This is a genomic window from Prevotella sp. C0026C3 (genome assembly GCF_056590795.1).
In genome coordinates this window covers 1-57,671 of the sequence record NZ_JBWPWW010000001.1, presented here as the reverse complement: position 1 = coordinate 57,671, position 57,671 = coordinate 1, and the positions used below count along the sequence as shown (strand labels likewise).

Here is a 57,671-nt window from a genome sequence, read left to right as displayed (position 1 = left end):
GGTGAGATAGGAGAGACGCTCTAACGCTACTTCCTCGGCATGCGACGGTCCGCCTATGCAGGCTAAATTGTCATATGGCACGTCAAAAACCTCGTGGAAATATTCCGAGCAAACCAAATTCTCGTCGGGTACAATACCTTTGATGGCTGTGACGATAAACTTATCGCGCAGTGGAGATTTAAGTTTGCGCAGATGGTTTTTAAGATATGGAGAGGGGGTTACGAACACTAGTGTGTCGTAACTCTCTATGATTTTGTTGATATCCGATGAGAAAAATATCTCATCTACGTCGAAGTGAGCGCTCGTAAGATACGCCGGGTTGTGCCCCAGACGCTTGAAATCTTCGATACGGTCGTCGCGACGCATATACCATCCGATGTGATGTGTATGTGTGACGATGATCTTTGCAATGGCTGTAGCCCAGCTTCCACCACCTATAATCGCTATTTTACCGCAATTGAACACCCTTATTTAATTTAGAATTGATAATTGAAAAATGAGAATTATGGTATGTTGATTTGCTTATCATAATTATTCATTTTCAATTATCAACTATCAATTACAAATTGGCTTTATCAATCCACTGTTGGAACTCGTCCACCTTTGGATTCTCATAGCCTAGTTTATACTTCTTATTGACACCGCAAACGTCCATTTGGAGTTTCTGTGCTTTCACCTCTTTGATGTCGGATACCAAGTTGTAACCAGCTTTACGGAATACGGCAACCCACTCTTCGGGTACACCAAGTGCGCCCCATTCGGCAACCGAACTTTGTGGTATCTTCTTTTCAGGCTTCATCTGTGGGAAGAACAACACTTCTTGGATGTTGGTCTGACCGGTCATTAACATGACCAGTCGGTCAATACCTATGCCGATACCAGAGGTTGGTGGCATACCATATTGTAGTGCACGTAGGAAGTCTTGGTCGATAATCATGGCCTCGTCGTCGCCCTTGTCGGCCAGTGCCATTTGGGCTTTGAAGCGGTCTTCTTGGTCGAGTGGGTCGTTCAACTCAGAGTAGGCATTGGCCAACTCCTTACCATTCACCATCAACTCGAAACGCTCTGTGAGTCCCGGTTTAGAACGGTGCATCTTCGTCAGAGGCGACATCTCTACAGGATAGTCGGTGATGAAGGTGGGCTGGATGAATGTTCCTTCGCAGAACTCGCCGAAAATCTCGTCGATAAGTTTACCCTTACCCATGGTATCGTCGATTTCCATATTGAGCTTCTTGCATACTTCGCGAATCTCGTCTTCGCTCATTCCGTTGAGATCATAGCCTGTCTTCTCTTTGATGGCATCAAGGATGGGCAGACGACGATAGGGAGCCTTGAAGCTAATCGTCTTGCCGTCGATTTCGCGTTCGGGCTTGCCGTTCACAGCTATGCAAATCTTTTCTAGCAATTGCTCGGTGAAACTCATCATCCAATTGTAGTCCTTGTACTGCACGTAAAGTTCCATACAAGTGAATTCAGGATTATGGTTGCGGTCCATACCCTCATTGCGGAAGTTCTTACCGATTTCGTATACGCCCTCGAAACCGCCCACAATGAGACGTTTCAAATACAACTCGGTGGCGATACGCATGTACATATCTACGTTGAGTGCATTGAAGTGGGTGATGAATGGACGAGCCGAAGCACCTCCGGCAATCGACTGTAAGATCGGAGTCTCAACTTCTGTATAGCCGGCTTCGTCGAGTGTGTTGCGCAGAGTACGCAATACGGTAGCACGTTGTAGGAACACATCCTTCACACCCTCGTTGACAACGAGGTCTACATAGCGCTGACGGAAACGCAATTCGGGGTCGTCGAACTTGTCGAAAGCTTCACCGTCTTTGTACTTAACGATAGGCAGTGGCTTCAAACTCTTGCTCAACAACACTAGTTCTTTGGCGTGTACAGACACCTCACCCGTCTGAGTTTTGAACACAAAACCCTTGATACCGATGATGTCACCGATGTCTAAAAGACGTTTGAAGACTTTGTTATATAAATCTTTATTCTCGTCCGGACAGATGTCGTCGCGAGTAATGTAAACCTGTATTCTTCCTTTTGAGTCTTGAAGTTCGGCAAAACTAGCCTTTCCCATTACACGGCGAGTCATCATACGACCTGCTATCACGACTTCTTTCTCTTCTCCTTCTTGGAAATCTCTGATGATGTCGGTGCTAAAAGCGTTTGTGGGATACTCGGCAGCAGGATATGGATCGATACCCATATCGCGCAGTTCCTGAAGACTTTGGCGGCGGATAATCTCCTGCTCGCTTAATTCCAATACGTTCATACTATATCTTACTAGAATATATTCTTAATCTAACACTGCAAAAGTAATAAATAATTCTGAAACTTCGGGGCTTTTCCTGCTTTTTTACATCGTTGCTCGCAACTTGTCGACTCGTACTAGTAAACGAGTCATTCCAAACTCGTTAACTCGTCTATTTGCCAATTAGTAAACATCGTCTTGTTTACCTATCAACTCGTTTACTTGTCAACTTCTCCTTAAAACTTCTCATATCTCGTTTTTAACTTCTCACTCTTCACTTGCTGCAAGGCCTAGGCAAGATTGCTGTTTCGGCTCCGCAGCATTGCTGTCCGTGCTTGGCAATATCGCTGGAAAGCCCTTGCAGTAAATGAAGTTTATAAGTTTTTGAGTTTATGAATGGGGGAGTGAGTTTGGAAGTTCATGAGTTCGTGAGTTGAAAAGTATTGGATTAGGATTGAGAGATGGGGGAATTGTCGGATTTGGTAATACTTATCAAAGTGTAAAAGTGTTTTTTTTTGTTAAAGCTAGAAGCGTTGTCAGGATTCTTTATATCACTTTTTCTACCTTTGTAATATTATAGAGAACGTAATTAATGACTAATATTGAATCATGAAAAAGAATCTCGCAACGTGGCTATTAGCCTGCTTATGTGTCGGTATGTTAACCACTTTGTCGGCTTGTCGTGATACGATTGACGACCCGCCTGCCGACCAATTGCAACTCTCAATATCTGAACGTGAGCTGCTTCCGACTGCTGAGGTGATGACTAATGATACCGTTTATCAGTTTGATGTGCTCAAAAGTAAGGGCATGTTTAAGGTAAAGGTGAATGGGGGTAATAGTTATGTTACTCCAAGAGTGAAAGTTAATGGACAACATGTCACCATTGGGTTGTTGTCGGAATATACCGGTGTGCAGGTGACGGATGAAGCCGGACAAGAGATTTCTTTCCATATCCACTCAGCGCATGCCGACTTAAAGGTGCAGAGCTACCTCTATGCAGTTTGGTATGGATGTACTTTTCGCTATCCGGATTTTAAATACGGTCTTGGCGACATGAAGGTATTATCGGGAAACGGGAATAAGGGCGTTGCTGAAGTATCATTTGATAAGAACAATGTGTTGATTGTCAAGAGCAAACGGACTGGTAGTTCTTATTTCACAGTGGCCGATGGTAGGGGCGTCACACGCTCGTTGCAAGTGGCTGTGGAAGAAGGTTACGACATGACAACAGATAGTTTGGAAGTTACGTCTACCAATCCATCAAGTCTTTATTTCCCTATTAAATATGGCAAAGCCGGTGGTTGGAAACTTGTAAAGAGTACGATTCCCTATGTACACGACCATGTGATTTCTCCTTCAAACGAGAATGTTTTGTGCGATTACGACTTGCTGTATGTCTATATTAACTATCCTTACAAGAACAAGCAATATAAGTATTATTTGGAAAACAAGGATGGTAGCAAGGGCGTAGTAGTGGTGAATGTTGTGGAAAAGAAAGATAAGTAGTAAGAGGAATAGATAATGGAACTGAACGACTACCAAGAGGCTGCGCTCAAGACGGCCATTTATCCCGAAGATATGGGCATCGTGTATCCGGCATTAGGATTGTCGGGAGAGACAGGAGAGGTAGCAGATAAAATCAAAAAGTGTATCCGTGACAACGACGGAGTGTTCGACGAGGCTGAAAGGAAGGCTGTGGCTAAGGAGATGGGAGATGTGTTGTGGTATCTCGCGGCTTTGAGTAGAGATATTGATATTTCGCTCGAAGAGATAGCACGTATGAACTTGGAGAAAGTTATGTCGCGACAACTGCGTGGAAAGTTGCATGGTCAGGGCGACGAACGATAATTTTGTTGCTGTATAAACACAAAAAAGCCGAGTTATTAGATGCTTGCTAATAACTCGGCTTCTTTACGTGCCGGCTTGCCGGTTTCGGTTGTTGGAACATGCTCTATGGTCTTGACAACCTTGGGTTGCCAGTATTTTGGCAGCGCTTGCTGGCATATTCGAGCCACTTGCTGCATGTCTTTAGACTCTGTCAGTAGTACGATAATCTCGCCAAACTTCTCGTCCGGCCGTTTCGTAATGACGAATGGAACGTTGAGATGGGGCTTCAGTGCGGATTCAACTTCTTCTATTTGTACTTTGATACCGCCTGTATCAATCACGTTATCTCGTCGTCCAAGGATGCGGAACCGTTGTCCGTCGGGTGAAAGTTCGGCCAAGTCGTTGGTGACGAGTGGTTTGTTGCAAACCTGCGGAGCGTCTATGACGAGACAACCATCGCTGTTGAGCGATACGGTGACAGTGTCGAAAGCTTCGTACCACGTGCTGGCTTGTGGATTATTGAGGCGTCGTAAAGCGATATGCGAGAGAGTTTCGGTCATACCATAAGTACTCCATACGTGGTTGGGAAAGTTTTTGAGCGCGTTGGCAAGCCCATCGTCGATGGCTCCACCGCCTATGATTAATTGCCGTATACCGCGTAGACATTCGGCTTCTTCGGTCACTTGCAGGCTGTTGTACACTTGCATGGGTACCATCGCGGCAAAGGTTGGAGGCGTTTTAAGGCTTTTGAGAGGATGGCCAGATGGCTCGACAGTGATGAGTTTTAAATGGCGTTCGAGGCTACGTACGACTACCATTTTGCCGGCGATGTAGTCTAATGGCATGCAGAGGAGAGCAGTGTCGCCAGCTTTTAAACCTAGGAAATCGCACGTAATGCGTGCACTGTTGAGCATACGCTGCTTTTCTACCCACATGGGTTTGGGTTTGCCGGTCGACCCACTGGTATGTACGAGTACCTTATCATTGTCGTTATGCCATTCGGCTAAGAATTCTTCAAGCACCATAGTTGTTCTCCTCTTATCTCTATTGGCATGTCGATGTTATTAGTAAAAAGCTGTCCTGTACCCAATCCTTGTGGCATGGTGATGTTGGAACCGTATATTTTGGCAGCTAGTTGGGCTACGCTGTTTAGTCCTATATTGCTTTCTAATGCACTTGTCATCCACGAACCGATGGCTCGTTGGCGTGCCAGTTGAATCCATTCTTCCGTTCCGCGCATGCCACCGTGTAGCGTCGGCTTCAGAATAATGTATTGTGGCCGGATGGTATCGAGCAGTTCGGCTTTCATTTCAGGTATATTCACGCCGATAAGTTCTTCATCCAGTGCGATGGGTAAGGGCGTATTGCGGCAAAGTTTAGCCATTTCTGCCCATTGATGTGGCCGAATGGGCTGTTCGATGGAGTGGATGTCGAAGCGTGATAATTGTTCTAATCGCTGCATAGCATTATCGCGTGTGAATCCACCGTTGGCGTCTACGCGTAGTTCTATTTGTTCTTTAGAGAAGTGGCGGCGGATATGTTGGATGAGTGCCAACTCTTGTTCGAAGTCTATCGCACCGATTTTGAGCTTCACACAGTGGAAACCTTGCTCCAGCTTTTGTTCAATACGGTGGTACATTTCATCGAAAGTTCCCATCCACACCAGTCCATTGATGGTGATGCCTTCTTCTCCTTTGCCAAATGGCGTGTTGAAGAAATTGAGGCTTCCACCGGCTGCTATTTGGGCGAAAGCAGTCTCTAAACCGAAGAGGATAGATGGATAAGGGCGCAACATATCAAAAGGTATGCTGCCCGTAGTTTCTACTAAGCGGCATACTTCGCGCAATGTTTTCTCGTATTCGGGGCTGGCATCGCAACTTAAATCGGGCAGTGGAGCACACTCTCCGATACCCGTCACACCGTAATGGGTAACATTGAGCAGCCAAATATCGTGGGTAGTGTATACTCCCCTTGATGTTCCTGCTGGCTGTTTGAAGTGTAGTTGTTTGTGCGTAATGGTAAGTTGCATATGATAAAGTGGTTTTCCCTCCCCCTTTTGGGGAGGGCTAAAGTGGGGCTTTTAAGGTAAAATCGGGTATTGTTCGAAGTTGGGTTTGCGCTTCTCTAGGAAGGCTTTGCCACCTTCTTGAGCTTCATCCATCGTATAATAGAGCATGGTGGCGTCGCCGGCAAGTTCTTGTATGCCCGCTTGACCATCAAGTTCGGCGTTCAGTCCGGCCTTAATCATGCGCAAGGCAAGCGGACTACGCTCCATCATCAATTCTGCCCACTCCACACATTCGTCCTCCAGGCGGTCGAAAGGAACCACTTTGTTCACCATGCCCATACGCTCTGCTTCCTCGGCGGTGTACTGTTTACAGAGGAACCAAATCTCTCTTGCTTTCTTCTGACCAACCATTCTGGCTAAGTAAGAAGCTCCGAAACCGGCATCAAACGAGCCTACTTTAGGACCAGTTTGGCCGAAAATGGCATTCTCGCTGGCAATGGTGAGGTCACACATCACGTGTAAAACGTGTCCGCCACCAATGGCATAGCCGTTCACCATGGCTATGACAGGCTTCGGTAAACGACGAATTTGCATTTGTACATCGAGTACATTGAGGCGTGGAACACCATCGTTTCCCACGTAACCACCGCGTCCTTTCACGTGCATGTCGCCACCTGAGCAGAACGCTTTGTCTCCTGCGCCGGTCAAGATGACCACTCTGACTTCGCTACTCTCCCGACAATAGCTGAATGCCTGACTCATTTCCCACGTTGTTAGAGGCGTGAAGGCATTGCGATAACGTTCTCGGTTGATGGTGATTTTGGCAATATGATTGTACATTTCGAAGAGGATTTCCTTGAAATCAAACCCTTCTATCTTTTTCCATTCTCTTGTTTTCATTGTTTGTTATTTGATAAATAGTATTCCTTGGATGCTTGATATGTCTGTCACTTCGTCTTTGATATTGAAGTAAAGGTAGTTAACGAGCAGCAACATGTTATCTCCTGTAGCATGGATTTGGGCGTTCTTTTGGTTCTCGGCAGCCGCTTCCAACTCTTTTTTAGAGAAGGTAAGGTCGTATTTCTTGTCGTTAGCCTTTACTGTGGTGATGATATTGTCGCCCTCTGTCTTCTTGATAGTGCAGTTTCCGTTCGTTATATAGACAAACGATTTGTAACCGTTGGGAAGGATTGTTGGTTTCTCTATAAGGGTATCTACGTTGTAGCTATTGATATTGGCGACGTTATCTCCCTCTGTAAAGTCGTACCAGAAGAAATAAGGGATACTATTTTTATTCCACAATTCTTCTTGTTGTTCTGCTCGGTAGTTCTCTGTCAGATAGCTACCTTTATCTATCAATACTTGTTTTTCCTCTTTAGGCAAGGTCTTTATAAACTTACCAAGTGCTTTTTTAGTGATGGGTAACTTCACGTTGGGTGCTTTGGTAAGTATTTGTTTCACTTGATTCTTCATGGAATGTAGCGTGATATTGGCATAACTCTGCGGGCCTACCGAACTTAGCAAGGCTATTATGACAAACGAAACAGGTATAAGAAGCATACGACGACTCCTGTTTAGAATGAGATAAAGGCACACCGCATAGCACCAAATGTTGAATGTGAGTATATAAAGGCGTGCCACCGTAATGCCATAATCGCTGAGTCGACGGCCGATACCGATGGACATTAGCATCAAAAGGGGAAGTGCTGCTACCGGCAACCAGCGTAAAAGAGACTTATCAAACTTCTTTCCTTCTTGGAATTGTGAAGGATATAGCAATGCCATAATAGCCATTGTACCCAGCATCATTGCTGTTACCAACCATGAAACCCAACCATTTGGTAATTGCCAAGCTACTAAAATCTTGATGGTATAACCGTAAAGTGTAAGGAAATAGGCAAGAAGTAGAGGCACGAGTGCGTAATGTACGATGCCTAATAATACCGAAGAGAGACCTGTAGACGACTCATTGTGCTTCTTATCTTGTTCGGGAATGAATTGTAAAAAGATAAGTGGCAGTATGAAAGTGTAACATGTAAAGATAATATCTACTCTATATAGCCAACCTATATCGAATCCGAAGAGTTGTACGAAAGCCTCTATCAGAAGTTGAATACCTGCCATAAGCACGGTAGCAGCAAGTCCTGAGATGATAAGTCCTATCAATAAGCGATATGTAAAGTTCCATAATCCGAGTTCGTTTTTCCGTTTCAAGAACGATACAATGAATATCATGACTACCAGTACAAGTACTAAAGCTATCATAGTTGTAGCTTCTATCATATCGCCCGGCATGCAGTTGGAGAGCCAAAAGACCAGTCCGAACCACCCGATATGCAGCATTACCTGTATGGCTATGTTCAGTTCACGGTTTTTTACTTCCTCGCTCCATAGCCTTAATACCAAGGCCAAGAGCATGGCTGTGATGGGATAGTAGACAAAGAGAGTGGTAGATTGAGCTGTAAAGGTGCCGTCTAGATGGTTCAGATAGCAACATCCCATGGCCGATAAGACGGCAAAGAGGATTACAATGGGAAACCGTTGGCATCCAGCCAGCAGATTTTCCTTGATAGTTTGGATGGATAGATTCTTAAACATAGTGTTATTAATCAAATGAGTTAAACGTATTTGGCAAATTCATGAGTATCTGTCTCGGCATCGGTGAATACTTCTAAGAGCGACGGACGGTCAAAGTCAGAGGTCATCCACTCCTGCATAGCCGTGCCATTCAGTTCCTCTAGGTTATGAATAGCACGATATTCGATACCGTAACTTTGGCACAATCCTTTGGCTGAAGTGCGATGGGAAGCCATTACCAGTGGCTTTTTGGCAGGGCTGTTTTGTAGTCCGGAGAACTTATTAAAGATTCCTCCGCACCCGTTATTCAGTAATAGTATTCGGAAATTTCCGTGCAGATTTTGATTCCAAAGAGCGTTGGAATCATAGAAGAAGCTTAGATCTCCAATCACGCAATAGGTGGGGAGAGTGGCTATTAATGAGAATCCGGCAGCAGTGGAGAGACTTCCCTCGATACCGTTGACGCCCCGATTGCAACTCACATATGTCTCTGTAAACATATCGACCAACCTTACCGACATACTATTGGCGGCGTGCAGATGGTACGAGTCGGCCCCAGACAATTGCTTACAGAATTCCTTGACCACGGCTACCTGCGAATATTTTGGATTTAAAAGTTTTGTTTCGTTTGCCACCTTTGCAAATACTTTCTGCCATTTGGTATGGAATTCATGATTTGGAAGGCCATCTTCGAACTTTTGTTTGCGTTCGATGGCTGCGGCTATATTGTCTAGTATATATCCCGTCCGACCCTCTATGACGCGGTATAAGTTTTGGAATGTGTCATAAATGTCTCCACTTCGACTCACTGTCCAAGTCTTGGCCGTGGTGGCACGGCGCAAGAATTGCTTCAATTTTTTGCTCACCAGTGTTCCTTCAACGTACAAGATGGCATCGGGGCTATAATCTTCTTCCTGTTCCACAATGCCCAATACCTTATCTATATGTAAGGCCGGAGCAAAGGAAAGACTTTCATATATCACCGTGATATGGTCGCGTAAACGATTCAAACAGTCTTCGAGATAAAAGGCATTGAAGCGATCCATTTGCCCAATAACAATCATGGGGCGTTGCGAATTTAGGAATTCCCTTTCCAAACTTTGGTAACATTCCATGGCTTCTGTACCTTCGTCTAGCCGGAATACCCGCTCTGTAGGTAGGCTTTCGGTACTGAAATCGAATAGCGGTTCGCTAATCGGTACGTTGATATGTACCGGTGTGCCATCGCCTTTCTTGCATGTTATCAATACCTCATTGACCAATCGATTACATAACCAATGCTCTGCTGCGTCGTGAGGTTCGGGAAGTGACACTGCCTTCTTGACGAATTTTCCCAACGCATCGGCTTGTGGGAGGGTTTGACCGTCTTGTTGGTCAATCCAAGCTAAGGGTCTGTCGGCCGATATTATGATGATAGGAACATGCTGATAGTAGGCTTCTGCCACAGCCGGTAATACGTTTAAGAGTGCTGTACCCGATGTTACACATACCACAGTTGGCTGGTTTGTATATTGGGCAATGCCCAAAGCATAGAATCCAGCCGACCTTTCGTCGGTCACGGGGAAGCACTCTATCTGTGGACAGACGTCGAGATTGTGTACGATGGGGGCATTCCTACTACCCGGACAAACCACGGCATGTCTCACACCGTGCTCTATTAACAGAGCCGTGAGTATGTTGATGTTTTCTTTGTTGCTATACATTATCTATGATTTGTTGACGTGCAACATCGTATTCCCGAATGAGTCGACTCATGATGTCGGTCACAGAATCTATCTTTTGAATCGATGTTACAATCTGTCCAATCTCCAATTCTCCGTTCTCTATGTCGCCTTCGAAGATTCCACGTTTCGATGCTGCTTTGCCTAAGAGTTCGTGTAATTCCTCAGCTGAGGCTCCACGGTCTTCTGCTTCGACAATACGTGCATACAAATCGTTGCGAACCAATCGGGTAGGAGATAGTTTTTTCAAGGCCAACATGGTGTCGCCTTCTTCTAATAAAAGGCACTTGCGTTTGAAACTATCGGCCGCAGAACTCTCTTTCGATACGGCGAAGAGCGTTCCAATCTGTACACCTTCTGCACCCAAAGCACGGGCTGCGAGCATGGCTTGTCCGCTTCCGATACCTCCAGCAGCTATCAGTGGCAACGTCGTAGCACGTCGTACTAGAGGTAATAGTGTTATGGTGGTCGATTCCTCACGACCATTATGTCCGCCAGCTTCAAATCCCTCGGCCACCACAGCGTCTACTCCTGCTTCTTCACATTTGCGTGCAAACTTGCTACTAGAGACTACATGAGCCACCTTGATGCCTGCTTCGTGTAGTCTTGAAGTGTATTTCTTAGGGCTTCCGGCCGATGTAAACACAATCTTAACTCCCTCATGAATGATGATATCCATGAGTTCTTCTATCTGCGGATACATCAGTGGTACATTGATTCCCCATGGCCTTTCGGTGGCGTCTTGCATCTTATGGATGTGTTCTAACAACTTGTCGGGGTGCATGGAACCGGCTCCCAGCAGCCCCAATCCGCCGGCATTGCTCACGGCTGAGGCTAGTCGCCAACCACTACACCATACCATCCCACCTTGGATGATGGGATATTGAATACCGAAAAGGTCGGTAATTCTATTCTGTTGTGTTGTCATATAGTAATCCTTTCATTGTGTCCATCTTTGCTTCCGTCTCTTTCCATTCCTGTTCGCAAATGCTGTCGGCCAACAAACCGCCCCCGGCATAGAGGCGATATTGATTGTTTTGTATCTGCATACAGCGCAACGATACGTATAAATGGGTTTCTCCCTGCGTGTCTATCGGGCCTACGAAACCGCTATAATAGCCACGTGGATGCGCCTCGTGGTCAATGATGAATTGCCTGCATATATCTTTCGGAATGCCACATACGGCCGGTGTGGGGTGCAGGCTGTCCAACAATTCTCCCAGTTTCTTTGTTTGTGGTAATCTAAAGTGGAAGTTGCTGCGCAGATGCACAAGATTGGCTGCACGCGTAGTATATGGACCTTCCTCGTTGAATTCGGCTCCGTATTTTCGCAGACAATCTTCTATATAGCGTGCCACATAGCGTTGTTCCTGTATATTCTTTTGGCTCCAGCGTATCTGTTCAGCCTCTCCGGGATGAGGCGGATTGTCGAAATCCATTTGCGAAGCGTCTAGTTGCATGGTTCCGGCCAGTGCCATGGTGTGCCATTCAAGTCCGTCTCCCTTGAGCAAAATTTCCGGTGTAGCCATCAACCACATACCACTTTTAGGTGTATATACCAATACCACCATCATATGAGGATAGCGTTGGCATGCTTGGATAAATAGTTCTTCAGCCGGAAGGCTGCTTTGTAGGTTGATTTCAGAGGAGCGGGCAAGTACTATTTTTCTGAAGTTTCCATGCTCTAGTTGCTCGTGGAAACGTTCAAATATGGTTGCATATCGCTTCTTGTCCTCTTCGTTCTCCGCATTCTCTAAGTGCTTGTAGGGATTATGAGTCCCGATTGGGAACTCTATTTGCTCAACTTCGTCAGGTTGTAAGAGTAGGATTGGGTGACTCGGTGTAGGCGAGAAAGGAGCCAATACAAAACCTTTTCGCCCATTCAAGTCGGCAACCGATGATAGTTCCAACGGTTGTCCACCGTGTTGTACCACCTTTATATAATGGTGGAAGTGTGGTAGTCGGTAGAGCGCAAAACTATTCATGCTTGCGTGGCGTCATTATATAATTGGTTACCTGTACGGTCGAAATGAGGTCACCATCATCATTTGTGATGTCTATATTCCATACATGTAGTGTTCGTCCTTTGCTTTTGATGCGGGCCAATGCTGTTACGCATCCACCGTAAGCAACAGCCTTCACGTGATTTCCACTCACGTTGATACCCACACATATCTTGCCCGGACAGAGAGCCATGCTGCCTACACCGGCCAGATTTTCGGCCAATGCCAACGAAGCACCGCCACTTAGGAAACCGAAGGGTTGCTTGTTGCGATCGTCTACTTTCATGCGAGCCATTACAGTATCAGGTTCCGGGGTAGAAAAAAACTCCATTCCCAATGTTTGGGAGAGTCCCGGTTCGTTCCCTCTTATTTCTTTTGTCTTTTCAATATCCATAGTTATTATTCATTATCATCGCAAAGATACTAAAACAGAATAAGAATTCCAAATAACGAGAGTTGAAGAACTGTATACATAGTAAGTTTGACCAAGTTGGAATTTTCATGGTAATGGAATGGTGGAATATTTGATATAAGTGCTTGTGGGCTACAGAATAATACTTATCTTTGCGCTCAACAATCTATTTATCTTAATGATATGCCGATGCTAAAAGTTCAGAATCTATCATTTGCAATGCGTTTTATCCGTATTCTTTGCCTGTAAGGCAATCCTTTATAATAGCCGGATGTTGGAGCGAAGCAGAAACTTCCGGGAAGATGGAATGGAGATAAAACCTGTCTGATAAGACAGCCCTACATATCGTTGATGGTGTATATAAAAGGAAAATACGATTCAAATATAATGCCATATTGACACAGCGCGCTGTCAATATGTCTTGCTTTGCTATTTGGTATATAACTTGCACCCTGCTTTATAGATTCAATAACAAGAATAAATTAAAGTAAAGGAGATAAGATTATGATGTACAGAAATTCATGGTTACCAGTTGTTTTCAATGATTTCTTTAACAACGTAGATATGCCAAAGGCCAACGCGACAGCTCCGGCCATCAATGTGAAGGAATCAGATGTTCAGTATACAGTAGAACTCGCAGCTCCGGGCTTGCGCAAGAAAGACTTCGACGTAAATATCAATGCCGACGGCGACCTTACCATCAAGATGGAAAACAAGCGCAATGTCAAAGAAGAAAAGGAGCATTATCTACGTCGTGAGTTCTCTTACGCTAAGTATGAGCAGACGCTTATCTTGCCCGATGACGTGGATAAAGAGAAGATTTCGGCTCGCGTGAACGACGGTGTGCTGACTGTGGAATTACCCAAGGTTAAGCATGAAGAGCAGAAAATTGCTCGTCAGATTGAGATTGGATAATGGCTCCAAAGAATTTTCAATAGGTAAAGCAACTTTCCATTAATAGGGAAAGAGATGTGGTAAATAGTTATAGATTGTAGAGGCGGTGCTGTGGCATCGCCTCTTTTATTTTATTGGTAGTTTAGTCTTTCAGATAATATATCTATTCATACGATAGGAAAGGTATCCCCCTTTCCCTACAAGAGAGTTTGGGGGAGGATGCTGCAATGACTCCCCAACATTGCTGCAAAGCCCAAACAGCATTGCTGCAGAGTCGAGACAGCAAAATTGCCGAGCCTTTGCAGTAGGCTAGTTAACAAGTTGTCGAGAAGCTATGTAGACAGGTTTGAATTGTCAAATAGATTTGTTGATGGATAAAAAGGAAACAGTAGAAAATGCAACAACGAGGAATCTTCCATATTGGAGAATTCCTCGTTGAGGTTATATGTGATCCCGTTGGGATTCAAACCCAAGACCTTCAGAACCGGAATCTGACGCTCTATTCAGCTAAGCTACGGGACCTAGATGCGATAACGTTGCAAAAGTAGAGAAAAAAAATGAATTACCCAAATCCCAATACTGAAAAAGCGGAAAGGCAAAATGGATAGTATCATAACGTAAACCAAAAACGAATAAATGGCTAACATAAAACAGTAATTATACGTTTTTGTTGATACAAAAAGATAGAAATAGAAAAGTTTTTCTGTCTTTTTGCGAAAATTGTGGTGATAATACTTGTGTTTTTGCTATACAACTCTTATCTTTGCAACGTAAAAAGAGTAGATAAAAGAAAAAGATATGGGTAAACTAATCAAACCGGAGGGGTATAAGGCATTGCTCGATATGAGACAAACCGAGCAGGGTATTAAACTCATTAAAGAGTTTTTCCAACAGAACCTAGCCACGGAACTGCGTCTGCGCCGCGTCACGGCACCGCTTTTCGTGCTCAAAGGGCTTGGTATTAATGACGACCTGAACGGTGTTGAGCGCCCGGTGGCATTCCCTGTGAAAGACTTAGGGGATGCTCAAGCAGAGGTGGTACACTCATTAGCCAAATGGAAACGGTTGGCTTTGGCCGAATACGAAATAGAACCGGGCTATGGTATCTATACGGATATGAATGCCATTCGCGCCGATGAGGAATTGGATAATTTACACTCGCTCTATGTAGACCAGTGGGATTGGGAAGCTGTCGTGACTCAAGAGCAGCGCAATGTGGCATTCTTGAAGAATGTGGTGCGCCGAATCTATGCGGCCATCTTGCGTACTGAGTATTTGGCATGTGAGACTTATTCGCAGTTAAAACCTTTCCTACCCGAAGATATTCACTTCGTACATAGCGAGGAACTGATGCAAATGTATCCTGATAAGACACCAAAAGAGCGCGAAGATGCTATCTGTGAGAAGTATGGAGCCGTGTTTATCATCGGTATTGGTGCCAAGTTGAGTAATGGAGAGAAGCACGATGGGCGTGCTCCCGACTATGACGACTGGTCTACTATGGGCGAGAATGGTATGCCAGGGCTGAATGGTGACATATTAATATGGTATCCGGTGCTGGGGCGTAGCTTTGAGTTGTCATCCATGGGTATTCGTGTTGACAAAGAAAGCTTAAAGCGTCAACTTGAAATAGAGGGTAAGGAAGACCGCGAGAAACTTTACTTCCACCATCAATTATTAACCGATCAACTGCCGTTGAGCATTGGTGGCGGTATCGGACAGAGTCGTCTTTGCATGGTGATGCTGCACAAAGCGCACATCGGAGAAATCCAAGCTAGCATTTGGCCTGAGTCAATGCGCGAGGAATGTAAGCAGGTTGGGATGCCTCTTATTTAAACTGTGAGAATATAAAACAAACGCGGACAATCTTTTGATGAGATTGTTCGCGTTTTGTATGCAGCGATATTAGCTAAGTCAATTCTAGGTCGAGTGCCACTCGTAGTTTCTCCATCGCCGGATACTTGCGCCGCACTTCGTCGTAGATTTCGCGTTTTGTCAATATCTTGGTCACCTCTTCGGCTTTGGCCAAACGTAGACTTAGGTCTATATTTCCATTGTGCAACGCCTTGGCTATCGTCACTTTGATACGTGGCTTGATATCTTGTATCTGATTCAAGAGTATCTGATTGTCTACGATAACTTCGATGTTGGGGTAGTCGGTGATGCGTGGTCGCATGTTCTTCATGCGCGAAGCCATGCCTGTCATCGATTGTGGCATGCGGTTACACATAGACAACCATTGCAATTCCAAGTCTTCTTGACTGAACTCATTGTTCTCGCCGCTGTTGGTAATTGTGACTTCTTGTTCGGCTACCTTGTCCGGCCCGTTTCTCAATTCCTTAAATGTGAAGCCCAACTTGTTAAGTTTAAGGCGCGGCTTTTGGACTGTAGATGCACTTTCTGTGGCTGCATGGGGAGCTTCTGTGGGCTTTTGTGGCTCGTTATGGAGCTGTGCTGCCACTTTTGCTCTGTCTGTACGCCATGCTCCACCGGTATTCGTTCCAACCCCGGCCACCTGCGATGCCGGTTTAGGTGTGGAAGAAATTAATTTCTTAAACAGGGATTTTAATCTGTGAGGGCTACGCCCCGCGCCTGCATCTTCGTCGGCTGGCTGCGTGAGTTGAGCCACTTGAATCAGCGTAAGTTCCACCAATAGACGCTTATTACTACTTTGTCGGTAGTTGATATCGCATTGATTCATTAACTTCAAGGCGTTGTATAAGAATCGAGTAGGGCATTTGGCTGCCTGTTCTTGGTAATGTTTACGCTGTTGTTCGCTCGCTTCAAGCAGTGGAATGGTTTGGTTGTCCTTGGCCATTAGTACATTACGTACATGACTGGCTAACCCTATGATGAAGTTACCACCGTCGAATCCCTTGCTGATAACGCTGTTGAGCAGCACCATAATGTCGCTCACTTTGTTCTCAAGAGCCAAGTCTATCACCTTGAAATAGTTCTCGGTGTCGAGCACATTCAAGTCTTCGAGCACCTTGTCGTACGTCAAGTTTCCCATACAGAAGCTTGCAGCCTGATCGAAGATAGACAGTGCGTCACGCATACCGCCATCAGCTTTCTCTGCAATAATTTCCAGTGCACGCTCTTCGTAGGTGATTCCTTCTTTCTCGGCAACCATCTTCAAGTGATTGATGGTATTGGAAACGCTCATCCGTTCGAAGTCGTATATCTGGCAACGGCTTAAGATTGTGGGTAGAATCTTGTGCTTCTCAGTTGTCGCAAGGATAAAGATGACGTGCGAAGGGGGCTCTTCCAATGTCTTTAAGAAGGCGTTGAAAGCTGCCGTGCTGAGCATGTGTACCTCGTCAATAATAAACACTTTGTAGCGTCCAACTTGCGGGGGAATGCGCGTTTGTTCCATCAAAGCCTTAATGTTCTCGACCGAGTTATTACTTGCTGCGTCCAGTTCGAAGATGTTATACGAACGCTGTTCATTGAACGAACGGCAACTCTCGCATTCGTTACAAGCTTCCCCGTCCTCGCGTGGATGCTCGCAATTGATGGCTTTAGCGAAGATACGGGCACACGTAGTCTTCCCCACACCACGCGGACCACAGAATAAATAGGCGTGTGCAAGCTTACCGCTCTTTACAGCATTCTTCAATGTGGTGGTCAAAGCAGATTGACCTACCACAGAATCGAAGCTCATAGGACGGTACTTACGCGCCGAAACGATGTATTCTTCCATCTCGTTTTTAGGTTTTACAGTGTCCTGCAAAGATACCATTTTTATCTGAAAAGTCGGCAATATAGTGCGAGATTAAGATGCCGACTCTTTGAAATGATAAGGGAAAGATGCCGGTTTAAAATACAAAACCGAGGTTGATATGGAAATAGAATTGGTTGGTTTTGCTCGCGAAACCAAGGCTTGCGCCGAGTGGTCCAAGCATGCTGTTGTAGTAATATGAGGCTTGATAACCCATCATTGGACCACGGTCGAGCAATCCTCTCAACTTTTCGGCATGCTGTGCCCCTGTTATTTTCAGCATCACATAGTTGTTGTCAGCGATGCGTTGTTGTAGTTTGAGTTGCAAACCGATGAATTGGTTGTCGGTAAATTCCACATATCCCATGCCGGCAAAGGGCATTTGGCGGTCAAAGTAATGGGAGTTCCAGTCGCCACCGATGGTATTTCGTTTCACACCGGGGATGTTTGAACCGAATAACAACCGTCCGTAGAGCATGGGCTGTAGGGTTAATCGGTTGGTCAAAGGGAATGCCCAGCGCCATGAAGCATTCAATGCGCTGAAGCCAATATGCCCATTATAGTGTGCAAAATTATCGGTGTAATACCCATATCCGGCCTCCATATTGGCACCATGAGATGGGAAATACCAATTGTTTTCGGAGTTATAAGTCACATGGGCATGGTAGCTTAGGAGATGAAGATGGTGTACTGTCGAGAAATCGGAAACGATATCTTGGTTTGACAGGATGTCGTGAATGGAGTAATAGTCGAAGTGTGGACCTATGGTAACGTTGAAATTGCGAATATTAAAGTCGAATACATTTAGGTAAACGGAGTGTTGATTGTAGGTGACATTAAAGATTCTGTTTCCCCGTTCGTTCACATTGATGTCGTTATGTTGGAAGATATAGGAGAGCATCATGCGTCCCCAAGCGTATGGATGAATCGAGAAATCACCCCTTCCCATGATTCTTTTGCCGAGTCGCATGGTGAAATCGGCAGTCATAGGAACGTTTTTGCTCTTGACGAAAAAGCCTGCATTAGCTTGCAAAGCTACGATTTCTTCGGTGTCGAAACGTACTCCTAAATTCAGTTTCGTAGCTTTCTTGGCATTTGCAACGACGTGTATGTTGTAGCTATCGCCCGCTTGTTGATAGTCCACATAGGCATCGTCGTAGTACAAGTCTATCCGCATTGTATTCACAACTTTCTCCATATAGCCCATCGAGATACTGTCGCGATGGTTTAATCTGTACTGTCGTTCAAGGTAATTACGGTCTGCTGCATCCACACCCTCAAAGGTAATACTGCCTAGTTTCATTCGTTCGGGCAGGGGAGAGGCATGTTGTAAAGGCTTGGCAGTGGGCTGATAATCAGCTGAAAGCCCCAACTTAGCCTTCAAAGCCAGCAATTCATCCCAGTGTTTTAAGGCGTCTGCTTCACCTCGTGCTATCAATGTATCGATGGCTGCGTGGGTAAAACTGGCAGCTGAATAGCCGCTGATGTTGGCCTTGATGAGCACATCGGTGTTGGCAATATTCTCATCGTACTTGTTTTTACAGTTCACAGCTACTATCTGACTGATTACAGCTGCACCGTTAGATAGGTCGTCTGCGGTCTTGGGTGAGCCTTGAACGGTTACTCCTATCACGTAGTCGGCACCCATTTCGCGAGCAATATCCACCGGATAATTGTTGCGTAGACCGCCATCAACCAGCACCATATTGCCCTTTCTGATTGGAGAAAACACTCCCGGAATAGCCATACTGGTGCGCATAGCCTCTGCCAATACACCGTGATGGAAAACGTATTCCGTGTTATCTACGATGTTGGTAGCCACGCATGCAAAAGGAATGGGAAGCTTATTGAAATCTATTGAATCACGATAAGCAGACGTTAGTTGAGCAAAAAGTTTCGATAGATTCTTCCCGCGGATAAGTCCTGAGACACTACCGGAGCGTTTTGAGAAGATCATGTCGCGTGTCAATAGATAGGTATTTTGTTTCTTTCGGTTGGCAAGTGTACTGCTGCTCACGTCTGCTTTATCCGAAAGAACGAACGTCCAGTCTTGCTTTCTTACTAGAGAATCGAGCGTATGGGCATTGTATCCCACTGCGTATAGACCACCGATGATGCTTCCCATAGATGTACCGGTAATGATGTCGACTGGAATTCCGGCTCTTTCTATCACCTTGAGAGCACCGATATGAGCCATACCTTTGGCTCCACCACCCGACAATACGACGGCTACTTTCGGGCGTTTCTCACTGATGGGTTGTCCCCATAGGGTTGTAAATACAGTTGTTAGAGCTAAAAGTAGTGTTAATCGTCGCATGGTATGGTGGTCTTAAAAGTGTTTATTCGTGAGTAGCAAAGCGTTGCTCGGCCATTTGTTCATACTTTGTTCCGGGTCTACCGTAGTTAGCATAGGGATAAATACTAATGCCACCACGCGGTGTAAAGATTCCCGTCACCTCTATATATTTAGGACTCATGAGCCTAATGAGGTCTTTCATGATGATGTTGACACAGTCTTCATGGAAGTCACCGTGGTTTCTGAAGCTGAATAGATAGAGCTTCAAACTCTTACTTTCCACCATTTTCTCAGCTGGAACATAGGATATTCGAATCTCGGCAAAGTCGGGTTGACCGGTAATTGGGCACAGTGAAGTAAATTCAGGGCAATTGAATCTCACCCAATAATCGTTCTCCGGATGCTTGTTTTGAAATGTTTCGAGTACCTCAGGAGCGTAGTCCATGCGATAGCGGGTTGCAGAACCTAGTGCCTGCAAACCCTCTTCTTCGCGTGTATCTTGTTGTTTGATTGCTTGGTTTTCCATATTTTGATCATCTCATTTTAGATATTCAACAACTTAAACACGTTGTAGTTGATACCATCATCGTAGGCGTCTTCGCCTTCATGTCGCTTGACAGCGCGTACCACACGGATGGTTAACGGCAATGCAACGACTTCGTACAGTGTCTTGAGTATCACTTGTCCAATCATCAACACGGGTAGTTCATCGGTTGGTACGATTCCTGAGAGTGCCAAGGGAAAGAAGATAATAGAGTCAACACTCTCTCCGAACACCGTACTAAGGATGGCACGAGCAGAGAAATTCTTTCCTTTTGATGAAATTTTCATGCGACTCATCACGTAAGCATTGACGAACGAACCGCACAGGAAAGCGGTAAATGAAGCGGCAGCGATGCGTGGTGCCAAGCCAAACACGGCGTGGAAGCCGGCATCATTGGTCCAATATGGAGCACCGGGAATCCAATCGCAGAGTGCACCAAGCGTCACAAAGAAGAAGTTCATGGCAAATCCTATCCATATCAACAAGCGTGCTTTGCCATAGCCCCACACCTCGCATACGCAGTCGTTAATAATGTATGAGACGGGGAAGACAATGAGTCCACCGGTCAAACTAATTGCACCTGTGGTATAACCACCCGGTAATGTGAAAGGACCTACTGCGATTTGCTTTGTTTCGAGTACGTTTGCCGCAATTAGACAAACACAAAAGAGTATGCTGAAAAGCATAAACAGCACACTCACCATGTTACGTTTCTTTTCCATTTTCTTGTTTTTTACGAGGTTTACCAAGCACTCGGTTCTTATTTAAGCGGTTGCAAAGTTAATCATTATCAGCGACGTAGGCAAGCAAAAGTCCGATAATCGTAACTTAGCACTTGCTTTATACCACTTGATAAAGCAAGTAACTCAGATAGCCGACGAACGTAGCTGTGAGGATAGCTCCTTCCCATCGGGCGATGGTATACTTGGTGAAGGAGAACAACCACAGCATAATCATTGCCACTACCATGACCGATAAGTCGGTTGTGGTGATGCCTTGAATTATCATCGGTGAGATGATGCCGGTGAGACCAAGGATGGCCAAGATATTGAACACGTTGCTCCCTAACACATTACCAATGGCAATGCCGCTTTGGCCTTTGCGTGCCGATACTACACTAGTGGCTAGTTCGGGCAGTGAAGTTCCTCCGGCAACAATCGTCAAACCTATCACTGCATCGCTTACACCTAGTGTATGTGCCACGTTGGTGGCTCCGTCTACGAAGATGTTGCTGCCAACTATCAAGCACACCAAGCCTAGAAGCAAGAATCCTATGGCTTTCCATACGTTCATGGGGTGCCGGTTTGCTTCTTTCGTAGCGCCGTTTTCACCCTTCGCCTCTTTCAGAGTCACATACATAAAGATAGCAAGTAATGCTAATAAAATACCGGCATCGATGCGTGAAATGTTACCGTCCATACACATCATCAGTAGTACTACAGCTGCCACGAGCGCAAACGGAATATCCATTTTCACCGTAGAGTGCAAAATAGTCATGGGAGTGACCATCGCAGCTACGCCCACAATGAGCAGTGAATTGAAGATATTGCTACCCACAATATTGCCCACTGCCAAATCGGGTGTGCCTTTAAGAGCTGATACAAGACTCACACAAAACTCCGGCATGGATGTTCCCATGGCCACAATTGTGAGTCCGATAACGATTTGAGGGATATTCATTCTCTCGGCTAAAGCCACGGCTCCGTCGGTCAAACGGTCGGCTCCCCACAGCACCAGTACGATGCCGGCAAGGATAAAAACGATATTCAGTATCATAATGTCGGCAAATTTAGGTAAAAAACATGATATTCTTTAAACTCCATATTATCTTTATGAGTACAAAGAGTTATCTATTTGTCAACTCAAACTCGTCTACTTGTCAACTCATTCATTAGCTTCATATCTTGTAATCTTGTCTACTTGTCAACTCGTTAACTAGCTTCATATCTTGTAATCTTGTCTACTTGTCAACTCGTTTACTTGTTAACTACTTGCCTGCAAGGCCAAGGCAACATCGCTGTCAAGTCCATGCAGCATTACTGAAAAGCCGAGACAGCGATGCTGGGGAGCCGCTGCAACAGCCCTACCCCAGCCCTCCCCAAAAGGGGAGGGAGATGGTTTTAAGTGGATAAGTGGACGAGTTGAGATTTCAGTTTTTAAGTCTTTGAGTTGATGAGTTATTGGTTGAGTTTGAAAGTTCATGAGTTTTTGAGTTGAAAAGTATTGGGTTAGGATTGAGAGATAGGGAATTTACTGCTTGAAAGGCAGCCGATTCGTTGCCATAACTCTAAAGCTTCCGGCTCTGAAAATGTGGTATATATCCTGCTCGTGGACGCGACATGGCGCGTCCCTACGATTCCTAAGATATAATCATTCTGCTATAGTTGCGTTATGACAAAGATATTTTTAGATTGGATAAGAATTTTATTTCCGTCTCCCACTTATGTTTTTTATATTTCTAAGTTTTGAAATTACGGGATTTTTGTGTATGTTTGCAGTACTATACTTATAAAGACAAAATTGTAAAATGGAAATAACCGAACGATTTATCAATTACACCAAGTTCGACACACAGTCGGCTGAAGACTCTGAGACCGTGCCGAGTACGGCGAAACAATTGGAATTTGCCAAATATCTGGTTAAGGAATTAGAGAACGAAGGATTGAGCGATGTGAAGATGGATGATATGGGTTACATCTATGCCACACTGAAAGCTAACACCAAGAAGAAGTTACCGACCATCGGTTTCATCTCTCATTACGATACAAGTCCCGATGCCAGTGGCTACGGAGTAAAGGCACGCGTTATCGAAAATTATGATGGTAACGATATAGAATTGTCACCGGGCATCATCTCTAGTACTGACAAGTTTCCTGAACTCAAAGACCATAAGGGCGAAGACATCATCGTTACCGATGGTACAACACTGCTCGGAGCCGACGACAAAGCCGGTATAGCTGAGATAGTACAGGCAATGTGCTACCTACGCGACCACGATGAGATAAAGCATGGAGACATTCGTGTGGGCTTCAATCCCGATGAAGAGATTGGTATGGGGGCTCATCATTTCGATGTAGAGAAGTTTGGTTGTGATTGGGCATATACCATGGATGGCGGCGATTTGGGCGATTTGGAATACGAAAACTTCAATGCTGCCGGTGCCAAGGTGTTTATCAAGGGTGTGAGTGTGCATACCGGATATGCCAAAGGTAAGATGATTAATGCCAATCGATTGGCTTGCGAGTTTAATAACATGATTCCGGAGACCGACTTACCGGAGACTACGGAGGGTTATCAAGGCTTTTACCATCTGCTAGGTATTGAGAGTCGTACGGAAGAAGCGAAGTTGAGTTATATCATTCGCGACCACGATCGAGAGAAATTCGAGGATCGCAAAGACTTCATGGAAGACTGCGTGAAGTGTATGAACGAGAAATACGGTGAAGGAACAGTACGTATTGAGCTGAAAGATCAGTATTACAACATGAAGGAAAAGATAGATCCGAACATGCATGTTATCGATATTGTACTGAAAGCTATGCAGGAAAGCGGTGTAGCACCGAAGGTTGCTCCTATCCGTGGCGGTACGGATGGTGCGCAGCTCAGCTTCAAGGGCTTGCCTTGTCCCAATATTTTTGCTGGCGGTGTCAACTTCCACGGGCCTTATGAGTTTGTCTCTGTGCAGGTAATGGAGAAAGCTGTGGATGTCATCGTGAAGATATGCGAGATTACCGGGAACTATGAAGATTAACCAAAAGAACTATTCATAAATAAGCAAGGAGCTGAATGAACGGTGTACGCTCATTCAGCTCCTTTTCATATCAAACAATTTATGGCCGAATTACCCCATCTTATAGCCGATCTTGCCTTGATATTGGTTGTGGCAGGTATCGTTATCTTATTGTTCAAAAAGTTGTGCCAACCTCTCGTGTTGGGCTATATTCTTGCCGGATTCCTTGTTTCGCCCCACATGCCTTATACCATGTCGGTGGTCGATAAGGCCGATATACAGACGTGGGCCGATATAGGTGTGCTATTCCTTTTGTTTGCTTTGGGACTGGACTTCTCGGTTAAGAAGATCTTGAAGATGGGGTTGGCACCGGTGATAGCTTCGCTTACTATCATTTTCTGCATGATGTTGTTGGGCATTAATGTCGGTCATGCGTTCGGATGGGGTAAGATGGACTGTATCTTCTTGGGTGGTATGCTGGCTATGTCGTCCACCACTATTATATATAAAGCGCTCGACGACCTTGGACTTCGGCAGCAGAAGTTTGCCGGATTGGTGATGAGTGTGCTTATATTAGAGGATGTATTGGCTATTGTTTTGATGGTAATGCTAAGTACATTGGCTGGTGGGAGTAGTCCGGATGGGGGACAATTATTCGGCTCATTGTTCCGTATTGGTTACTTCTTGGTGCTTTGGTTCGTCGTAGGATTGTTTGTTATACCAAGCTTTTTGCGCAAGACACGTAAGTTGATGAATAGTGAGACGCTGGTCATCGTGGCGTTGGGACTCTGCTGTCTGATGGCTGTCATCTCTACACAGGTAGGTTTTAGCAGTGCCTTTGGTGCATTTGTGATGGGCAGTATTTTAGCCGAGACGGTGGAAGCCGATAAGATTATCCGTGTGGTGGAACCTATTAAGAATCTTTTTGGAGCCATCTTCTTCGTCTCAGTGGGTATGTTGGTAGACCCTGTTGTGATGATGAAGTATGCCGCACCCATCGTTGTGTTGGTGTTGACCATCCTCGTCGGGCAGGGAGTATTTGGTACATTGGGCTTTTTACTCAGCGGGCAGTCGCTGAAGACAGCTATGCGTTGTGGTTTCTCTATGGCGCAAATAGGTGAGTTTGCTTTCATCATAGCCTCGTTGGGGTTGTCGCTTGGCGTAATCAGTAAATTCCTTTATCCGGTGGTAGTGGCCGTTTCGGTTATTACAACCTTCCTCACTCCGTATATGATGCGGGCTGCCGAACCATGCTATCTGTTGGTGGAGAGGCGCCTTCCCAAGCGCTGGTTGAGGCGTTTGAACCATTTGAGTGTGGACAATCACATGTCTAACGAGGCCGGAACATGGAGAATGTTACTGCGGAAGTTACTTGTCAGCACGGCCATCTATGGTATTTTGTCGGCTGCTGTGACTGCTATGATGCTCACTTTCTTCCTACCTTTTGTGCGCCATTTGCTGCCTCATTGGTGGGCAAACGGCGTGTGTGGCGTGTTGACGGTGGCTTTGATTTCACCTTTCCTGCGTGCGTTGGTGATGCGACATTTCCACAGTGAAGAGTTTAAACAGTTATGGACAGAGAATCGTATCAACCGTCTGCCACTGCTTTTCACAAGCTTGGTGAGGGTGATTATAGCATCGGCCTTCATCTTCTATATCTGTAATTACTTGACAAGGTTTACCAATGCGCTGATGATAACGATAGCTGTGGCTATGATAATCCTCATGATACTGTCACGGTCGTTGAAACATCGGAGTATCAGATTGGAACGTTTGTTCATTCAAAACTTGCAGTCGCGCGACATAGAAGCACGTGTGCATGGGCGTAAACGACCGCTCTTTGAGGGACATCTGCTTGATCGTGACATCCATATCAGCGATGTGGATGTGCCGGAAGATTCGGTGTGGGCCGGTCGGTCGCTACGGCAATTGCAATTCCGCAATCGTTTTGGGGTGCATGTGAGTAGTATCTTGCGTGGCAGACAGCGGCTGAACATCCCCAATGGTGATACAATAATCTTTCCCGGCGATACAATTCAGGTGATAGGAAACGATGAACAGTTGCATCATTTTTCTGCGGCTATGAAAGGAGCATTGGTGCCTGAAGATGCAGAAATAGAGAAGCGAGAGATGAAATTGCGGCAACTGGTAATCGGGAAAGATAGCTGTTTGGCCGGAAAGACATTGAAAGAAAGTGGTATCCGCGACCGTTATAATTGCATGGTTGTGGGTGCCGAGCAGGGGCAACAGACGCTCACGCTCATCAATCCTACCCGTGTGTTTGAGGTGGGAGATGTGGTTTGGGTGGTAGGCGAGGAGTCTTCATTACAAGATTTGATGAAATTGGGATAAAGAATTCCTATTCCTAGCGATGTAATATCTATTTAACATGCTTTAAAGTTTATCAATGCAAGATTCTTTTATTTGTGTATTTACTGTTTGAGTACTCACCTGCAAAATTAGTATTAACGCAAAAAACAGAACTGAAATGAAAACGAATAATGCAGTTTCCCAACTGATAAGACAGACTAAAGGAATAAAAATTACCGGTTTTCTATCGGTATTGATGATGATGGTAACATCATTTTTGATTACTTCATGTAACTCGGATGGTGATAATAATGGGTTTCGAGGTAAGCCATTGGCCAATGCTGTGGTAACGGTAAAACCTATGAAGGATGGAAAGAAGTTCTATATTTGGATGTCAGAAGATAAAGTTGGACATGCCAAAAATTATGCAAAATCACCTTTTGGAGACAAAGAAGTACGTGCGCTTGCCAATCTTCGGGAAGAAGGAAAGGATAAAAATGGTGTCTTGCAGTTCTATGTCAATTGGATGGATAGCATTAGAACGAAGCCCGCTGTGAAGACATTGGGCGAAAAGCAAGATATTGCAACGTACGGGAATGACCCTGTGGATGTTATCAGAGCGTTTCCTACGGTGGCTGAAGATGGCTATCTGACATTAGGATTCCACACGATGTGGGGAGTAAATAATAATAAGAAGCATGTCTTTAACCTTGTTATGGATACGAATCCTAAAGACCCATACGAGTTAGAATTCCGTCATCATGCGCATGGAGATGTTACTGGTGTACTGAGACCGGCTTTTATAGCATTCCGATTGGCTAAAATAGATAGTTTAGCTAAAGCGCAAGGGAAGAAGAAAGTAACATTGAAGTTGAAGTGGAAGTCGTTTTTCGGTCAGGAGAGCGTTACGTTTGACTATCGTGTGAGGGACGACTTATTAAAGAAATAAGTGCAACTAACAGAGACACAGCAAGAACTGCGCATTGCTCAGGGACTTCGCCAACGGAATAAAACGGCGATGAGGGACTTCTATGCTCTATATGCCGGAAGACTCACCGCCGTTTGTTCGCGTTATATACAAAGCGATGCCGATGTGAAAGATGTTCTTCAGGAAGCTCTGATTAAGGTGTTTATGAATGCCGAAAACTTTGAATATCGGGCTGCAGGGTCATTATTGGCATGGGGTAAAAGGATTGTAGTAAATGAAGCATTGAGCTTCCTCAGGAAGTCGAAGACTGTACCATTGTTGTTCGATGAAAACTTACCGGAGGTGGCAGACGATGATGATATGCCGGTAGACGAGGTGCCACCGAAAGTGTTACAAGAGATGATTCGAGAGCTGCCCGATGGGTATCGAACGGTATTCAACCTCTATGTATTTGAAGATAAAAGCCATAAAGAAATAGGAAATATACTAGGTATCAAAGAAAATTCATCGGCATCGCAGCTGAATAGGGCGAAAACGATATTGAAAAAGAAGATAATTGAATATAAGAAAGGAGGACGGGTATGAGCAATGATTGGCTAAAGACATTGCGTAGCAAGATGGAAAATTACGAGGAAACAGCTCCACAAGGGTTGCTAGACGATGTAATGGGACGTCTGGAAGTTCTCGATCAAGAGTATGCTCCAATCTCAATAGAAGAGGAAAAGGTACCTGATAAGGTGCGAGGCAAGGGCATTGTAGTTGCTTTATTGCTTGGTGCTGCGGCTGTGGGATTGGTTCTATTGACCAATACTTCGGTAAATCAGGTGAACCAAGGGGTGAAAATAAATGCCCCAATGGCAGATTTTCATGAACACGAAACTCCTACAAAACAGTATATAAGTGAAACTAATCAAGATTTGGTAGCCCAAGTTAAGAAGGCTGTCGAGAGTATATTACCACCGGTTGTGCGTCGTTTGGAGACGGATAATAGTGGGGGAATGATAGCTCAAGTATTGAATCAGGATAGCACAGTGGTATCGCCTGACCAACAGGTGTTGCCATCTAAAAAGACAGAAGAGAAGCCTATAACAGAGAAGAAACAAAACAAAACCTCGTCTACACGGTCTCGTGATAATGGATTATTGGCTTTGGTACATAATCAAAAGAAAACCCATGAAGGGTTGAAATTTGGCTTATCGCTAGGAGGATTACCTAAATCGGCTAATTTGAGTAACTCCGATTATGCGGCACTTGCTGTGAGTAATGACTATGAAATGTTGCCCGAAAAGACTACCTATATCATACCTGTGGGACAAAATGAAGTAAAAAAGAAGGTACATCATCATCAACCGGTGACTGTAGGAGTAACGTTGTCAATCCCATTAATGCATCGTTTGAGCCTTGAGACTGGTTTGATGTACAGCTATCACAGTTCTGATATGGCCAATGTCGTTGGTTCTACATCGTATAGTAGTAAGCAACAGCTTCACTTCGTGGGTATTCCGTTGGAAATGAACTACTCCTTATGGCAGAATAACAAGTTGAATGTTTATGTCGCAGCGGGTGGACGAGCTGAAAAACTAGTCTCTGGTCGCCAAGAAAACGGGGAGGATAGTAATGGGAAGTCGACTTACAGTAAGGTTAAGATGGAACGATTGCAGTGGTCGCTAAGCAGTCGTATGGGTGTGGAATATAAATTATCACATAAACTAGGACTCTATGTTGAACCGGGAGCTGCCTATCATTTTGACAATAAATCAGATGTTCAGACGATTTATAACGACCGACCAATAACTTTTGAACTAAAAGCCGGTATCCGATTTAATACGAAATAAGCAAATAATAAAAAGAAGAAAGCGAGGCCAGACGGTCTCGCTTTTTATTTAATACCATTGAACGGCACTATTAACACCGCTTCGTTTATCGTATTTCAAGGCGTCGGTCAGCGTGCTGGCATTGCAGCGGAACGTGAAGTTATAGCTTGTATAAGGGGCTAAAACTACTGAGCAACTCATGTTGAAGCAGTGTAGGTCGCGCTGGAGAGAGGCCGTCGTCATACTCAGTTTGTGATAGTCGAAGTCGTAACCACTGGAGAAACTGATATTCCAACCGTCGCTGATGCGCAGATTGCCACTCACGTTGAGAGTTTGAGAGAACTTATATGGATAGCGCATTGTCTTTGTATTGAACGTACCGCCAGTGTTTTCGCGCATCGTAATACCATATCCGAAAGTCAAAGACCAAGGCATTGAGAAAGTCATATAGCCATTGTCGTCGGTCTCGGCTTTACCTCTTTTCTGCTTAGATTTAGCACCTCGCTGGCCTTCTATCATTTCGTCATCAACGTTACTCTCTATGTCTGTGTCCACACCTTCGGCATCAGGATCGTTCTTCTTTCGCTTTTTGTCGTCTGCATCGTCGTCACTTCCACCGCCAAACCATTTCTTTATCTTTTCAGGATTGAGTGTGAAAGAGAGGTTTTGCGACATCCCTTGGAATCGACCGAAGCGTCCTCGTCCCCATTCCGTGTGTGTGCCGACGAATGGCTTGCCATCTGCGCCAAGCTCATAAGCGTAAGTTGCGAAGACAGCATTCATATTAAAGGTGTAGCTCTTCCACCATTTCAGACGGATATTCATGCTCAAATCACTCCAAGGACGTTCCTTTTCGGCAGCATTGTAAGACATGTTGAGGCCTAAATTATCAATGATACTAATCTTCTTAACGCCCGTAGAATCTTTGTCCGATTTCACTTTCATCTCGATATTATTGTCGATGGCGAAGCTGATACTTTTGGTTTGACCTATTGATGGAACTCCATATCTAGAGTCGGAATAAGGAGAATACTGCTCCCAAGTGACGTTTCCATTGGCATCGGTCTTTTGATATGAATCCCAATATCCATAACGACGTGCACCGAAGTCGGGCGCATAGCTGAAGTTGATGGTTGGTGTGATGACATGACGGATGGCTTGTACCTTGTCGCCGAAGAGCTTACGAGAGGGAATAAACATACCATATAGCTTGGTACTTGCACTTACGCTGAGGTTCCAATTGTAGAGATTGTGGAATCCGTAAGTCGTATCGGCCACCTCTTTTTGTGTTGCTGTGTCCCATGAGCGCATTACCTTGCGAGCCGTCATACGGTCTTGGAAGTTGAAAGAGGGTGCCACGTTCACTACATTAAAGAGCGAGAAGCTTCCTGTAATGGGGATGTTGTGCGACATACCGTTCTTCCATTCCTTAATCAGATTGGCGTGGAGTAGGTGGTCTTCTTTAGTTCTAATGGTGTTAGAGAACTGTCCTGTATAGCTTACCGAGATTTTTTCGTACCACCGTAGTTTTCCCGCTACGCTCTTACGGCGGAACGGATAGAAGCGACTCAAGCTGGCATTGAGGTCGGGCAAGGTCATTTCAATGGTTGAATCTTGCATGTTCTGCGCTAAGTTGGCAGTACTGCTCAAGGTCAATCCGATACTGGAAAATGTCGTACTCCAGCTTACCGAAGAGGTTCGAGTGCTTTGTGTGAGCGTGTAGGGATTGTATAGACTGTTCAGATTATTGCGCTCATAGCTCGATGTAGCGAAGTTTACGCTAGCCGAAAGCGAGCTATAAGGATTGGCTTTAGAGTCTTGCCGGTGACTCCACTGAATCTTAAAACTTTTCTGTTTGGAGTAATCCGGCAGTCCTTTATCGCCTGTTCTGGTATCTTGGTAACTCAATAAGAAACTGCCACTGTATCTATAACGCTTGCGGTAATTGCTTGCCGCACTCAGTCCCCACGACCCTTTTGTGTAGATTTCTCCTAAGAGTTTTAGATCCCATTTATCGTTTATGGCAAAGTAATATCCACCATCTCTCAAGTAGAAACCACGTGTACTCTCATCACCATACGTTGGCATGATGAAGCCACTGGAGTAATTTTTGGTGAATGGGAAGAAGCCGTAAGGAATCGCAAAAGGCAGTGGCACATCGGCAACAACCAAGTATGCCGGCCCAAAAACGACATCCTTGCCGGGGCGAACCTTTGCTCTTGACAGCGCAATATAAAAGTCCGGGTGTTCTTCATCGCATGTTGTATAACGCCCATGCTTCAAGAATATCTCGCCATTGTCATTTCGTTTCGACAGTTCACTGGTCAAGAAGCCGTCTTGTTGCTTTGTGTATGTGTTTCTGATGAGCCCCTTTTTGGTCTTAAAATTGAAGGCCATGGTATCGCTTTCGTACGAATCATTCCCCATTTTGAATAAAGGAGTGCCGGTAAGTTCCTTTTGTGTGGAGTCTTTATAGGCTCCGGTGGCGTGTACCAAGCTACTGTCAAGATTCATATAAATTTTGTCGCTCGTCAAATCCATGGTCTCATACTTCACGTTAGCGTTTCCATAGAGATGTGCCACCTTTGATGTGGCATCGTAGACCAATGAATCTGTAGCTGTATAAGTGACGGGAGCGTCGATTCCATTCTTTTTTGTACGGTTGATGGAGTCTAACTTGATGGAGTCGTCTATCGCTTTGTTATGATGATAGATAGCCAATTGCATGGAGTCCATACGCAAGGTGTCGGGGATGATTCTGCCGAGTGAATCTCGCAAAATGGTGTCGTTCACCGCTGTAGAGTCTTTGGTAGCGGTCTTATGTTTCCTTTTAAAGAATTGCATATTGGAATTTGCCAACACAAAGATGAAGGCAAATAACAACAGTACTATGAACGAACATCTTCTCATAATTCGTACAAAGGTAAGAAAAAAGTGCAGATTCAGTCCCTGCACATAGTATATTTAACGTTTTACTCGAACAATTTACACCATGTGTCAAAGCGAGTTAAGCCGTCGCTTCCAAACTTTTCAAGACTCTTACGAGCTTGCTCTATGGTTTTCTCTCTGTCCAAATGAGTTTTACTGTAAAACTTGTCAGCGTAGCAGATGAGTTGCTCTTCTATCGTTTCGGGTAGGAAATCGCGACAGGGTAGAGGTAACTTTTGTTCTTTTATAGCTATAGCCGAGATGCCCGCACCGGTATGTCTTTCGCATACACGAGCATGTTTGTTGAAGCCTTCTTGCCGCATGAGCTCGGCTCCTAAGCGTCCGTGACAGATATAAGGCTCTGTTCCTGTGCAGTAAATACCCGGTGCATGGCATTTCATGATACCTATGTCGTGGAGCATGGCAGCTTCTTCTACGAATTGTCGGTCGATGTTTAGCTCCGGATGGCGGTCGATAATAGCCAAGGCTTTATCCGCTACGCTACGGCTATGTACCATTAATATATGGCGTAACTCATTGTTCTCGGGATAATATTTGTCAATGATGGTTTGGTAATCCATGAGTTCTTTAGTTCCTATTTAAAAAGGCACAACTCCTTAGATGGGGTTGTGCCTTCTGTATATAGATTGATATGCTTATTCAGCTGTAGGTCTTTCGATGTATGCAATCACGTCTCCCTTACTAATCTTAGCACCTTGCTTGGCGTTGATTTCAACGAGTTTGCCTCCGAGTGCAGCCGGAACTGTCTCGAATTCTCCCCATGGAGTCATGATGTAACAGAAAGCATCGCCCTCTTGGTATTCTTTTCCGATGAATGGTTCTACTGCCGGTGCAGCCTCACCTTCGCCTTGGAATTCCCAGAAAATCTGTCCCTTGACGGGTGAAACGATAGCATCTGCTTTCGCATGTTTGAATGCAGCAGCCTCTTCGGGAGAAACCTTTGCGCCGAGTTTTGCATCTTTTGCAGCCTGCAGATCGGCCAAGAAGTTCTTCTTAGCCTGTCCACTCTTATAGTTGCGATACTGTTCTGGGTGCATAGCAAGCTCGAAAAGCTCTTCTTCATCCTGTCCGTAGTCCCAACCGTTCTCGTCCATTTCCTTTCTGAAATCTTCGAGATTGTTCTTCAACAGTGTGTGTGGATCGGCGTCGGTGAACTCTAATCCTTTGGCCTTAGCCAACTCTACGAGTTCCGGGTCGATAGTTCCGGGTATCTTACCACTTCTTCCAAGAATCATACCCCACATAGAATCATCCATCATTACGAATCTTCCCTTGCCCTGTTCGAGCGTCAGCAAGTTCATCAAAGCGATGTTCTTAACATATTGTGAGAATGGGGTTACTAATGGAGGATAACCTACGCGTGGCCATACGTAAGCCACTTCGTCGAAGAGTTTTACGAGCATATCGTCTACAGACAGTTCCTCGTCGCCTTTCTTCTTGCGCAGATTGTTGATGGTTTGGCGGATACCTGTGAGGTCGGCCATCATGCTTCCCATCATACCACCGGGCAAACCACAACCCAAAAGCAGTGAACTCATCAGTTTGTTTTGTGGGTTGATGAAGTATCCCAACCACTCATCGATGAAGCTTTGAGTCAATGCACGCGCTTTCATATAGGCGTTCATGTTGATTTCGGGCACATCGAATCCTTCGTTTTTCAGCATGCTTTGTACTGAAATAACGTCCGGATGAACCTTACCCCAAGACAGTGGTTCGATGGCAGTATCAATGATGTCGGCACCATTGTTGCAGACTTCGAGGATAGATGCCATAGAAAGTCCGGGACCAGAGTGGCCGTGATATTCGATGATAATTTCAGGATGCTTATCCTTGATAGCTTTAGTGAGCTGACCTAATAAGGCTGGCTGACCGATACCGGCCATATCTTTCAAGCAGATTTCTTCTGCTCCGGCTTCGATAAGTTGCTCTGCAATGGCTGTATAATACTCCAGTGTGTGTACGGGAGAATTTGTGATACACAGGGCAGCTTGCGGAGTCATACCGCCTTCTTTGGCCCATTTGATAGAAGGGATGATGTTACGAACATCGTTCAAACCGTCGAAGATGCGGGTAATATTGGTTCCTTGCTTAGCCTTAACACGATACATCATGGCACGAACATCGTCGGGTACGGTGTACATACGTAGTCCATTCAAGCCACGGTCAAGCATGTGAGTCTTGATGCCGGCCTCATTGAAAGGCTTACAGAATGCGCGTACAGCTTCGTTAGGATTTTCGCCTGCGAGCAGATTTACCTGCTCGAAAGCACCACCGTTGGTTTCTACACGTGCAAAACATCCCATCTCAATGATGACGGGAGCTATGCGAGCCAACTCTTCTTTTAGTGGCTGGAACTTACCTGAACTCTGCCACATATCTCGATAGACGAGACTAAACTGTATTTTCTTCTTCATATTCGTTGAGTCCTTTTCTTTCAAGGGAAGCGGATAAATTTCCCTCATACGTTGAGGTGCAAAATTAGATAAAAAAAATCAAATATCCCACCATCTAATATATTTTTTACAATTATTGCATTAACTTTGCCATACAAAATAAAAAGGTTATGAAATTCCGCACATTGTTTGTTTTAGGCATCGTCTCATTGGCTTTGATGGCTTGTGGGGGAAAGAAAGACGTGAAGGAAAAAAAGCCTAATGGCTTGTTGGCCGGGGCTGAATTGTTACATCAGGACAAAGCTGTCTACGGACTGGCTTGCGAGGGTTGCACCGATTCTGTGATGGTATTGCTTCCGCCCGATGGCAGCGATCCCGTCACATATAATATCATTGAGGCCACTCGCAACCACCAAATATATGGTAAAGTGAAGATTGGCGACTGGATAACGGTCGTGTTGGATGAGCAGAATAAGAAAGTGGCGAAGTCGGTAGTCGACTTGGATGAATTACGAGGTATTTGGTGTTACGTGGTCATGCCACAAATGCGCGACTATAATAAGATGAGTAAACACCTACAACAAACGATGATGCGCAACATGTCCGATTCAGTTAAAGCCACTTATCTCATCCCGCGTGAATACGGTTTTTGGCTCCGTCGCAACTGGGTGGCGCAGAGTATAGGCTATGTAGGGGAGAAGAGTTCGCTAGAGGATGAAAGTCCGGTAGTCTATCCGCAGTTAGGTTATTTCACCGGTTGGCGCATGTGGAACGGCAAACTGGTGGTAGCCAGATTGGCACATTCTTTTGGTACCAATCCGGGGAAGAATGGTGAGCAGGTTATTTGCGACACTTGTAATATCGACTATTTGCAAAACGACTCCTTGGTATTGAGTAGTGACGGCATCAGTCGTGGTTATTATCGCAAGAATAATATCAATGATGTCAATAAGAAGGCGATAGCGATAGCTGCTATGTTGAAACGTAAAGCATTGAAAAAAGCCACTGAATAGGGTGAATACAAGTAATCTCCCCTATCCCTCTATAGCCCCACTCCAGCCCTCCCCAAAAGGAGAAGGAGAAAGAAAAGAACCTTTTTCGTTCCAAAACTAAAAAACTCATCAACTCAATAACTTAAAAACTGAAACCTGAACTCGTCTACTGGTCTACTGGTAAACTTGTCAACTACCTCATTGCAACGTCTTCCCAGCATTGCTGTCTCGCCTCTTCAGCGATGCTGCATTGGCTTGGCAGCGATGTTGACTCGACTATGCAGCGATTTGGGCTTTTAACTTTTTGAGTTCATGAGTTGGTTAGTGAGTTTTTAAGTTTGTTAGTTTTTGAGTTGATGAGTGATGGGTGTGAGTCACTTTTTGAGTAAATTAGGGATGTGATGCCAAATAAAAAACATTTTCATTTTTTCTCTTTATTAATGATAAATGCTTACTTTTGCACGAAAGTAATATAATGAATCGTCGCTTAAACGTTATTTGGAGTTTGGCAGCTCACTATAAATATCTCATCGTAGTGGTGGTGGGTGTAGCCATTGTGGGCTTTTTAGACGAGAATAGCTTTCGTAAACGCATGGAACTTGAACTCCAAATAGACGACTTGAAGAGTGAAATAGAGAAGTACACACAACAGTACGAAGCTGATACAAAGCAATTGAAAGATCTTCGTCGGAATCCTAAACATATTGAAAAGATTGCACGCGAGCGTTATTTCATGAAAGCCGATGATGAAGATATTTATGTGTTGAGCGACGAAGAAGTGCCTGTAGAAACCAAAGATGAAACAACTGAGTAGATTGCAAAGTGTCCTATTCATGGTAGGCGGTGCACTGATGGTCATCGGTGCAGGGTGTTTTGTGTTTATGTTCCAACAGCAAATATTCTGTTGGGTGTTCCTTTTGGGGGCAGTGTTGTTTGCTGTGATGCAAATGATGCAAACCTATGAGGGGAAAAGTTTTATAGTTCGCCGCCTTAAAAAGATGTTGACGTTGGCTGATATTCTTTTTATTTTGGCCGGAATGTTGATGCTGAACGATGTTTACGGCATCTTTAGACCTTTGTTCTCCAACATCCTAGACTACGTAAACTATATGTATAACAAGTGGGTAGTCATGTTGTTAGTGGCAGCATTGTTGGAGATGTACGCCATGCATCGCATCTCTTCGGAATTAAAGAAAGAAGAGGGCGGGAGCCGATAATACCGATTTCGGATGCACAGGATTGCTCGCTGTGCAATTTATGAAAAAAATATAAAACCGATGTAGAATCAATTAAATACAATGAATTTGTTTTCTTACATCACGAATACACATTACCTTTGCTATAGAACAAGAAAACCGTTTATGAATAAAGTCTTATACGCATTTCTGACTATCATGGCTTTCACCTCCTGTATAAATTCATACAGTGTGGACGGAACATCGAATATGTCTACGCTTGATGGTCGGATGTTGTACTTGAAAGTACTGAAAAACAACGAATTCAAGAAATTAGATTCCTGCGAAGTAGTTCATGGACAATTCCATTTCACGGGGCCTGTAGACTCTGTGAGAATGGCTAATATCTTCATGGACGACGAAAGTGTGATGCCATTGATACTAGAAGATGGCGATATAAAGGTGCAAATCAACGATACACAGCTCACCGTTAGTGGCACGCCGCTTAACGATAAGCTGATGAAATTCTTCAAAAAGTACAATCAACTGAAGAACGATGAGGCCGAATTGGTGCATAAGCACGACCGTGCCATCATGGACGGAAAGGACATGAACCTTGTTAATTCGCATTTGAATAGCGAGGCTACACGTCTCTCTGAGCAAGAAGACCACTTAGTAACAAGTTTCGTGACCGAGAATTTTGACAATGCGCTGGGGCCGGGGGTGTTCTTCTTGGTGACCATAGGTAATCAATATCCGGAGCTGACTCCATGGATTGAAGACATCATGAGTAAGGCTACAGACCATTTTAAGAATGATCCTTACGTGAAGATGTACTATCAAAAGGCGCAGGAAAATCAACAGATAATGACGGGATTGAAAGAACCTAGTGGCGTCACGGTGGCTCCACAGGAGCCTCAAACGACGCCTCTGCCTCCTCCCGGTGCAGCTACCAATGCGGTTCCAGCGCCTACTCCCAATGATTTGGCCAAACCGGCAGAGCCGCAGAATAAGTAACTTCAATATGTATATACAATATCAAGGACAGGCTCTGAGTCTGTCCTTGTCTATAAAATAAGGTGTTATGAGAATTCTTATCACTGGTGGTAGAATCGTCAATGAAGGACGTGTCTTTCCGGGGACGCTGTCTATTGTTGATGATCGTATCGAATCAATCATGGAAGGGGAGCATACATCCCGTGGTATCTACGACAGAGAGATAGATGCCACGGGGTGTTTTGTGTTGCCGGGTATTATAGACGATCATGTACATTTCCGCGAACCGGGTCTTACAACCAAGGCCGATATTGAGTCAGAAAGCCGTGCTGCCGCCTTTGGTGGGGTCACGTCGTATTTTGAGATGCCCAATACCAATCCGCAAACCACTTCGTTGGAGGCTTTGGAAGATAAGTTTGCTTTGGCCGGTGAGAAGAGTCATGTGAATTATAGCTTCTTTTTTGGAGCCACTAATCATAATACACATCTTTTTGAGAAGCTCGATCGCCGCCGCATTCCCGGTATTAAACTCTTCATGGGAAGCAGCACCGGAGGCATGTTGGTGGATAAGGAGCAAGCCTTGGTCGGTATCTTTGAAGAGGCAAAGCGACTGGATTTGCCGTTGATGACGCATTGTGAAGACACGGCTACCATTACTGCGAACATGGCTGAAGCGCGAAAGAAGGATGACGATCCGTCTATCTTGCTGCACTCACAGATACGTAGTGAGCAGGCATGTTATACATCTACCGAACTGGCTGTGCAGTTGGCACGTCGCTATGGTACTCGTTTGCATGTGGCACATCTTACTACTGCACGCGAATTGGAGTTCTTTGGGGTTGACAGCAACATCACGGCAGAGGCTGTTATTGCTCATCTGATGTTTTCGGATGCTGATTATCAGACGTTAGGGACGCTCATCAAGTGTAATCCGGCAGTGAAAACAGCGGCTGATAGAGATGCTTTGCGTCGCGCATTGACCGATGGTCGCATTACGATAGTGGGTACCGACCACGCTCCACATTTGTTGGTCGACAAGAAAGGAGGCTGTCGGAAGGCCGCTTCGGGTATGCCTATGGTGCAGTTCTCGCTTGTCTCTATGTTGCAATTGGTCGATGAAGGCGTTTTGGATATAGCCCGATTGGTGGCATTAATGTGCCATCACCCGGCTCAACTATTTGAGATTAGTGAGCGTGGATATTTACGTGAAGGGTATAAAGCAGATGTAGCTATTGTTCGTCCAAATGTAGATTGGACGGTGACGGAAGATATTATCCAAAGCAAATGTGGCTGGAGTCCGCTCTTAGGACATCATTTCCATTGGCGTGTGGAGCAGACATTGTGTAATGGTCGACTGATTTTTGACGGTGGAAAATTTGATGCTGATGCAAGAGGAGAAGCGTTGACGTTCAGAAGTTAAGATCCTATAGCAGTTTGGAAAGAAGATGATTGCACGCATGTATATCCCCATCTTGCTGATGATTGTATTGTCCGACTTGTATATCGACATACATTATCTGCGACGGAAGCTGCACCTTGGCGGTTGGAAGCGCCTCCTGTGGTGGCTTCCATGTATCGGTATGGTGGGCTATACGGTGGGGTTGGCAAGTGTTCAGAACTTCGTTCCGGATAACTTAACATGGATAGAAGTCTATTTAATATTGCTTGGTATCTTTGTCGTACCGAAGGCTATGTTCACCGTTTGCTCGGTTATGGGACTTGGTATTTGTCGTCTGACGCATCGAAGGAATAATTGGGGTAATCTTATAGGCTTCTTTTTAGGCATCTTGTTGATATTGATGTTCGTCTATAGCGTAACCTTTGGCGTGCGCCGATTAACGGTTAAGCGTATCGACTTGTATGTAGAAGAACTTCCGAAAGCCTTTGAGGGATATCGTATCGTGCATTTCAGCGATGCACATGTGGGCATGTTTGAGGGGGATAAGGCCGACTTGCTAAAGCGAGATATTGATAGCATCAATGCACAAAGGGCCGACTTGGTGGCTTTTACAGGAGATTTGCAGAACATGCAGCCCTCGGAACTCTATCCGTTTATGGATGTTTTGAGCAGTATTAAAGCTCCCGATGGTGTGTATTCGGTGCTTGGAAACCACGACTATAGCCAATATATCAATGCCGATGCGGCAATTAAAGCGGCCAATGAAAAAGAAATCATTGCCCGACAACGGCAGTTTGGTTGGCAACTGTTGCTGAATGAGCATGTCGTAGTGCGTCGTGGACAAGACAGTATCGTTGTTGTCGGTACAGAAAATGATGGGCGTGCGCCTTTTCCACAGCGAGCTGACTATGTCAAAGCCATGCGTGGAGTGGGGAAGAAAGCTTTTGTCATCATGCTGCAACACGATCCCTCGGCGTGGGACAGGCATGTATTGCCCCTCACATCGGCTCGATTGACCCTAAGCGGACATACACATGCCGGTCAAGTGAGCCTGCTAGGTTTCCGGCCAACGCGCTTTTCGTATACCCAAGACTATGGGCTTTACGAGCAGGCAGGGAGTTATCTCTATGTAACGGCAGGCTTGGGAGGCGTTGTTCCTTTCCGTTTCGGTGCTTCGGCCGAGCTTGTCGTCATCACATTACACCGTTTGGAAAGTAGTAAGAAATTATAAATTCATCAAGAAGAAAAGGAAGATGGTTACATTGTTATATCGCATCTATCAATTATGTATTGCGCTACCGGTGATTCTGATAGCTACAATACTAACGGCACTCGTTACCACTATTGGGTGCATTGTGGGCAATGGACATTTCTGGGGATACTATCCCGGAAGATATTGGTCGTGGCTTATCACGAAGATATTGCTGCTTCCGGTGCGCGTAGAGGGACGTGAGAACTTGGAAAGGGGGCAATCCTATATATTTGTAAGTAATCATCAAGGAGCTTTTGACATCTTTTTGATTTACGGATACTTGCATCGTAACTTCAAATGGATGATGAAACGACAGCTTCGTAAACTTCCTTTTGTTGGTATGGCATGCGCTGCTGCCCATCATATCTTTGTTGATAAGCGAGGGCCAGCTAAGGTAAAAGAGACCTACGAAAAGGCTCGCGAGACATTGAAGGGAGGCATGTCGATGGTGGTATTTCCCGAAGGTGCACGCACGTTTACAGGCCATATGGGGAGTTTTAAGCGTGGTGCTTTCATGCTAGCAGATGAATTGCAGTTACCGGTGGTGCCGTTAACCATCAATGGTTCGTTTGATGTGATGCCGCGAACACGCGATATGAAGTGGGTGTTGTGGCATCCATTACGCCTCACCATCCATCGTCCCATTATGCCGAAAGGACGCGGTGTGGAACAGGAATGTGCCATGATGGACGAGGCCTATCGTGCGGTGATAGGTGGATTAACGCCTGATTATCAAGGATATGTGGAAAATCCTGACCAATAATACAATCATTTGATGGCTTTTTTGTAACTTTGCAAATACTCAATAGAATAAAAATAAGCATCATGAATAGCAGTGATAGCATCGTCATTATTCCTACTTACAATGAGAAAGAGAATATAGAGAAGATTATCCGTGCCGTTTTCGGCTTGGACAAGTGCTTCCATATACTTGTTATTGATGATGGAAGTCCCGACGGAACAGCCCGGATAGTGCATCAACTCATTGATACAGAGTTCTCCGATAGACTGTTTATCTTGGAGCGTAGTGGCAAGTTAGGTCTTGGTACAGCTTACATCAAGGGTTTTAAATGGGCGTTGGAGCACGATTATGAATACATTTTTGAGATGGATGCCGACTTCAGTCACGATCCCAAAGATCTTCCTCGGCTCTATGCAGCATGCCACGATGAGGGTTATGATGTGGCTATCGGGTCGCGCTATGTGAGTGGTGTGAACGTGGTAAACTGGCCTATTGGTCGTGTGTTGATGAGTTATTTTGCCAGCAAATACGTACGTATCATCACCGGATTTAAGGTGCACGACACTACAGCAGGATTCAAATGCTATCGTCGATGTGTGCTGGAGACCATTCCACTTGATAAGATTCGATTCAAGGGATATGCTTTCCAGATAGAAATGAAATATACGGCATACAAGATAGGCTTTAAGATTAAGGAGGTACCTGTAATCTTTGTGAACCGCCGGGAGGGCGTTAGCAAGATGAACGGAGGTATCTTTGGCGAAGCCTTCTTTGGCGTGATGCGGCTCCGAATGGACGGTATGTTCCGCAAATATCCGCCGTTGCCACGTGCATAAATGGATATACAAGACGTAAGAAAACATTATAGCACCCAGCCACAGGCGGGTGCTATGCTTCAATTACTCGGAGATGGAACGGCAGAACCTATTTCCTTGCAAGGTTTAATGGCTTCTGCTGCCCCCTTGTTCTTTGCTTCTTTAGCCGAGAAATTATCTCATCCGGTGCTTTTTATTATGCAAGATGCCGACGAAGCAGGCTATTTTTATCACGACCTAACGCAGTTGCTGGGCACTGAACAAGTCTTATTTTTCCCTTCTTCCTATCGTCGAGCTGTGAAATATGGGCAGCGTGACGATGCTAATGAGATACTTCGTACCGATGTGTTGGCTCGTTTGAGCAGCAATCCTCACCATCTTTTCATCGTTACTCATCCTGAAGCGCTGAGCGAACTCGTTGTTTCCAAGTCGTTCATGGACGAACGTTTGCTGCGATTATCGGTTGGTCAACGTATTGATATTACCGATGTTGAAGCCACATTAAGGGAATATGGATTCAACGAAGTGGACTATGTGTACGAGCCGGGACAGTTTGCTGTGCGTGGAAGTATATTAGATGTCTACTCCTATTCGTGCGAGATTCCGTTTCGTATCGACTTCTTTGGTGACGAAATAGACTCCATCCGCACTTTTGAAGTGCAAGATCAATTGTCTAAAGATAGACGTGATCAAGTAGAGATAGTGCCTGAATTGGCGATGCAGGCCACCGATAGAATATCCTTCTTGAAGTTCTTACCTGCCCAATCGGTGATTGTCTACAAAGATATTCTGTACATTCACGACACTATAGAACGCATTTATAAAGAGGGATTCTCGTCGCAGGTAATGACCGAACGTATGGAGGGAGCCACAGAAGTGGAGCAACGTGAGATCGTTCGCAGCATGCAACGAGAGCAAAATCTGCTTACGGCTACGGCTTTTAAAGAAGATATATCCGGTTTCAAACGAGTGGAGTTCGGGGCTAATAGCGACTTGGACAAGTCGCATCGTAAAGATGCAAAGCGGTCGTCGGTGCTTCGTTTTGACATTACACCGCAACCGTTGTTCCACAAGAATTTCGATTTGTTGTCGCAGACGCTGGAAGATTATCGTCTCAAATGTTACACCTTATATATATTAGCCGATAGTGAAAAGCAGCAAAAACGCCTGAAAGACATTTTCGGTAGCGAAGAGTTGCAGAAATACGACATTCATTTCGAGCCGGTCAACAAGACACTTCACGAGGGATTTGCCGATAATAACATGCGTGTTTGCTTCTTTACCGACCATCAAATCTTTGACCGTTTCCATAAATACAACCTGAAATCGGATGGTGCGAGAGCCGGAAAGATGGCACTTACCATGAAGGAATTGCAAGAGATGGAGCCGGGAGATTACATCGTTCATGTGGATTTGGGTATCGGAAAGTTTGGCGGTCTGGTGCGTGTTCCGGCCGGGAATTCGTATCAAGAAGTCATTCGTATCATCTATCAGAATAATGATAAGGTGGATGTTTCCATCCATTCGCTCTATAAAATCAGCAAATATCGCCGGCAAGATACAGGCGAACCGCCTCGTCTGAGTACCCTTGGAACGGGTGCTTGGGATCGTTTGAAGGAGAAAACCAAGAAGCGTATCAAGGATATAGCGCGTGATTTGATAAAGCTCTATGCCAAGCGCAGACAGGAAAAAGGCTTCTCGTTCAGTGCCGATTCGTTCATGCAACATGAGTTGGAAGCCAGTTTCCTCTACGAAGATACGCCCGATCAGAATAAGGCTACGGTAGATGTGAAGGCTGATATGGAGAGCAATCGTCCCATGGATAGGCTCGTTTGTGGCGACGTGGGTTTTGGTAAGACCGAAGTGGCGGTACGTGCGGCCTTCAAAGCAGCCGTAGACAATAAGCAGGTGGCTGTACTTGTGCCGACAACGGTGCTTGCTTTCCAGCATTATCAGACTTTCCGCGACCGCCTGAAAGACTTCCCTGTACGTGTAGACTACCTCTCGCGTGCTCGCACAGCTAAGCAAACCAAGGCAGTATTAGAAGATTTAGAGGCCGGGCGTGTGGACATTTTGATAGGTACACACAAGTTGATTAGCAAGTCGGTGAAATGGCACGACCTCGGATTACTGATTATAGACGAGGAGCAGAAATTCGGTGTTTCGACCAAAGAGAAGTTGCGTAAGCTCAAGACTAACGTTGATACGCTCACCATGTCGGCTACTCCTATCCCGCGTACCCTGCAATTCTCACTCATGGGAGCACGCGATATGAGCATCATCCGTACCCCACCACCCAACCGTTATCCCATCCATACTGAGCTATCTACTTATGGTCACGAGGTCATAGCCGATGCTATCAACTTTGAGATGAGTAGGAACGGACAAGTGTATTTCATCAACGACCGTATTTCCAACCTGCCGGAGATAGCTAATCTCATCAAGAAACATGTGCCCGACTGCCGTATTGCCATCGGGCACGGACAGATGAAACCTGAAGAACTGGAGCAAATAGTGATGGGATTCATGAACTATGACTACGATGTTTTGCTCTCTACATCTATTGTAGAGAACGGTATAGACGTTGGGAATGCCAATACCATCATTATCAACGATGCTCATAGGTTCGGATTATCCGACCTCCACCAGATGCGTGGACGTGTTGGACGAAGCAATCGTAAGGCTTTCTGCTATTTGCTTTCGCCTCCCAAGAGTGTGTTAACGCCTGAAGCACGACGTCGACTAGAGGCTTTGGAGAACTTCTCAGAACTGGGTAGTGGTTTCAATTTGGCCATGCAAGATTTGGATATTCGTGGTGCCGGCAATTTATTAGGTGCTGAACAAAGCGGATTCATGGAAGATTTAGGCTACGAAACCTATCAGAAGATATTGAATCAAGCCGTTACCGAACTCAAAAATGAGGAGTTTGGCGACCTCTATGCCGAAGAGATTGCGCGTGGAGAGGAAATATCCGGTGGGGAATTTGTGGAAGATTGTGCTATTGAGAGTGACTTGGAGATGTATTTCCCCGATAATTATGTGCCGGGAAGCAGCGAACGAATGTTGCTCTATCGCGAACTTGATAACATCGAAGACGATGATGCTCTGGAGGTTTACAAGCAGCGATTGGTAGACCGCTTTGGTCCAGTTCCGCCCGAAGGGGAGGAATTGATGCAGGTGGTAGCGCTTCGTCGACTCGGCAAATCGCTTGGTTGCGAGAAGATAATGCTACGTCAAGGTCGTATGAACATGCAATTTGTGAGCAATCCGGAAAGTGTTTATTACAAGAGTTCTGCGTTTGGTAAGATACTAGACTACATCGGTTTGCATGCCCGACGCTGTGACTTGAAAGAGATAAAAGGTCGCCGACTTATGCATATCTCGCAGGTTCCTACCGTCGGAGATGCCGTGAAGGTGTTGAGAGAAATAAGGGGAATATAATTTGAAAAAATTATCCTTTTATACCAAAGGTAGATGATTTGGCATATTAATGTGTACTTTTGCCGTAGTAAAAAGGAAGTATGACGAAACTATATTTGGTGCGCCATGGTGAGACGGTGGACAATGTGGCGCAGATTTTACAAGGACAAGGTCACGGACAACTGAATGAACGCGGACTGGAACAGGCTCGTGAGGTGCGCGATAAAATGGTTGGTGAACAAATAGACGTATTTGTTGCCAGCGATTTGAGGCGTGCTATAGATACTTGTCGCATCATAGCCGAGCCGCACGGATTGCCGATTGAGACGACGGTTTTATTGCGCGAGCGCGATTGGGGGAGTTTTACCGGTCGGTTTATTCCAACATTAAAAGATGTGGAATGGCCCGACGATATAGAGACTTTGGAGCAGATGAAATCGCGTGCCCAGAACTTTATCACTTATTTAAAGTTCACTTATCCCGATAAGACAGTCTTGGCCGTAGGACACGGATTGATTAACAAGGCTATCCAAAGTGTATATTTTCATCGTCCCATGAATGAAATTCAGAAGATGGGAAATGCCGAAGTGCGCGTCTTAGTATTGTAATAGGTTTCGATACATTACTCATAAATAGATTGAGGGCCTCTTGCTGCACAGCAAGAAGCCCTCTTTTTTACTCTCTAATTTTTATTCCTGAATTCTTTTTACTTAAAAAGTCACTCTATTGAGCATATAGTTATGTCTGAATTCTCTTATTGATTATTTGTGTCCGAAATGTCCACCGCCACCGAAGTTGCCGAATGAACGGCTGGGGGCTGATTGTCCTGCAGAACCGGAACGTGGACTAAACATGCGACTAGGAGCACTGGAGCTGCTGTTGAAATTGTTGCGCATGCTGCCAAAACCACCTTGACGTACCGTCGTACGAGTGCTACTTTCAGGGCGACTCATCTCATTGCGACCGCCAAAAGAGCGTGTCGGATCTTGTTGCATTCTATTTCGGCTTCCGAAAGAGCGTGTTGGTCTAGACTGCATATCGCTACGGCTACCAAAAGAGCGATTTCCATTTTGCTGCATATCACCACGTTCTATGTTTGAACTGTTAAAGATGCTGCGTTCACCATTGTTCATCCGCGAGCGGTCTGTGTCCATCCGGCGCTGTCCATAGTTATAGTTGCGGTCGCCATAGCTACGTCCTCCAAAACTGCGGTTGCCGAAATTGTGGCTACGACCGAAGTCTCCACCGTTGAAACCATCGCGCATTCCGAATCTTCTAGAACTTGGGCCGCCCCATGTACGTTCTCTGTACCATGACCGACCGCCATTCATTCGCCAGCTGTGTCCGCCACGATAGACGGTATAGAAAGTTGGCCGACCGAAGTAGAAGTAGTCACGTCGCGGGTAGCGAGCGTAGACTCCGAAGTGCCAATAGCCTCCATCCCAGTAGAGCGGACGGTAGAAATAGTTAGCTGCACAATAAGCTTGATATTGCCAATCGAGCAAAATGTAGCTTAAATCCAGATTACGCTGAGTCCAATAACTTCCATAAAGGCTGTTATAGTCGGTTACTCCTAGCAGGTAGTCAAGATTTATTTCATAGGCAGCTTCGTACTGCTCATCGGTCAGATTAAGCTCATATGCCATCTTGTCTGTCAGGAAAAGCGCCTGTTCGCGAGCTTGCTGATAGCTCATTGCGTTGACAGAAACTGCTGTAGTCAGCAGAACTACAAGGGCTAATATCAACTTTTTCATAATCTTATCTCTTTAATTGTTCTATTCGTTTATTTATCTGATGCAAAGAAACGAAGAATATACGAGGATGAAAAAGGTTTTTCCCTATGTGGTAGGGGATTTTCCCTAAAGGTGAATATGTATATATAATAAAGGTATATATCAACCGGCTTATAAAAAGAAGCTCCCTCCGACTCCCCCATAAGGGGGAGAGTGATAGTTTAAAGTTGGTACATAGACGAATAAAGAAGTGATGGTAGAGACGGAAAGTTTTCCGTCTCACAAGGTAAAAGGTAAGAGGTGGAGGTGTAATACAGAAGCATTTCTGTCCGAAGGACAGCCCATTCATAGCCGTAAGTCTTTTAGGCTTACGGCAAAAAAAGCAACTATAACCGAGCCTGAAAGGCTCCCCCTTTCCGTGTAATATCTATCATTAAAGGAGGATATGGGCAGTCTTGTCAGACTTCATATAATAGATAGAATCATAAGGGGGAGCCTTTCAGGCTTGAGCAAGGGCTTTTCAGTATTGCTGAGAGGGCCAGTCAGCAATGCTGCGAGAACGGTTCAGTATTGTTGCGAAGCCGGGGCAGCAAGTTGAGGGTGAGAACTTGAAATAGGAAGCAGGGCTGTATAGATTAACATACCGGACGGTATCGAAGTTAAAAGAAACTTCTAAAAGATATCATGATTGTTTTGTCGATGAAACAAAAAGGTGCTATTTCTGTGCTATACACGAAACAATAATGCAATTATGGTAGATAAAAATATTCAGAAATCAATTATTGGTGATTTCTTTAGATAGCATTCTGTCTTAATAATAAGCCCTTTACAGCATACGCTGTAAAGGGCTTATTATTGATTATAGAAATGTGGTTAGAAGTCCTTATCCCTAAAGGTGGAGGTGGGAAGAAGGCTGGAATTCACTAGATTTGCCCTTGTATAAGGTTGCCAACCATAGCGTACATTCACAGGTTTGACTACTTGTTGACTCCAAACCTTTACTTGATTACCTTCGATTTTGGCTTGTGCAGGATGGTATAAACCGTCTTCTCCGGCAATTTCAAAGCTGCGAATAGCTTTACCATCCGATGTTCTGAGACCATCGGCAAAGTCGAATGACACGTAAGCGGCACCATCGTGATAGTCCACATGATTCATGAATGGACCTGAAGGGACAAGCCGATGCCCGTAAGTCTTGGCCAAAGCCCAACGAGCCAAACGTTGTCCGATGGCCATTTTATGTTTAGGGTGTACGTCGAGCGAGTCGCCTATGTCGCTGCTGACAGCCATTCCCGTGTTGGGAATCGTTCGCAGTTGTCGGCGTTGTACATCGCGGAACCATGGCCAACTAGGTCTGTCCAAACTTGATAACTGCACATAATAGAAAGGAAGATTGGCGTTCCAATAGCTTCGCCAACTGCCTACCATGAGCTTAAAGAGGCTGTCGTAGGCTTCCATATTGTGTGCATTAGACTCTCCTTGATACCATGCCACGCCTCGGATGGTGTAGTGGGCGAGTGGTTCGATGCCGGCTTCGAAGAGATAACAGGGCTGATAAGGGTGTCGTTGCAGTGGGTTGGTCTTCAAGTTGATATTTTTCGACATGCGTTCACGTACCCATGGTTGGATGAAATCGTTTTTAGTAGGCTCTCTTAGAATGTCGGGAAAGTCGTTTTCAAGTGTCTGTCGGGGTATCCAAGACTCTGTCGGGGAACCGCCGATGGCGTTACAGATTACTCCGATGGTCACTCCAAGAGTGTCGGCCAGTGTTCGTGCAAAGGCCAAACCAATGGCAGAGAAAGCCGGGGCTGTGTTTTCGTTGCAGGCTTGCCAACCTTTATCGGTGTAATATTGCAGTCGGTTGACTGAGTCGAGAGCCGATATGGACCACTCGGAATTTGTCGTTGCCCATTTCTCTGTCATGTTAAATAGTCGTATATCAGGTTTTTGACTACTATAGTGGAGCATGTCTTGTTTCTCATCTGGAGCTAGTTGGGCGGTACGGAAAGCCATGTTTGATTGTCCGGAGCACAACCATACTTCACCGATGGCTACATCGTTGAATTGCAGTTTTTCTTTCTTTGTCTTGATGGTGAGTGTCAAATTCTTTGCAGCCTGCATGGGTAGGAGAGTGGTACTCCAATGTCCTTCTGCATTAGAAAGGGTGTGAATGGTCTGTTTTCCCAACTCTATGGTCACCTCGTCATGACTGTTTGCCGTTCCTTCCATGTGGATGGGAACGGAGCGTTGGAGCACCATTCCGTCGGTATAAAGGCGTGAAACGTGTAGCCCACCCATGTCTCCGGTGAGGGCGCTATATACTTTTCGGGCTATCAATCCAGCTCCTTCGGCGTTGGGATGAAGTCCGTCTGGAAATACATCAGGCCGATTGTAAAGTGCTTCGTGCAGGTCAATGAGTCCTACATTGGTTGTCCGTGCAATGCGTTCTATTCTCTGTTGTATCTGATGACGCCAGTCGCGAGTACCCGATTTGAATCGACGATGGCGGTCTGAGATGGGTGTTAGTCGACAAATCCATACTTTACATTTTGGATTAGCCACCTTAAATGAGTCGATAAGTGCACGGTAATCCTTGATAAAATCGTCCGAATAATTAGGCCATGCACGCGGGTCGGTATCGTTTACTCCTAAATGTATGATGACTCTATCGGCCTTAAAGTCGAGCGCTTGTCGGTATTCCGGTTGCGCAGTATAGGGTCGATAGGCTCTATTGATGAGTGTTGCACCCGACCGTCCGAAGTTCCTAACCTCGTAATCTTTTCCTAGCAACGCCTGAAGTTGCACCGGATAGCTCGTATGTTCACGGTCTTTGAGGCCGGCACCGTACGTGATGCTATTGCCCACACATGCCACCTTGATGGGGCGACGAGCGTCTATGCGTAGTAAAAAACTGATGAGTAAAATCAATATGAGCAGTGTTTTTTCTTTCATGCTGTAAGAGGTTAAGTTGGAAAAGAAGTATAACGAAAACTCCCTAATACCTGTTTGGTGAGATATTAGGGAGCATATAGGGATATAGAATTAAATCTTTACGTTGGGAACGTTGACTAGGTTGCTCTTAATCTCAGCGTCGGAAACACTGTAATTGTGCAAGTCTCCGTTGATATAAGAGTCGTAAGCAGTCATATCAATAAGCCCATGACCGGACAAACAGAATAGGATGTTTTCTTGTTTTCCGGCTTCCTTAGCTCGTAGAGCCTCTCGGATGGTAGCGGCAATAGCATGACAACTCTCCGGTGCGGGGATGATACCTTCGGTTCGAGCGAACAACATACCGGATTCAAAGCTTTCCAATTGGGGGATATCTACGCCGTGCATATAGTTGTCACGAATCAATTGACTGATGATCATACCGGCTCCATGGTAGCGTAAACCACCTGCATGGATGTTCGCGGGTTTGAAGTCGTGCCCCAAAGTGTACATAGGTAACAGTGGAGTATAGCCAGCTTCGTCTCCGAAATCGTATTCAAACTTACCGCGAGTTAGCTTCGGACAGCTCTCCGGTTCGGCAGCGATGAACTCTGTCTTCTTGCCATTGAGGATGTTATGACGCATGAATGGGAAAGCAAGACCGCCGAAATTGCTACCTCCACCGAAGCATGCAATCACTTTATCGGGGTATTCTCCGGCCATTTCCATCTGCTTTTCAGCCTCTAGGCCTATGACAGTTTGATGTAAAGCAACGTGATTGAGCACCGAGCCCAGCGTATATTTGCAATGCGGAGTAGTCGTTGCCAACTCAATAGCCTCGGATATGGCGGTACCCAATGAGCCGAGATGGTTAGGTTCGCGAGTGATAATGTCCTTTCCGGCACGGGTAGACATGGAGGGAGAACCCTCTACTGTGGCACCGAAGGTACGCATGATGCTAGAGCGATAAGGCTTCTGTTGCATGCTAATCTTTACTTGATAGACAGCTGCACTCAGCCCGTAAATGCTCGCGGCATACGACAATGCGGCACCCCATTGGCCTGCTCCGGTCTCTGTAGTGACGTTGGTGTCGCCCTCTTGCTTACAGTAATAGCACTGAGGAATGGCAGAATTAATCTTGTGAGAGCCTAGTGGGTTGGTACTTTCGTTTTTAAAATAGATATGAGCAGGGGTATCTAGCGCCTCTTCCAAGGCATAAGCGCGTACCAACGGAGTCGAACGATAGTAGCTATACTTATCGCGTACCTCTTCGGGAATGTCTATCCAAGCATGCGTACAATCCAGTTCTTGCTTGGAACATTCGGCACTAAAGATGTGCGACAAGTCTTCCGCGCTGAGTGGTTCGCGTGTTTTGGGATTCAATGGAGGCAATGGTTTGGTAGGCATATCGGCCTGTATATTGTACCACTGTGTGGGGATATCCTTCTCTTGAAGGAGGAATTTCTTCTGTTTCATCTCTACCTTGTTTATAAATCATTGCAAATATACTGCTTTTTTGACAGTTAACAAGGCTTTTCTCTGAACTTTTCTATTACAGAAAGAAAGTAAGGATTGTAAGTAAAAAAGTGTGTTTTTAAATGTGCATGGATTTGTCTGCTTATTTAAAACAAGCTATCTTTGCATCCATGATGATACTTTTCACTGTTTTGATATACTTCTGTTGTCTGCTGGTGTTCAGCAGATTGACAGCTCGCAAGTCCACCAATTCCATCTTTTTCAGTGCCGAGCGCAGGTCGCCTTGGTATATGGTGGCATTTGGAATGGTCGGTGCTTCTATTTCGGGAGTGACTTTTGTGTCGGTTCCGGGAATGATGTTGAAGACCGATATGACCTATTTACAGATGTGCGTGGGCTTTATCTTCGGCTATTTAGCAGTGGCTTTCCTGCTTTTGCCAGTGTATTATCAATTGCGAAAGCCCACTATTTATTCGTATTTGCAGCAGCGATTGGGCAATCGGTCTTACCTGACGAGTGCGTCATTCTTCCTCTTGTCGAAAATGACGGGGGCTGCCGTTCGCTTTTATGTAGTTTGTATTATCCTACAACGGTTCGTGCTCGACGACCTCAGAATACCTTTCCCGGTAACCGTAGTCATCATGGTAGGATTGATATGGCTTTATACTCATCGTGGTGGAATCAAAACGTTGGTGTGGACAGACACTTTCCAAACCACTTGTATGTTTGCTGCTTTGCTCCTTATTATATATAATGTGATGGGTGAACTGGGTTTCACGTTACCGCAAGCCGTACATGCCATTGCGACAGATACGCATAGTAGAGTGTTTGTTTTCGATGATTGGGTAAGCCGGCAGAACTTTTGGAAGCAGTTCATGAGTGGTATCTTTGTGGTTATAGTGATGACCGGACTCGATCAAGATATGATGCAGAAGAACCTTACTTGCAAGACTTTGCGCGAAGCACAGAAAGACATGTGTACTTATGGATTGGCTTTTGTACCGGCCAACTTACTCTTTTTGTCTCTTGGTGTCTTGTTGACACAGTTGGCAGCAAAGCAAGGTGTACCCCTCCCGGCGATGGGAGACGAACTCTTACCCATGTTTGCTGCTGCCGGACGACTGGGCATTACGGTGACAATCTTGTTTACCATAGGTATTGTGGCAGCCAGTTTTTCGAGTGCGGATAGTGCATTAACGGCTTTGACCACAAGTTTTTGTGTGGATATAAAGAACCGAGCGGAAGACGAACAGTTGCGTCGTCGCACCCATAGGGTGTTGGCATTGGTGTTTGTGGTGTTCATCCTGATATTCCGAGCATTAAACTCTACCAGCGTATTGGATGCCATCTATGTGCTTTGTTCCTATACTTATGGTCCGTTATTAGGGCTGTTTGCCTTCGGATTATTGACTCGTAGACCGACCAATGACCGCTTGGTACCGTATATTGCAGTCTTAGCTCCCTTATTGTGTTTTGTCGTTGATACGCTATGTAGTCGTCTTTTAGGCTATAAGTTCGGCTATGAGTTGCTCATGCTCAATGGTTTTCTTACTTTCGTAGGATTGTGGATAGTGGGGAAAGCAACTTTAATTAGAGTACGCAAATAAGTACACTAAAGTTTGTTTATATTGCTGAAACGTCTTATCTTTGCAATTAAAGAGGAGGTAAAAGTATGCAGATAATTACTACAAGAGAATTTAGAGCAAATCAAAAGAAATATTTTGATTTGGCAGAAACGGAGACAGTGTTTGTCGCTCGTAAAAATGCAAGACCCATAATTATTAGTGTTGCCGATGAGAATGATTTTCTTTCAAAAGCTGAACTAAAAGCTATTCAACAGGGATTAGAGGATATTAGGAATGGTAGAACGGTAAAAGTGAAAGACATTAATAATATATGGGACAGTATTCTGTAGAGCTTGTGGGATCGTCTAGAGAAGATTTGCGGAAGATTTACAAATCAGGTAATAAGGCGATTATCAAAAAAATAGAAGACTTGTTTATGGAGCTGTCAGAGCATCCGTATACGGGAACGGGGAAGCCAGAGCCTTTGAAATATCTTCCAAATATGTGGTCAAGAAGATTAGATAAGAAAAATAGGCTACTATATACCATTAATGAAGATGTTGTTTCTGTCTATGTAGTCTCAGTGTTGGGACATTATACCGATAAATAAAATGATAGTTAGGAATATGATTATACCATAAGGAGGCGGTGTTAACACCACCTCCTTATGGTATAGATGAGTCTCTAGCCTTATAAGAGTTCTTCTATTTGCTTTTCAATATTCGAGATCTTCTCTGTAGGTTCAAATCGAGCGACCACCTGTCCCTTTTTATTGATGAGGAATTTGGTGAAGTTCCACTTGATATCAGCTTTTTCTTTGTAGTTTGGATCGGCTTCGCTGAGTATCTTGTCGAGGATAGGATAGATGGGGTGAGACTCGTCCCAACCGGCAAATCCCTTTTGTTTTTTCAAGAATTTAAATAAGTCGTCGGCATCGTCACCGTTCACTTTTACCTTCTTAAAACGTGGAAATTCGGTACCATAGGTCAGTTTACAGAAACTGTGAATGCTTTCGTCGGTACCCGGAGCCTGCTGGCCAAACTGGTTACAAGGGAAATCTAAAATCTCAAAACCTTGTGCGTGGAATTTCTCGTAAAGTTTCTCTAGTTCTTCGTATTGGGGGGTAAAACCACATTTAGTAGCTGTGTTGACAATCAGGAGCACTTCGTTAGCATATTCCTTCAGTGACACTGGGCTGCCTTTTCTGTCTTTGACGGAGAATTCGTAAACCGTTTTCATCTTTTTCTTTATCTGTATGTAAGTATAAAATATTTTTCGTTAGCTGCAAAAATACAGAAAAATAGCGATAAGTTGTCATGCAATATGCTAATTAAAGTTATTTCAAGGTAGGGAATTACCATGAAAGAATAGGATAATCCCTACTGCTTTATATGGGAATATACACGACGTCTTGGTAAACTATATCTATCTTTGCAGCAGAAATAAGAACAAAGAATTAATACACAAAACGAATATAATTATGGAGAAGATTTCTACACTCATGACGATGATAGCGATGGCTGTTCTGTCATTCTCTTTTGTTTCTTGCGATGAAGATGCAGAGATTGGATATACGCTTGAGGGTACTTGGAAGGGTAATATGTATGTATCGTCTACTTATTCCGGTCGCACTTACGATGCTACCTACTCCGAAATAGACTTTACTTCCGGCATTTGGGTAGACTATTACAGCAATGCTCCGTACGATTATATTGCCAACCACATTACTTGGACGGTAAACAATGGAACGATCTATGTACACTTTGTAGAAGAGAATACGGATATTAGAATCTTTGACTATAGCTTGAGCGACTACTATTTCTCTGGTTCTATCTATTCCGGAAACCAAACTGTAGACTTCCGACTGACGCATACGTCGTCTCCTAATTGGTCGGGCTACTACTATTATGGTTATGATGACTGGTACAATTCTTGGGATTCAGGCTACTATGCTAGAGGATATAACGACGCAATGAGTCGCTCGGTGAAACCTCAAGTAGAAGCTCCGAAACGCGTATTCAGAACGAAATAAGACAGGCGAAAGCGCCATCTGTAAAATAATGAAGCGGATGTACTCACAGAGGTGCATCCGCTTTTGATATGCAGTAACTTATAAACTCAGTGACTAAAAAAACGATCTTGGTTTGCTGTAACGGCTTTTCAGCATTGCTGTATGGATTGTTCAGCGATGCTGCCTCGACTCTGCAACGACCCAAAAGAGCCTCTTTTGACGATCAAGGGAGTATGTACTTGATAAGTGATTGAAAATGAGAATATATGATAATTGACAACAAAATATTTGAAAGGGCTGACCGCATTGCTGCGATCAACCCTTTTACCTTTTTTGGGGGGAATAAAGCTGAGCGAATCTACTTGATCCGCTCCACGGTCAGTCCGCCTGGCTCTATCTTGAAGTCGGCCTCCGTCACGGCTTGGTTCTGGGCGGCGAGCTGGTCGCGGCGGTGTCTTGCCCCGTCCTCCGGCGCGGATTGCGTTTCGCACTGCTGTTTTGCCCCATCCGCAGGCGCGGATTGCGTTTCGCGGCGGTGTCTTGCCCCGTCCGCAGGCGCGGATTGCATTTCGCACTGCTGTTTTGCCCCGTCCGCGGGTGCGGATTGCGTTTCACGGCGTTGTCTTGCCCCGTCCGCGGGTGCGGATTGCGTTTCGCACTGCTGTCTTGCCTCGGCGGGGTAGAGCTTAGCCACCGCACCGTCCTCTCACCTCCATGAGAAGCGGCAGCTTGTTTTAGTACGCTCGGCATGAGCATTATCTAATGGGTGGAAGTCGTAAAACCCAGTTGCACCCCTCTCCCCTCATGCACATAATTTCATAAGTATTTGTTATCTTTGTGCACGTCAAGGCCACATACGATTCTCATAAGCCTACATTTGAGGATTATTAATTTTTTTGCTCAAAGATAATACATATTGTGACTTGGAGCACGCATTTAGGACAAAGAATTGATACTGGCCTTGACACTTTTCCATCAAATGGGAAGGCGATTCGAGAATTTATTTCCCATTTTTTATTTCCACTGGCTTATATATAGCGATTTTTATGTAAATTTGTCCATGAGAATCAGTAGGACCATTTACAGATTCTAATAACCATACAGTAAATTACATCACTCACTATTAAACGAAGTAATGATTACTTTCTCAACAGAAAATATTTTTCTCTTAGGTTCTTTCTTAGTATTAGTCAGCATACTTATCAGTAAAACAGGCTATCGCTTCGGCATCCCAACATTGTTGTTATTCTTGTTTACAGGAATGTTTTTTGGCAGTGAGGGGTTGGGTATGGAATTTAATAGCCCACACGACACACAATTCATTGGTATGGTGGCATTGAGTATCATCCTGTTTTCTGGCGGTATGGACACCAAGTTTAAGGAAGTAAAGCCTATCATTGGAATGGGTGTTATCCTATCTACTTTGGGCGTAGTGATGACAACTGTCTTGACAGGAGGGTTTATATTTGCATTATCGCAGTGGGCAGGTATGGATATTCAATTGTCCTTGATTGTATCCATGCTGTTAGCTGCAACCATGTCTTCCACAGATTCGGCTTCTGTGTTTAATCTTTTGCGAACACAAGGAATTGGCTTGAAACACAAATTGCGACCAACGTTGGAATTAGAGAGTGGTAGTAACGATCCTATGGCTTATATGCTGACGATAGCGCTCATCAACGTAGCCCTCTCGGGTGATGATTTTTCTTTTTTAGACCTATCACTTAACATTGGTGAACAGTTTTTATTAGGAGGAGCATTAGGCTACGGTCTTGGTCGTTTAACGGTTTGGTTGATTAATCGAATCAATCTTCCAAACGCAGCACTCTATCCCGTACTTCTTCTAAGTATGGTGTTTATCACCTTTACACTGACCGACTTATTAAACGGCAATGGATATTTAGCAGTTTATATAGCAGGACTTGTTGTGGGCAACTGCCGTTTGTCGTATCGACGAGAGATGTCTACGTTCTTAGATGGACTTACTTGGTTGCTCCAAATCATCCTATTCCTCACCCTTGGATTGCTGGTTAATCCTTCAGAGTTGGTTGACGTAAGCCTCTTCTCCCTCGCCATCGCAGTATTTATGATGCTTGTTGCGCGCCCTGTAAGTGTATTTTTATGCTTACTACCCTATCGCAAAATTCCGTTGAAAGCCAAGACTTTCCTTTCATGGGTTGGTCTTCGAGGTGCTGTCCCCATAATCTTTGCCACATATCCTATTATTAACGGTGTCGAAGGAGCAGACCTCTTGTTTAATATAGTCTTCTTTATCACCCTGCTATCACTTACGATACAAGGTACTACTATCTCATTAGTGGCAAAAAAACTCCAGCTCGACATGCCAGAAGAAAAGAGTGGTAATGAGTTTGGAGTTGAGATTCCAGAGGAATTAGGTTCAAAACTAAAAGAGGTAACTTTAAAAGAGAGCATGCTTGAAAATGGAAACTTATTATCTGAAATGAACATTCCTAAAGGAACGCTTGTCATGATGGTGAAACGTGGAAAAACCATCTTGGTTCCCAATGGTCAATTACCTTTAGAGAAAGGTGACATCTTGTTATGCCTTTCCAGTGCCAACAAGAATCCTGAGTAGATGATTCAAAGTAAGCATCCAACATTAGCCGCCTTTGTGTAGTACTCTTGCTTTACTACCTTTGCCCGAAAAACTTATGTTTGTACTCAACGAAATATTGCTGTCTGGTAAAACTTAAATAGCCTATAAATCCTTGCGGAATTGCCTTTATACAGGTAATTCCGCATTCTTT

The 57,671-nt window shown here is 44.9% G+C and carries 46 protein-coding genes and 1 tRNA gene (1 of these 47 running past the window's edge); 24 read left to right on the top strand and 23 right to left on the bottom strand.

What is annotated here, in order from left to right; genetic code table 11:
* On the bottom strand, positions 1-465 hold the start of the coding sequence (locus AC1EK4_RS00235; RefSeq protein ID WP_036896951.1) for an NAD(P)H-dependent glycerol-3-phosphate dehydrogenase. It extends 531 nt beyond the left edge of the window; only the first 465 of its 996 coding nucleotides appear in the window; its start codon is at positions 463-465; the stop codon falls past the left edge of the window.
* 94 nt (positions 466-559) lie between these two features.
* Positions 560-2,287: a lysine--tRNA ligase gene (gene lysS, locus AC1EK4_RS00230; protein WP_480356555.1), complete on the bottom strand. Its 1,728-nt coding sequence runs from the start codon at positions 2,285-2,287 to the stop codon at positions 560-562.
* Between the two features lie 588 nt (positions 2,288-2,875).
* Between lysS and AC1EK4_RS00225 the strand changes: the two genes are divergently transcribed.
* Complete coding sequence (locus AC1EK4_RS00225; RefSeq protein ID WP_156958360.1) at positions 2,876-3,775, top strand: hypothetical protein; 900 nt, start codon at positions 2,876-2,878, stop codon at positions 3,773-3,775.
* 15 nt (positions 3,776-3,790) lie between these two features.
* Entirely contained in the window at positions 3,791-4,117 is a 327-nt protein-coding gene (locus AC1EK4_RS00220; RefSeq protein ID WP_036896957.1) for a nucleoside triphosphate pyrophosphohydrolase family protein, read from the top strand.
* Positions 4,118-4,152: 35 nt separating this feature from the next.
* On the opposite strand, the gene AC1EK4_RS00215 is transcribed toward AC1EK4_RS00220, so the two are convergent.
* Genes AC1EK4_RS00215 through AC1EK4_RS00180 form a run of 8 tightly spaced genes read right to left on the bottom strand, consistent with a single transcriptional unit; the run spans position 4,153 to position 12,799 of the window.
* Positions 4,153-5,121: an AMP-binding protein gene (locus AC1EK4_RS00215; protein ID WP_036896960.1), complete on the bottom strand. Its 969-nt coding sequence runs from the start codon at positions 5,119-5,121 to the stop codon at positions 4,153-4,155.
* Complete coding sequence (menC, locus tag AC1EK4_RS00210; RefSeq protein WP_480356552.1) at positions 5,100-6,125, bottom strand: o-succinylbenzoate synthase; 1,026 nt, start codon at positions 6,123-6,125, stop codon at positions 5,100-5,102. Before menC ends, AC1EK4_RS00215 begins: the two co-directional genes overlap by 22 nt.
* A gap of 51 nt (positions 6,126-6,176) precedes the next feature.
* Positions 6,177-7,004, bottom strand: a complete 828-nt coding sequence (gene menB / locus AC1EK4_RS00205; protein WP_062435619.1) for a 1,4-dihydroxy-2-naphthoyl-CoA synthase — start codon at positions 7,002-7,004, stop codon at positions 6,177-6,179.
* Positions 7,005-7,010: 6 nt separating this feature from the next.
* A complete protein-coding gene (locus tag AC1EK4_RS00200) occupies positions 7,011-8,702 on the bottom strand; it encodes a DUF4153 domain-containing protein (RefSeq protein ID WP_480356551.1) in 1,692 nt (563 codons plus the stop codon).
* A gap of 20 nt (positions 8,703-8,722) precedes the next feature.
* A complete protein-coding gene (gene menD / locus AC1EK4_RS00195) occupies positions 8,723-10,384 on the bottom strand; it encodes a 2-succinyl-5-enolpyruvyl-6-hydroxy-3-cyclohexene-1-carboxylic-acid synthase (protein ID WP_062435623.1) in 1,662 nt (553 codons plus the stop codon).
* On the bottom strand, positions 10,377-11,330 hold the full coding sequence (locus tag AC1EK4_RS00190; protein WP_036896971.1) for an NAD(P)H-dependent flavin oxidoreductase: 954 nt from the start codon (positions 11,328-11,330) through the stop codon (positions 10,377-10,379). Before AC1EK4_RS00190 ends, menD begins: the two co-directional genes overlap by 8 nt.
* On the bottom strand, positions 11,311-12,387 hold the full coding sequence (locus AC1EK4_RS00185; RefSeq protein WP_062435626.1) for an isochorismate synthase: 1,077 nt from the start codon (positions 12,385-12,387) through the stop codon (positions 11,311-11,313). The genes AC1EK4_RS00190 and AC1EK4_RS00185 overlap by 20 nt, the downstream gene beginning before the upstream one ends.
* A complete protein-coding gene (locus AC1EK4_RS00180; protein ID WP_036896975.1) occupies positions 12,380-12,799 on the bottom strand; it encodes a PaaI family thioesterase in 420 nt (139 codons plus the stop codon). The genes AC1EK4_RS00185 and AC1EK4_RS00180 overlap by 8 nt, the downstream gene beginning before the upstream one ends.
* A 525-nt stretch (positions 12,800-13,324) precedes the next feature.
* On the opposite strand from AC1EK4_RS00180, the gene AC1EK4_RS00175 reads away from it, so the two are divergent.
* Positions 13,325-13,732, top strand: coding sequence for an Hsp20/alpha crystallin family protein (locus tag AC1EK4_RS00175; RefSeq protein ID WP_480356699.1), 408 nt, complete (start codon positions 13,325-13,327; stop codon positions 13,730-13,732).
* A 427-nt stretch (positions 13,733-14,159) separates the two neighbouring features.
* On the opposite strand, the gene AC1EK4_RS00170 is transcribed toward AC1EK4_RS00175, so the two are convergent.
* Positions 14,160-14,233 (bottom strand) — tRNA-Arg (locus AC1EK4_RS00170).
* Between the two features lie 276 nt (positions 14,234-14,509).
* Here AC1EK4_RS00170 and asnA point away from each other — a divergent pair.
* Positions 14,510-15,547 (top strand): aspartate--ammonia ligase, encoded by a 1,038-nt coding sequence (gene asnA / locus AC1EK4_RS00165; RefSeq protein WP_062435629.1) that lies wholly within the window; start codon positions 14,510-14,512, stop codon positions 15,545-15,547.
* A gap of 73 nt (positions 15,548-15,620) precedes the next feature.
* Here asnA and AC1EK4_RS00160 read toward each other — a convergent pair whose 3' ends face one another.
* The 5 genes from AC1EK4_RS00160 to AC1EK4_RS00140 all read right to left on the bottom strand — a co-directional run bounded on the left by AC1EK4_RS00160 (position 15,621) and on the right by AC1EK4_RS00140 (position 22,048).
* Positions 15,621-17,414, bottom strand: a complete 1,794-nt coding sequence (locus AC1EK4_RS00160; RefSeq protein WP_036896984.1) for a DNA polymerase III subunit gamma/tau — start codon at positions 17,412-17,414, stop codon at positions 15,621-15,623.
* A 115-nt stretch (positions 17,415-17,529) separates the two neighbouring features.
* A complete protein-coding gene (locus AC1EK4_RS00155) occupies positions 17,530-19,749 on the bottom strand; it encodes a patatin-like phospholipase family protein (RefSeq protein ID WP_062435631.1) in 2,220 nt (739 codons plus the stop codon).
* Positions 19,750-19,771: 22 nt separating this feature from the next.
* A complete protein-coding gene (gene queF, locus AC1EK4_RS00150; RefSeq protein ID WP_036896988.1) occupies positions 19,772-20,254 on the bottom strand; it encodes a preQ(1) synthase in 483 nt (160 codons plus the stop codon).
* 17 nt (positions 20,255-20,271) lie between these two features.
* Positions 20,272-20,994 carry a queuosine precursor transporter gene (locus AC1EK4_RS00145; protein WP_036897051.1) on the bottom strand — a complete coding sequence of 241 codons (723 nt, stop codon included), beginning with the start codon at positions 20,992-20,994 and terminating at the stop codon, positions 20,272-20,274.
* Positions 20,995-21,112: 118 nt separating this feature from the next.
* Complete coding sequence (locus AC1EK4_RS00140; protein ID WP_062435633.1) at positions 21,113-22,048, bottom strand: calcium/sodium antiporter; 936 nt, start codon at positions 22,046-22,048, stop codon at positions 21,113-21,115.
* Positions 22,049-22,799: 751 nt separating this feature from the next.
* Here AC1EK4_RS00140 and pepT point away from each other — a divergent pair.
* The 5 genes from pepT (at position 22,800) to AC1EK4_RS00115 (ending at position 29,075) form a co-directional block, all read left to right on the top strand.
* Positions 22,800-24,023 (top strand): peptidase T, encoded by a 1,224-nt coding sequence (gene pepT, locus AC1EK4_RS00135; RefSeq protein WP_480356548.1) that lies wholly within the window; start codon positions 22,800-22,802, stop codon positions 24,021-24,023.
* 81 nt (positions 24,024-24,104) lie between these two features.
* Complete coding sequence (locus AC1EK4_RS00130; protein WP_480356546.1) at positions 24,105-26,354, top strand: cation:proton antiporter; 2,250 nt, start codon at positions 24,105-24,107, stop codon at positions 26,352-26,354.
* 136 nt (positions 26,355-26,490) lie between these two features.
* Positions 26,491-27,261 carry a NigD-like protein gene (locus tag AC1EK4_RS00125; RefSeq protein WP_480356544.1) on the top strand — a complete coding sequence of 257 codons (771 nt, stop codon included), beginning with the start codon at positions 26,491-26,493 and terminating at the stop codon, positions 27,259-27,261.
* A complete protein-coding gene (locus tag AC1EK4_RS00120; RefSeq protein ID WP_036897003.1) occupies positions 27,262-27,825 on the top strand; it encodes an RNA polymerase sigma factor in 564 nt (187 codons plus the stop codon).
* Positions 27,822-29,075 carry a porin family protein gene (locus AC1EK4_RS00115; protein ID WP_480356543.1) on the top strand — a complete coding sequence of 418 codons (1,254 nt, stop codon included), beginning with the start codon at positions 27,822-27,824 and terminating at the stop codon, positions 29,073-29,075. The genes AC1EK4_RS00120 and AC1EK4_RS00115 overlap by 4 nt, the downstream gene beginning before the upstream one ends.
* A gap of 48 nt (positions 29,076-29,123) precedes the next feature.
* Here the strand turns inward: AC1EK4_RS00115 and AC1EK4_RS00110 are convergent, their stop codons facing one another.
* From AC1EK4_RS00110 to AC1EK4_RS00100, 3 genes are all read right to left on the bottom strand, one after another.
* On the bottom strand, positions 29,124-31,964 hold the full coding sequence (locus tag AC1EK4_RS00110) for a putative LPS assembly protein LptD (RefSeq protein ID WP_480356541.1): 2,841 nt from the start codon (positions 31,962-31,964) through the stop codon (positions 29,124-29,126).
* A gap of 62 nt (positions 31,965-32,026) precedes the next feature.
* The gene (locus AC1EK4_RS00105; RefSeq protein WP_036897009.1) at positions 32,027-32,563 is read right to left on the bottom strand and encodes an HDIG domain-containing metalloprotein; all 537 of its coding nucleotides are present in this window, start codon (positions 32,561-32,563) and stop codon (positions 32,027-32,029) included.
* Positions 32,564-32,638: 75 nt separating this feature from the next.
* Positions 32,639-34,417: an oxaloacetate decarboxylase gene (locus AC1EK4_RS00100; RefSeq protein ID WP_062435325.1), complete on the bottom strand. Its 1,779-nt coding sequence runs from the start codon at positions 34,415-34,417 to the stop codon at positions 32,639-32,641.
* 149 nt (positions 34,418-34,566) lie between these two features.
* Between AC1EK4_RS00100 and AC1EK4_RS00095 the strand changes: the two genes are divergently transcribed.
* The 10 genes from AC1EK4_RS00095 to AC1EK4_RS00050 all read left to right on the top strand — a co-directional run bounded on the left by AC1EK4_RS00095 (position 34,567) and on the right by AC1EK4_RS00050 (position 45,795).
* Positions 34,567-35,409: a hypothetical protein gene (locus AC1EK4_RS00095; protein WP_480356538.1), complete on the top strand. Its 843-nt coding sequence runs from the start codon at positions 34,567-34,569 to the stop codon at positions 35,407-35,409.
* Positions 35,410-35,863: 454 nt separating this feature from the next.
* Positions 35,864-36,202, top strand: coding sequence for an FtsB family cell division protein (locus AC1EK4_RS00090; protein WP_036897014.1), 339 nt, complete (start codon positions 35,864-35,866; stop codon positions 36,200-36,202).
* On the top strand, positions 36,186-36,605 hold the full coding sequence (locus tag AC1EK4_RS00085) for a hypothetical protein (protein WP_036897016.1): 420 nt from the start codon (positions 36,186-36,188) through the stop codon (positions 36,603-36,605). The genes AC1EK4_RS00090 and AC1EK4_RS00085 overlap by 17 nt, the downstream gene beginning before the upstream one ends.
* Before the next feature lie 144 nt (positions 36,606-36,749).
* Entirely contained in the window at positions 36,750-37,580 is an 831-nt protein-coding gene (locus AC1EK4_RS00080; protein ID WP_480356535.1) for a DUF4369 domain-containing protein, read from the top strand.
* A gap of 67 nt (positions 37,581-37,647) precedes the next feature.
* Positions 37,648-38,979: a dihydroorotase gene (locus tag AC1EK4_RS00075; protein ID WP_480356534.1), complete on the top strand. Its 1,332-nt coding sequence runs from the start codon at positions 37,648-37,650 to the stop codon at positions 38,977-38,979.
* A gap of 25 nt (positions 38,980-39,004) precedes the next feature.
* Positions 39,005-40,189 carry a metallophosphoesterase gene (locus AC1EK4_RS00070; protein WP_480356532.1) on the top strand — a complete coding sequence of 395 codons (1,185 nt, stop codon included), beginning with the start codon at positions 39,005-39,007 and terminating at the stop codon, positions 40,187-40,189.
* A gap of 22 nt (positions 40,190-40,211) precedes the next feature.
* A complete protein-coding gene (locus tag AC1EK4_RS00065) occupies positions 40,212-40,973 on the top strand; it encodes a lysophospholipid acyltransferase family protein (protein WP_036897027.1) in 762 nt (253 codons plus the stop codon).
* A 62-nt stretch (positions 40,974-41,035) separates the two neighbouring features.
* On the top strand, positions 41,036-41,788 hold the full coding sequence (locus AC1EK4_RS00060) for a polyprenol monophosphomannose synthase (protein WP_036897029.1): 753 nt from the start codon (positions 41,036-41,038) through the stop codon (positions 41,786-41,788).
* Positions 41,789-45,208: a transcription-repair coupling factor gene (gene mfd, locus AC1EK4_RS00055; RefSeq protein ID WP_480356529.1), complete on the top strand. Its 3,420-nt coding sequence runs from the start codon at positions 41,789-41,791 to the stop codon at positions 45,206-45,208. It begins immediately after the preceding gene.
* A gap of 80 nt (positions 45,209-45,288) precedes the next feature.
* The gene (locus tag AC1EK4_RS00050; protein WP_036897036.1) at positions 45,289-45,795 is read left to right on the top strand and encodes a histidine phosphatase family protein; all 507 of its coding nucleotides are present in this window, start codon (positions 45,289-45,291) and stop codon (positions 45,793-45,795) included.
* Between the two features lie 153 nt (positions 45,796-45,948).
* Here AC1EK4_RS00050 and AC1EK4_RS00045 read toward each other — a convergent pair whose 3' ends face one another.
* The 3 genes from AC1EK4_RS00045 to AC1EK4_RS00035 form a co-directional block, all read right to left on the bottom strand.
* Positions 45,949-46,941, bottom strand: coding sequence for a hypothetical protein (locus AC1EK4_RS00045; protein WP_036897039.1), 993 nt, complete (start codon positions 46,939-46,941; stop codon positions 45,949-45,951).
* 852 nt (positions 46,942-47,793) lie between these two features.
* Positions 47,794-49,872: a GDSL-type esterase/lipase family protein gene (locus tag AC1EK4_RS00040; protein WP_480356527.1), complete on the bottom strand. Its 2,079-nt coding sequence runs from the start codon at positions 49,870-49,872 to the stop codon at positions 47,794-47,796.
* Between the two features lie 90 nt (positions 49,873-49,962).
* Positions 49,963-51,327, bottom strand: a complete 1,365-nt coding sequence (locus tag AC1EK4_RS00035) for a TrpB-like pyridoxal phosphate-dependent enzyme (RefSeq protein ID WP_480356525.1) — start codon at positions 51,325-51,327, stop codon at positions 49,963-49,965.
* A gap of 170 nt (positions 51,328-51,497) precedes the next feature.
* Here AC1EK4_RS00035 and AC1EK4_RS00030 point away from each other — a divergent pair, with 170 nt between their 5' ends.
* The 3 genes from AC1EK4_RS00030 to AC1EK4_RS00020 all read left to right on the top strand — a co-directional run bounded on the left by AC1EK4_RS00030 (position 51,498) and on the right by AC1EK4_RS00020 (position 53,502).
* Entirely contained in the window at positions 51,498-52,934 is a 1,437-nt protein-coding gene (locus tag AC1EK4_RS00030; protein ID WP_062435327.1) for a sodium:solute symporter, read from the top strand.
* A 65-nt stretch (positions 52,935-52,999) separates the two neighbouring features.
* The gene (locus tag AC1EK4_RS00025; RefSeq protein ID WP_062435317.1) at positions 53,000-53,242 is read left to right on the top strand and encodes a hypothetical protein; all 243 of its coding nucleotides are present in this window, start codon (positions 53,000-53,002) and stop codon (positions 53,240-53,242) included.
* Positions 53,224-53,502, top strand: coding sequence for a Txe/YoeB family addiction module toxin (locus AC1EK4_RS00020; protein ID WP_062435319.1), 279 nt, complete (start codon positions 53,224-53,226; stop codon positions 53,500-53,502). The genes AC1EK4_RS00025 and AC1EK4_RS00020 overlap by 19 nt, the downstream gene beginning before the upstream one ends.
* An 80-nt stretch (positions 53,503-53,582) precedes the next feature.
* On the opposite strand, the gene AC1EK4_RS00015 is transcribed toward AC1EK4_RS00020, so the two are convergent.
* Positions 53,583-54,131, bottom strand: coding sequence for a glutathione peroxidase (locus AC1EK4_RS00015; protein ID WP_062435322.1), 549 nt, complete (start codon positions 54,129-54,131; stop codon positions 53,583-53,585).
* A 241-nt stretch (positions 54,132-54,372) separates the two neighbouring features.
* On the opposite strand from AC1EK4_RS00015, the gene AC1EK4_RS00010 reads away from it, so the two are divergent.
* Positions 54,373-54,924, top strand: coding sequence for a hypothetical protein (locus AC1EK4_RS00010; RefSeq protein WP_036897062.1), 552 nt, complete (start codon positions 54,373-54,375; stop codon positions 54,922-54,924).
* A 1,114-nt stretch (positions 54,925-56,038) separates the two neighbouring features.
* Positions 56,039-57,499 carry a potassium/proton antiporter gene (locus tag AC1EK4_RS00005; protein WP_198025900.1) on the top strand — a complete coding sequence of 487 codons (1,461 nt, stop codon included), beginning with the start codon at positions 56,039-56,041 and terminating at the stop codon, positions 57,497-57,499.
* Positions 57,500-57,671 lie beyond the last annotated feature (172 nt).

Coding starts and splice junctions, on each gene's coding strand:
- lysS (WP_480356555.1), bottom strand. CDS start 2,287: ATGAACGTATTGGAATTAAGCGAGCAGGAGATTATCCGCCGCCAAAGT.
- AC1EK4_RS00225 (WP_156958360.1), top strand. CDS start 2,876: ATGAAAAAGAATCTCGCAACGTGGCTATTAGCCTGCTTATGTGTCGGT.
- AC1EK4_RS00220 (WP_036896957.1), top strand. CDS start 3,791: ATGGAACTGAACGACTACCAAGAGGCTGCGCTCAAGACGGCCATTTAT.
- AC1EK4_RS00215 (WP_036896960.1), bottom strand. CDS start 5,121: ATGGTGCTTGAAGAATTCTTAGCCGAATGGCATAACGACAATGATAAG.
- menC (WP_480356552.1), bottom strand. CDS start 6,125: ATGCAACTTACCATTACGCACAAACAACTACACTTCAAACAGCCAGCA.
- menB (WP_062435619.1), bottom strand. CDS start 7,004: ATGAAAACAAGAGAATGGAAAAAGATAGAAGGGTTTGATTTCAAGGAA.
- AC1EK4_RS00200 (WP_480356551.1), bottom strand. CDS start 8,702: ATGTTTAAGAATCTATCCATCCAAACTATCAAGGAAAATCTGCTGGCT.
- menD (WP_062435623.1), bottom strand. CDS start 10,384: ATGTATAGCAACAAAGAAAACATCAACATACTCACGGCTCTGTTAATA.
- AC1EK4_RS00190 (WP_036896971.1), bottom strand. CDS start 11,330: ATGACAACACAACAGAATAGAATTACCGACCTTTTCGGTATTCAATAT.
- AC1EK4_RS00185 (WP_062435626.1), bottom strand. CDS start 12,387: ATGAATAGTTTTGCGCTCTACCGACTACCACACTTCCACCATTATATA.
- AC1EK4_RS00180 (WP_036896975.1), bottom strand. CDS start 12,799: ATGGATATTGAAAAGACAAAAGAAATAAGAGGGAACGAACCGGGACTC.
- AC1EK4_RS00175 (WP_480356699.1), top strand. CDS start 13,325: ATGTACAGAAATTCATGGTTACCAGTTGTTTTCAATGATTTCTTTAAC.
- asnA (WP_062435629.1), top strand. CDS start 14,510: ATGGGTAAACTAATCAAACCGGAGGGGTATAAGGCATTGCTCGATATG.
- AC1EK4_RS00160 (WP_036896984.1), bottom strand. CDS start 17,414: ATGGAAGAATACATCGTTTCGGCGCGTAAGTACCGTCCTATGAGCTTC.
- AC1EK4_RS00155 (WP_062435631.1), bottom strand. CDS start 19,749: ATGCGACGATTAACACTACTTTTAGCTCTAACAACTGTATTTACAACC.
- queF (WP_036896988.1), bottom strand. CDS start 20,254: ATGGAAAACCAAGCAATCAAACAACAAGATACACGCGAAGAAGAGGGT.
- AC1EK4_RS00145 (WP_036897051.1), bottom strand. CDS start 20,994: ATGGAAAAGAAACGTAACATGGTGAGTGTGCTGTTTATGCTTTTCAGC.
- AC1EK4_RS00140 (WP_062435633.1), bottom strand. CDS start 22,048: ATGATACTGAATATCGTTTTTATCCTTGCCGGCATCGTACTGGTGCTG.
- pepT (WP_480356548.1), top strand. CDS start 22,800: ATGGAAATAACCGAACGATTTATCAATTACACCAAGTTCGACACACAG.
- AC1EK4_RS00130 (WP_480356546.1), top strand. CDS start 24,105: ATGGCCGAATTACCCCATCTTATAGCCGATCTTGCCTTGATATTGGTT.
- AC1EK4_RS00125 (WP_480356544.1), top strand. CDS start 26,491: ATGAAAACGAATAATGCAGTTTCCCAACTGATAAGACAGACTAAAGGA.
- AC1EK4_RS00115 (WP_480356543.1), top strand. CDS start 27,822: ATGAGCAATGATTGGCTAAAGACATTGCGTAGCAAGATGGAAAATTAC.
- AC1EK4_RS00110 (WP_480356541.1), bottom strand. CDS start 31,964: ATGAGAAGATGTTCGTTCATAGTACTGTTGTTATTTGCCTTCATCTTT.
- AC1EK4_RS00105 (WP_036897009.1), bottom strand. CDS start 32,563: ATGGATTACCAAACCATCATTGACAAATATTATCCCGAGAACAATGAG.
- AC1EK4_RS00100 (WP_062435325.1), bottom strand. CDS start 34,417: ATGAAGAAGAAAATACAGTTTAGTCTCGTCTATCGAGATATGTGGCAG.
- AC1EK4_RS00095 (WP_480356538.1), top strand. CDS start 34,567: ATGAAATTCCGCACATTGTTTGTTTTAGGCATCGTCTCATTGGCTTTG.
- AC1EK4_RS00090 (WP_036897014.1), top strand. CDS start 35,864: ATGAATCGTCGCTTAAACGTTATTTGGAGTTTGGCAGCTCACTATAAA.
- AC1EK4_RS00085 (WP_036897016.1), top strand. CDS start 36,186: ATGAAACAACTGAGTAGATTGCAAAGTGTCCTATTCATGGTAGGCGGT.
- AC1EK4_RS00080 (WP_480356535.1), top strand. CDS start 36,750: ATGAATAAAGTCTTATACGCATTTCTGACTATCATGGCTTTCACCTCC.
- AC1EK4_RS00075 (WP_480356534.1), top strand. CDS start 37,648: ATGAGAATTCTTATCACTGGTGGTAGAATCGTCAATGAAGGACGTGTC.
- AC1EK4_RS00070 (WP_480356532.1), top strand. CDS start 39,005: ATGATTGCACGCATGTATATCCCCATCTTGCTGATGATTGTATTGTCC.
- AC1EK4_RS00065 (WP_036897027.1), top strand. CDS start 40,212: ATGGTTACATTGTTATATCGCATCTATCAATTATGTATTGCGCTACCG.
- AC1EK4_RS00060 (WP_036897029.1), top strand. CDS start 41,036: ATGAATAGCAGTGATAGCATCGTCATTATTCCTACTTACAATGAGAAA.
- mfd (WP_480356529.1), top strand. CDS start 41,789: ATGGATATACAAGACGTAAGAAAACATTATAGCACCCAGCCACAGGCG.
- AC1EK4_RS00050 (WP_036897036.1), top strand. CDS start 45,289: ATGACGAAACTATATTTGGTGCGCCATGGTGAGACGGTGGACAATGTG.
- AC1EK4_RS00045 (WP_036897039.1), bottom strand. CDS start 46,941: ATGAAAAAGTTGATATTAGCCCTTGTAGTTCTGCTGACTACAGCAGTT.
- AC1EK4_RS00040 (WP_480356527.1), bottom strand. CDS start 49,872: ATGAAAGAAAAAACACTGCTCATATTGATTTTACTCATCAGTTTTTTA.
- AC1EK4_RS00035 (WP_480356525.1), bottom strand. CDS start 51,327: ATGAAACAGAAGAAATTCCTCCTTCAAGAGAAGGATATCCCCACACAG.
- AC1EK4_RS00030 (WP_062435327.1), top strand. CDS start 51,498: ATGATGATACTTTTCACTGTTTTGATATACTTCTGTTGTCTGCTGGTG.
- AC1EK4_RS00025 (WP_062435317.1), top strand. CDS start 53,000: ATGCAGATAATTACTACAAGAGAATTTAGAGCAAATCAAAAGAAATAT.
- AC1EK4_RS00020 (WP_062435319.1), top strand. CDS start 53,224: ATGGGACAGTATTCTGTAGAGCTTGTGGGATCGTCTAGAGAAGATTTG.
- AC1EK4_RS00015 (WP_062435322.1), bottom strand. CDS start 54,131: ATGAAAACGGTTTACGAATTCTCCGTCAAAGACAGAAAAGGCAGCCCA.
- AC1EK4_RS00010 (WP_036897062.1), top strand. CDS start 54,373: ATGGAGAAGATTTCTACACTCATGACGATGATAGCGATGGCTGTTCTG.
- AC1EK4_RS00005 (WP_198025900.1), top strand. CDS start 56,039: ATGATTACTTTCTCAACAGAAAATATTTTTCTCTTAGGTTCTTTCTTA.